The sequence below is a fragment of the Pontibacterium sp. genome (assembly GCF_964228735.1).
Taxonomy (GTDB): Bacteria; Pseudomonadota; Gammaproteobacteria; order Pseudomonadales; family Balneatricaceae; genus Pontibacterium.
On the sequence record NZ_CAXRBQ010000089.1, the window covers coordinates 1 to 41,034 of the forward strand.

General features: G+C 56.8%; 37 protein-coding genes. 11 read left to right on the plus strand and 26 right to left on the minus strand.

Going from position 1 to position 41,034, the window contains the following annotated elements:
• Positions 1-27 precede the first annotated feature (27 nt).
• From ACEQ15_RS10475 to dksA, 12 genes are all read right to left on the minus strand, one after another.
• The gene (locus tag ACEQ15_RS10475) at positions 28-762 is read right to left on the minus strand and encodes an AzlC family ABC transporter permease (RefSeq protein WP_370279132.1); all 735 of its coding nucleotides are present in this window, start codon (positions 760-762) and stop codon (positions 28-30) included.
• Positions 763-807: 45 nt separating this feature from the next.
• The gene (locus ACEQ15_RS10480) at positions 808-1,659 is read right to left on the minus strand and encodes an AraC family transcriptional regulator (protein ID WP_370279133.1); all 852 of its coding nucleotides are present in this window, start codon (positions 1,657-1,659) and stop codon (positions 808-810) included.
• A 214-nt stretch (positions 1,660-1,873) separates the two neighbouring features.
• Positions 1,874-3,055 carry an acetyl-CoA C-acetyltransferase gene (locus tag ACEQ15_RS10485; RefSeq protein WP_370279134.1) on the minus strand — a complete coding sequence of 394 codons (1,182 nt, stop codon included), beginning with the start codon at positions 3,053-3,055 and terminating at the stop codon, positions 1,874-1,876.
• Positions 3,056-3,472: 417 nt separating this feature from the next.
• Entirely contained in the window at positions 3,473-4,321 is an 849-nt protein-coding gene (gene panC, locus ACEQ15_RS10490; RefSeq protein ID WP_370279135.1) for a pantoate--beta-alanine ligase, read from the minus strand.
• A gap of 1 nt (position 4,322) precedes the next feature.
• Entirely contained in the window at positions 4,323-5,117 is a 795-nt protein-coding gene (gene panB, locus ACEQ15_RS10495) for a 3-methyl-2-oxobutanoate hydroxymethyltransferase (protein ID WP_370279136.1), read from the minus strand.
• A 42-nt stretch (positions 5,118-5,159) separates the two neighbouring features.
• Positions 5,160-5,645, minus strand: a complete 486-nt coding sequence (gene folK, locus ACEQ15_RS10500) for a 2-amino-4-hydroxy-6-hydroxymethyldihydropteridine diphosphokinase (protein WP_370279138.1) — start codon at positions 5,643-5,645, stop codon at positions 5,160-5,162.
• Positions 5,638-7,044: a polynucleotide adenylyltransferase PcnB gene (gene pcnB, locus ACEQ15_RS10505; protein WP_370279139.1), complete on the minus strand. Its 1,407-nt coding sequence runs from the start codon at positions 7,042-7,044 to the stop codon at positions 5,638-5,640. The genes folK and pcnB overlap by 8 nt, the downstream gene beginning before the upstream one ends.
• 1,290 nt (positions 7,045-8,334) lie before the next feature.
• The gene (locus tag ACEQ15_RS10510; protein WP_370279140.1) at positions 8,335-9,720 is read right to left on the minus strand and encodes a sigma-54-dependent transcriptional regulator; all 1,386 of its coding nucleotides are present in this window, start codon (positions 9,718-9,720) and stop codon (positions 8,335-8,337) included.
• Positions 9,721-9,731: 11 nt separating this feature from the next.
• On the minus strand, positions 9,732-12,680 hold the full coding sequence (locus tag ACEQ15_RS10515) for an ATP-binding protein (protein WP_370279141.1): 2,949 nt from the start codon (positions 12,678-12,680) through the stop codon (positions 9,732-9,734).
• On the minus strand, positions 12,673-12,846 hold the full coding sequence (locus ACEQ15_RS10520) for a hypothetical protein (protein ID WP_282354732.1): 174 nt from the start codon (positions 12,844-12,846) through the stop codon (positions 12,673-12,675). Before ACEQ15_RS10520 ends, ACEQ15_RS10515 begins: the two co-directional genes overlap by 8 nt.
• Positions 12,847-12,856: 10 nt before the next feature.
• Positions 12,857-13,738 carry a tRNA glutamyl-Q(34) synthetase GluQRS gene (gene gluQRS / locus ACEQ15_RS10525; protein WP_370279142.1) on the minus strand — a complete coding sequence of 294 codons (882 nt, stop codon included), beginning with the start codon at positions 13,736-13,738 and terminating at the stop codon, positions 12,857-12,859.
• Between the two features lie 58 nt (positions 13,739-13,796).
• Positions 13,797-14,228, minus strand: coding sequence for an RNA polymerase-binding protein DksA (gene dksA, locus ACEQ15_RS10530; RefSeq protein ID WP_370279143.1), 432 nt, complete (start codon positions 14,226-14,228; stop codon positions 13,797-13,799).
• A 375-nt stretch (positions 14,229-14,603) separates the two neighbouring features.
• Here dksA and ACEQ15_RS10535 point away from each other — a divergent pair, with 375 nt between their 5' ends.
• Positions 14,604-15,770 carry a pyridoxal phosphate-dependent aminotransferase gene (locus ACEQ15_RS10535; RefSeq protein WP_370279144.1) on the plus strand — a complete coding sequence of 389 codons (1,167 nt, stop codon included), beginning with the start codon at positions 14,604-14,606 and terminating at the stop codon, positions 15,768-15,770.
• The gene (gene sfsA, locus ACEQ15_RS10540) at positions 15,767-16,468 is read left to right on the plus strand and encodes a DNA/RNA nuclease SfsA (protein WP_370279146.1); all 702 of its coding nucleotides are present in this window, start codon (positions 15,767-15,769) and stop codon (positions 16,466-16,468) included. The genes ACEQ15_RS10535 and sfsA overlap by 4 nt, the downstream gene beginning before the upstream one ends.
• Before the next feature lie 13 nt (positions 16,469-16,481).
• Here the strand turns inward: sfsA and ACEQ15_RS10545 are convergent, their stop codons facing one another.
• Positions 16,482-16,835 (minus strand): Rieske (2Fe-2S) protein, encoded by a 354-nt coding sequence (locus ACEQ15_RS10545; RefSeq protein ID WP_370279147.1) that lies wholly within the window; start codon positions 16,833-16,835, stop codon positions 16,482-16,484.
• Positions 16,836-16,994: 159 nt separating this feature from the next.
• On the opposite strand from ACEQ15_RS10545, the gene ACEQ15_RS10550 reads away from it, so the two are divergent.
• Genes ACEQ15_RS10550 through ACEQ15_RS10560 form a run of 3 tightly spaced genes read left to right on the plus strand, consistent with a single transcriptional unit; the run spans position 16,995 to position 19,670 of the window.
• Positions 16,995-17,894 carry a TonB family protein gene (locus tag ACEQ15_RS10550; protein ID WP_370279148.1) on the plus strand — a complete coding sequence of 300 codons (900 nt, stop codon included), beginning with the start codon at positions 16,995-16,997 and terminating at the stop codon, positions 17,892-17,894.
• Positions 17,891-18,892 carry a FecCD family ABC transporter permease gene (locus ACEQ15_RS10555; RefSeq protein ID WP_370279149.1) on the plus strand — a complete coding sequence of 334 codons (1,002 nt, stop codon included), beginning with the start codon at positions 17,891-17,893 and terminating at the stop codon, positions 18,890-18,892. Before ACEQ15_RS10550 ends, ACEQ15_RS10555 begins: the two co-directional genes overlap by 4 nt.
• A 1-nt stretch (position 18,893) precedes the next feature.
• Entirely contained in the window at positions 18,894-19,670 is a 777-nt protein-coding gene (locus ACEQ15_RS10560; protein ID WP_370279150.1) for an ATP-binding cassette domain-containing protein, read from the plus strand.
• Here ACEQ15_RS10560 and ACEQ15_RS10565 read toward each other — a convergent pair.
• Positions 19,644-21,164 carry an AAA family ATPase gene (locus ACEQ15_RS10565; protein ID WP_370279151.1) on the minus strand — a complete coding sequence of 507 codons (1,521 nt, stop codon included), beginning with the start codon at positions 21,162-21,164 and terminating at the stop codon, positions 19,644-19,646. The two genes, ACEQ15_RS10560 and ACEQ15_RS10565, sit on opposite strands and share 27 nt — an antisense overlap.
• 46 nt (positions 21,165-21,210) lie before the next feature.
• Between ACEQ15_RS10565 and mrcB the strand changes: the two genes are divergently transcribed.
• Together mrcB and ACEQ15_RS10575 are read left to right on the plus strand one after the other, a co-directional pair.
• Positions 21,211-23,550: a penicillin-binding protein 1B gene (gene mrcB, locus ACEQ15_RS10570; protein ID WP_370279152.1), complete on the plus strand. Its 2,340-nt coding sequence runs from the start codon at positions 21,211-21,213 to the stop codon at positions 23,548-23,550.
• A gap of 54 nt (positions 23,551-23,604) precedes the next feature.
• On the plus strand, positions 23,605-24,207 hold the full coding sequence (locus tag ACEQ15_RS10575; protein ID WP_370279153.1) for a tetratricopeptide repeat protein: 603 nt from the start codon (positions 23,605-23,607) through the stop codon (positions 24,205-24,207).
• 6 nt (positions 24,208-24,213) lie between these two features.
• On the opposite strand, the gene ACEQ15_RS10580 is transcribed toward ACEQ15_RS10575, so the two are convergent.
• Genes ACEQ15_RS10580 through ACEQ15_RS10595 form a run of 4 tightly spaced genes read right to left on the minus strand, consistent with a single transcriptional unit; the run spans position 24,214 to position 28,824 of the window.
• Complete coding sequence (locus tag ACEQ15_RS10580) at positions 24,214-26,055, minus strand: VWA domain-containing protein (protein ID WP_370279154.1); 1,842 nt, start codon at positions 26,053-26,055, stop codon at positions 24,214-24,216.
• Positions 26,056-26,077: 22 nt separating this feature from the next.
• Complete coding sequence (locus tag ACEQ15_RS10585) at positions 26,078-26,893, minus strand: CbbQ/NirQ/NorQ/GpvN family protein (protein WP_370279155.1); 816 nt, start codon at positions 26,891-26,893, stop codon at positions 26,078-26,080.
• Positions 26,894-26,947: 54 nt separating this feature from the next.
• Complete coding sequence (locus tag ACEQ15_RS10590) at positions 26,948-28,378, minus strand: cbb3-type cytochrome c oxidase subunit I (protein WP_370279156.1); 1,431 nt, start codon at positions 28,376-28,378, stop codon at positions 26,948-26,950.
• Positions 28,379-28,389: 11 nt separating this feature from the next.
• Positions 28,390-28,824 carry a cytochrome c gene (locus ACEQ15_RS10595; RefSeq protein WP_370279157.1) on the minus strand — a complete coding sequence of 145 codons (435 nt, stop codon included), beginning with the start codon at positions 28,822-28,824 and terminating at the stop codon, positions 28,390-28,392.
• A 223-nt stretch (positions 28,825-29,047) separates the two neighbouring features.
• Here ACEQ15_RS10595 and ACEQ15_RS10600 point away from each other — a divergent pair, with 223 nt between their 5' ends.
• Complete coding sequence (locus ACEQ15_RS10600) at positions 29,048-29,758, plus strand: Crp/Fnr family transcriptional regulator (protein ID WP_370279158.1); 711 nt, start codon at positions 29,048-29,050, stop codon at positions 29,756-29,758.
• 6 nt (positions 29,759-29,764) lie between these two features.
• Here ACEQ15_RS10600 and ACEQ15_RS10605 read toward each other — a convergent pair whose 3' ends face one another.
• From ACEQ15_RS10605 to ACEQ15_RS10630, 6 genes are all read right to left on the minus strand, one after another.
• Positions 29,765-30,010, minus strand: a complete 246-nt coding sequence (locus ACEQ15_RS10605; RefSeq protein ID WP_370279159.1) for a cytochrome C oxidase subunit IV family protein — start codon at positions 30,008-30,010, stop codon at positions 29,765-29,767.
• Positions 30,010-30,612: a cytochrome c oxidase subunit 3 gene (locus tag ACEQ15_RS10610; RefSeq protein ID WP_370279160.1), complete on the minus strand. Its 603-nt coding sequence runs from the start codon at positions 30,610-30,612 to the stop codon at positions 30,010-30,012. Before ACEQ15_RS10610 ends, ACEQ15_RS10605 begins: the two co-directional genes overlap by 1 nt.
• 139 nt (positions 30,613-30,751) lie before the next feature.
• Positions 30,752-31,345, minus strand: a complete 594-nt coding sequence (locus ACEQ15_RS10615; RefSeq protein WP_370279161.1) for a hypothetical protein — start codon at positions 31,343-31,345, stop codon at positions 30,752-30,754.
• Complete coding sequence (gene hemL / locus ACEQ15_RS10620; protein WP_370279162.1) at positions 31,342-32,625, minus strand: glutamate-1-semialdehyde 2,1-aminomutase; 1,284 nt, start codon at positions 32,623-32,625, stop codon at positions 31,342-31,344. Before hemL ends, ACEQ15_RS10615 begins: the two co-directional genes overlap by 4 nt.
• A gap of 14 nt (positions 32,626-32,639) precedes the next feature.
• Positions 32,640-33,278: a thiamine phosphate synthase gene (thiE, locus tag ACEQ15_RS10625; RefSeq protein ID WP_370279163.1), complete on the minus strand. Its 639-nt coding sequence runs from the start codon at positions 33,276-33,278 to the stop codon at positions 32,640-32,642.
• Positions 33,275-34,993: a chloride channel protein gene (locus ACEQ15_RS10630; RefSeq protein WP_370279164.1), complete on the minus strand. Its 1,719-nt coding sequence runs from the start codon at positions 34,991-34,993 to the stop codon at positions 33,275-33,277. The genes thiE and ACEQ15_RS10630 overlap by 4 nt, the downstream gene beginning before the upstream one ends.
• A 94-nt stretch (positions 34,994-35,087) precedes the next feature.
• Here ACEQ15_RS10630 and argC point away from each other — a divergent pair, with 94 nt between their 5' ends.
• Complete coding sequence (gene argC, locus ACEQ15_RS10635) at positions 35,088-36,122, plus strand: N-acetyl-gamma-glutamyl-phosphate reductase (protein WP_370279165.1); 1,035 nt, start codon at positions 35,088-35,090, stop codon at positions 36,120-36,122.
• A gap of 78 nt (positions 36,123-36,200) precedes the next feature.
• Positions 36,201-36,557, plus strand: a complete 357-nt coding sequence (erpA, locus tag ACEQ15_RS10640; protein ID WP_282354686.1) for an iron-sulfur cluster insertion protein ErpA — start codon at positions 36,201-36,203, stop codon at positions 36,555-36,557.
• Positions 36,558-36,659: 102 nt separating this feature from the next.
• Here erpA and ACEQ15_RS10645 read toward each other — a convergent pair whose 3' ends face one another.
• Positions 36,660-37,772 carry an anhydro-N-acetylmuramic acid kinase gene (locus tag ACEQ15_RS10645; protein ID WP_370279166.1) on the minus strand — a complete coding sequence of 371 codons (1,113 nt, stop codon included), beginning with the start codon at positions 37,770-37,772 and terminating at the stop codon, positions 36,660-36,662.
• Positions 37,769-39,187, minus strand: a complete 1,419-nt coding sequence (locus tag ACEQ15_RS10650; RefSeq protein ID WP_370279167.1) for an OapA family protein — start codon at positions 39,185-39,187, stop codon at positions 37,769-37,771. Before ACEQ15_RS10650 ends, ACEQ15_RS10645 begins: the two co-directional genes overlap by 4 nt.
• Positions 39,188-39,375: 188 nt before the next feature.
• Between ACEQ15_RS10650 and tyrS the strand changes: the two genes are divergently transcribed.
• Positions 39,376-40,683 carry a tyrosine--tRNA ligase gene (gene tyrS, locus ACEQ15_RS10655; RefSeq protein WP_370279168.1) on the plus strand — a complete coding sequence of 436 codons (1,308 nt, stop codon included), beginning with the start codon at positions 39,376-39,378 and terminating at the stop codon, positions 40,681-40,683.
• The last annotated feature ends 351 nt before the right edge of the window (positions 40,684-41,034 follow it).

Consider the following 41,034-nt stretch of genomic DNA (forward strand, 5'->3'; position numbering starts at 1 on the left):
CGGTCATCAGGATGATGGTCAGCCAGATCATGCTTCACCCTCCTGCGACTCCAGTGGTTCGCCCAGCAGATAGGCACTCGCTGTACCCGCAGCCATGCCCAGCAGGGAGGCGATCAGCAGACCGGTTTCCACCTGATACAGCTCGCAAGCTACCGAGGTGAGCAGGGCGGTGAACACCGCGCACAGGGTAGAGACCTTGCGTACACCCGGTACCACCAGGGCGATAAAGGTCGCAGCCACCGCAAACTCCAGGCCCAGTGATTCCATATTCGGGATCTGCTGTCCGGCGATGATGCCAGCGGCGGTTGCCAGGTTCCAGCCCATGTATAGGCTCAGGCCAATGCCTAAGGCGTGCCAGCGGTTAAACTGCTCCGGTGGCTTGGTGCCGGTCAGCGCAAACAACTCATCGGTGAGCAGGAAACCCAGTGCCAGACGCCAGCGCAATGGCAGTTGGCTCATATGGCTGCGCATGCTCATGCCGTAGAGGAAGTGACGTGAAGTGATCAGGAAGGTGGTGATCAGGATTGCACTGAGACCGGCATTAGTACCGATCATGCCCAGTACGACCAGCTGTACGGCACCAGCAAAGACAAACACCGACATCGCCTGGCCTTCAACACCGCTCAGTCCCGCTTCCAGGGCAAAGGAACCTGCGAGTAAACCCCAGGGAACAATCGCCAGTGTCAGCGGCAGGGCAGCACGCAAACCCACCATAAAGGCGCGTAAACGGTAATCCTGCTGTTCTAAAACCTGGCTGCTCACTGTGACTCCTCCGATTAATTCGAGGGTCTATGTTAGCCGTGTGAATTAAGGGATAGCTTGTACGCTTTTGCGGTTTACGCCGGTGGCGTATTGGCCCGGTGTGATGCCAAAGGTTTTCTTGAAATGGCGGTGCATGTGGCTCTGGTCGTGGAAACCCGCTTCCAGGGCTACATCGCTCAAGCGCATACCCTGACGGATCAGCTTTTTCACCACACGCAGACGTGCCTGGATCTGGTAGGCGTGGGGCGGCAGGCCAAAGCGGTCCTGGAACTGGCGCAGCAGGTAGAACGGACTCAGGCCACAAAGGTTGGCCATATCCTCCAGCGATACATCGCTGGTAGGCTGGTCGTCCAGGAAGCTCTTCACGAGGTCCAGCTGTGGATAAGCACGGGCCTGTTCTTTCAGTTCTGCGCGTACCTTGCTGTGGCGCAACATCAGCTGCACCATGCTGGTGTACAACAGACTTTCACGCAGCAGGCGGTTCTCAGAGGTCATCAGGGTATGCAATGTCATACGGATCACTTCCGATAACTGCTTATCCTGTACCACGGGAGAGGGGAAGTAAGGGGCGCCGTTGACCTTCAGCTCCAGCTCATCACGGATCTGGGCGAACTGGTCCGGCAGCGGGTAGAGCGCCTTGTACGCCCAGCCACCCTCGGCGGCGGAGCTGCCGTTATGTACGTCATCGGCGTTCACCAGAATGATGCTTTCTTTCGGCGCAATATGGTCGCCACCGGAGCGGTAGAAGCGCTGCGCACCGGATTCCACCACACCGATGGTGTAACCCTCGTGGGTGTGGTTGGCAAAATTCTGATGCTGGTAACGGGCGTCAAGCGTCTCTATGCCACCCAGTTCGGTCACATAGCGATACTCTGCATGTTCTGTTGATTTAGCCATCAAAGACTCCCGGTTACCTGCACTGTGCCAGGGTGTGGCACAGGTTTACTTCAGCCCGTTATTTTACCCGAAGGTGCCCCCGGATTTTTGTACGAAATTGCGCATCGGCAGGGTTGGATCTGTGGGAAATGGTCTGCATTGCACAAAATTGTTCTTTGTACGCGCATAAAAAAAACCGCAGCCTAGGCTGCGGTTTTCTTTAAGAGGGCGGGGATTAGTCGCGCTCGATCGCCAGTGCAGTACCCATACCACCACCGATACACAGGGTAGCCAGACCTTTCTTAGCGTCGCGCTTTTCCATTTCGTGGATCAGGGATACCAGGATACGGCAACCGGATGCACCAATTGGGTGACCCAGTGCAATTGCACCACCGTTCACGTTTACGATGTCGGTGTTCCAGCCCAGGTCTTTGTTGACAGACATCGCCTGCGCTGCGAATGCTTCGTTCGCTTCAACCAGTTCCAGATCGTCGATGGACCATTCTGCTTTTTCCAGCGCTTTCTGGGTTGCAGTGATTGGGCCGGTACCCATGATGGTTGGGCATACGCCGGAAGACGCGTAAGACTTGATGCGTGCCAGCACAGGCAGGCCCAGCTCAGCGGCTTTCTCTGCGGAACATACGATCACTGCAGCGGCACCGTCGTTGATGGTGGATGCGTTACCGGCAGTTACAGAACCGTCTTTCTTGAATGCAGGGCGCAGTTTCGCCAGTGCTTCCGGGGTGCAACCGAAACGTGGCTGCTCGTCGGTGTCGAAGACAACCGGATCGCCTTTACGCTGTGGGATCACTACCGGGATGATCTCATCGGCAAAACGGCCGGAGGTTACCGCTGCTTCTGCTTTGTTCTGAGAGTTGGAGGCAAAAGTGTCCTGCTCTTCACGGGTGAATCCGTATTTCTCAACGATGTTCTCGGTGGTGATACCCATGTGGTAATCGTTGAATGCGTCCCACAGACCGTCTTTGATCATGGAGTCGACCATCTTCCAGTCGCCCATGCGCTGACCGTTACGGGAGTTTGGCACCACGTGTGGAGACTGGCTCATGTTTTCCTGGCCACCTGCGATGATGATGTCAGCGTCGCCGCAACGGATCGCCTGAGTCGCCATCTGTACCGCTTTCAGGCCGGAACCACATACTTTGTTGATAGTCAGTGCTGGTACTTCTTTAGGGATGCCCGCGTTGATCAGGGCCTGGCGTGCTGGGTTCTGACCGGCACCGGCAGTCAGTACCTGGCCAAGGATAACTTCATCTACCTGAGAAGGGTCCAGGTCGATCTTTTCAAGCAGGGATTTGAGTACAGTTGCACCCAGGTCGGATGCGGAAACTTTGGCCAGGGAGCCGTTGAACGCACCCATAGCGGTACGACCGGCAGCAACGATAACTACGTCACGCATAGCTTTGCCTCATTATAGAATCGAGAATGATTTAATGATGATAGGGCAGAGAAATGACCCTTGTGTTGCAAGGGCTGTGGCTTGAGCCGCATCTCCTTCCCACCGTTAGCTCTTACTTTTTATTATTTTTGAGTACAGTTTTTAGTTGCAGTGCAACATGCCTCGAAGCACAGTCTGTGCGAGCTGCCTATGTTTTGTCAAGCTGGTGCTTTCGCACTTGCGTAATAATTGCAGCTGTCTGTGATCCGGAAATCTGTACCGGCCCAAGGACTACATTCTCTTGGTGCTTTAAGAATCTAACAGGCTGAGGCGTCTGTGACCAGCATACAAAAGAAGTGGATTTAGACGTGTTACGCAGAAGAGATCAGAAGAAGGGAGGAAAACAGGCACGCGGTGCATGCCTGTTTATACGGGTGATCAGAGTTCGATAACCACGTTGTCGATCAGGCGTGCGCCGCCCAGAGGGGCTGCTGCCAGGATCACCAGCTGTTGTGTTTCCGCATTCGCCGGTGTCAGGGTGTGTGCATCACAGATGTTGAAGAAGTCGCGGCTGAAGCCTGCTGCTTCCAGCTTGGCATAGGCTTCATCTTCCAGCTGCTTGTAATCGCGACGGCCGCCGAGGATCTCTGCCTTGGCTTCCTGCAGGGTGCGTTGCAGTGTTGGCGCAACCTTCATCTGCTCTTCATTGAGGTAACCGTTACGGGAGCTCAGCGCCAGACCGTCTTCGTTACGGGCGATCGGAGAGCCCTGGACTTCAACCGGCAGGTAAAGGTGTTCCACCATGCGACGGATCACCATCAGCTGCTGGTAGTCTTTCTCACCGAAGACAGCTACATCCGGCTGTACGATACCGAACAGCTTGCACACGACGGTCGCTACGCCCTGGAAGTGACCCGGACGGCTGGCACCGCAGTGGATGTTGGAGATCAGTGGAACTTCAACCTGGGTCTGCTCTTCGCGACCGTTCGGGTACATAACCTCGTCGCTAGGTGCGAACAGGTAATCACATCCGGCGCTGATCAGTTTTTCCTGATCGGCCTGCAAGGTACGCGGGTAGTTATCCAGGTCTTCGTTGATGCCAAACTGCAGCGGGTTAACGAAGATGCTGGCTACGACGATGTCACAGCAGCTTACCGCCTGGCGCACCAGGGCCAGGTGGCCTTCGTGCAGGTTGCCCATGGTCGGTACGAAACCGATGCGTTTACCCTTTGCGCGCTCTTCGCTCAGAGTCGCGCGCAGTTCTTCAATGCTAAAAAATGTCTGCATATTATTCGAACCCGTGTTCCGGTCCCGGGAAGGTACCTGCACGTACGGCGTCGCCGTAGGCTTTCAGTGCGTCCTGAACCGTGTCCGCCTCCGCCATAAAGTTCTTCACGAACTTCGGGCGACGACCGGGTGTCAGGCCCAGCATGTCGTGCAGTACCAGTACCTGAGCGTCGGTGTCGGCGCCTGCGCCAATACCGATTACAGGAATATCCACTGCTTCGGTTACCTCACGTGCCAGCAGGGACGGTACACACTCCAGCAGCAGCATAGAAGCGCCGGACTGTTCCAGCAGTACCGCATCTTCAATCATCTGACGCGCGCTTTCGCGATCACGGCCCTGAACTTTAAAGCCCCCCAGCTTGTTCACGGCCTGTGGTGTCAGACCCAGATGGGCACACACAGGGATACCACGTTCAGCCAACATGGATACGGTTTCGGACAGCCATGCTGTACCTTCGATTTTGACAATGTGCGCACCAGCTGCCATCAGCGTTGCGGCACTGTCCATTGCCTGTTCAGGGGTGGCATAGCTCATGAACGGCAGGTCCGCCATGATCATGCTGCCCTGGTTGCCGCGTGCCACACAGGATGTGTGATACGCCATCTCTTCCACGCTAACAGGCAGAGTGCTGTCATTGCCCTGAAGGACCATTCCCAGCGAGTCGCCAACGAGGATCATCTCGTTGCCCGCTTCACTCACCAGATGGGCGAAACAGGAATCGTATGCAGTCAGTACCGCAAACTTCTCTCCCGCCTGTTTACGGGCTGTGAGGGTGTGCAGGGTAATGTTGCTCATAAGAAACTCTTATCCAGTTGTCTCGTTCGGCCGAAATTATACCTACAAGCGTTCTAGGCTGCCCATAGGGTATGCGACTAAAAGCTGGCTCAGACTTTGGCCGTCTGGCAGCTCCAACTCTGGCGCGATTTCGGCTAGCGGCCAGAGTACAAATGTACGTTCGCACATAAATGCGTGTGGGACGGTCAAACGTTCGGTGTTGATGGTCTGATCGCCGTATAACAGTAAGTCCAGATCCAGGGTACGTGGCCCCCAGTGACGCTCGCGCACACGGCGGTGTTGCTGCTCCAGACGTTGCAGTTCGTCGAGCAGGGCGTGTGCTTGGAGGGTGGTGTCCAGCGCCACCACGGCGTTGATAAAGTCGGGTTGATCCTGTGGGCCAACCGGATCGGAACGGTAGATACTGGAGCGGGCAACCAGCTTACAGTGGGCCAGTCCGGCCAGCTCCTCAAACGCATCCTCCACCTGCTGGCGGGGATTTTCCAGGTTACTGCCCAGACCGATATAACAGCGCATTGTCTTATTCATCGCGGGTCGCATTGTTCGGTTTCTTACGGCGACGGCGGCGTGGTTTCTGACCTTTGCCAGACTCGCGGCTCATCTGCTCACGTTTTTCCGGATGCGCGGACTGGTATTCGGTCCACCAACGGCTCAAACCGCCCAGGTCTTCACCACTGTTCTCACGCAACAGCAGGAGATCGTAGGCCGCACGGAAGCGTGGCTGTTCGATCAGGCGCTCGGCGCGTTTGCCGTCGCGGCGTGGCAGGCGGATCTGCATCTCCCAGATCTCGCGGATCGGGGTGGAGAAACGGCGTGGAATCGCGGTGGATTTAACCTGTTTGGCAAGAACCTGGTTCGCCGCTTCATGCAGGGCAGGCAGCGGTGGCATACGGTTCTCTTTCATTAGCTTCTGCATCAGCTCTTGCACCGGATACCAGAGCAGGGCGGCAAACAGGAAAGCCGGGGTTACGCTCTTGCGCTGGGCCAGACGGCGGTCGGTATTGCGCAGTGCGTTCAGCAGCAGGGTTTCAACCAGCTCGCCGCGTTCACCCTGCAGTGCCTGCTGGGTCTGTGGGAACAGCGGTTCGAACAGGTCGTAGTGCTGCAGGTGTTTGTAAGCACCTTCGGCATAACCGGATTGCAGCAGCTTCAGGGATTCGTCGAACAGGCGCGCCGGGGCGATATCTTTCAGCAGTGGCGCCAGGTCATGGATCGGTGCGGCGGTGTTGGCTTCGATCTCGAAGTCCAGCTTGCCGGCAAAACGGGCCGCGCGCAGCATACGTACCGGGTCTTCACGGTAGCGGGCAACCGGATCACCGATCATGCGCAGCACGCCATCTTTCAGGTCCTGATAGCCGTTGGCGAAGTCGTAGATGCTGTGGTCTTTAACGCAGTAGTACAGCGCATTGACGGTGAAATCGCGGCGATCCGCATCTTCTTCAATGGTGCCGTAGACATTGTCGCGGGTGATCATGCCGGATTCGTTCTGGCGGCCATGTTCACCGTTGCTGTTTTCCGGGTGGGAATCGTGGCTGGCGCGGAAGGTGGCGACCTCGATAATTTCACGGCCGAAACGCACGTGCAGCAATTTGAAACGGCGACCGATCAGGCGGGAGCGACGGAACAACTCGTGGGCCTCTTCGGGGCTGGCGCTGGTGGCCACGTCGAAATCTTTGGGTTTTTCGCCCTGCAACAGGTCGCGGATGCAGCCACCCACCAGGTAACCGTCGTAGCCGCCATCAATCAGGCGATAAACCACTTTCATGGCGTTATCGTCGAGGTATTTACGCGGGATCTGGTGCTCTGATTCGGGAATGATCTGACGGCCTGGTTCCGCCGGAGCGAGAACCGGAACCGGTTGTTCATTCTGGTCAGCACTTGTTTTGCTGAACAAAGAGCCGATGCGTTTAAGCAGACTTCTAGCCATGGAACACCAAAATTCACCCTAAAAACTAAAGTGGCGCATCATACCATTTACGCGACCGCAGTATAAGGTTATGGAGGTCCATGAAGGCGCGTATACAGCTACAGATAGATGTAATTCCTGCTGTAAGCGTGAAGAACAGATAGTGTTACAAGAAGTAAGAGGGAGGGATGGTTGCTGATCGCATCTCAGACAAAACGTTTAGCCTTAGCTTGTTGTTTTTGTTTCTAAGAGTGCTTTTTTCGGGACCGTCGAGCTGTTCTACGATCAGCGTTAAGCCTCATTGTTATTTTTATTCGAGGCGATGGTACCTATCCACTTGCTACCTGTTTTTATTTTTATTGCTGGTGCAGGTTTCTAAGTAAGCATTGTTGTTGTTTTGTGTCTTAGTAATAGCAGTGTGTGTGCCAGTTTTTTTAAGTTGTTGTTTTTGTTATTAAAATAAAATTTGTGTAGCGGATGTGAGCCACTGGGTAACAAGATTTGTTACCCAGTTTCCCGTTACGGGTAACACTTGATGGGTAGTGAGGTAACACTTTTTGTGGGGGTAACAGAGGGTAGCAACGGTAACAGATACGTAGGTGTGACAGACGGACGTGAGATCGGTTGTCGGTTGGTCATCGGACCTATCGTTCGGCTGCTTGAAAAGATGTAATTTGCGGTTCGGGTAGGACGAACGGATTGTGAGTTTTTTTGCAATGCGGAACAAAAAACGGAGACGCATTTGGAGTGACTGCGAATCTGAGTTAAGAAAGTTTGTCAGGAAATTTTTGAGAGAAAGTGAAGAACAAGAAAGAGGGAGGTGATTGCTGATCGCATCTCAGATAAAACGTTTAGCCTTAGCTTGTTGTTTTTGTTTCTAAGAGTGCTTTTTTCGGGACCGTTGGACTGCTCTACGATCAGCGTAAGCCTCATTGTTATTTTTATTCGAGGCGGTGTGCTTATCTACTTGCTACCTGTTTTTATTTTTATTGCTGGTGCAGGTTTCTAAGCTTAAGCATTGTTGTTGTTTTTGCACTGTAGATATAGCACTTGGTGTGCCAGTTTTTTTAAGTATTTGTTTTTAAAGGGTATATGGAATTATTGTGTGTTTTCTTAGCCAGTGTGGGGTGGGATTTGTTACCCCTGTTCCCGTTACGGGTAACACTGTGTGGGTAGAGAGGTAACACTTTTTGTGGGGTGAGTGTTACCGCGGTGTTACCTTTTTGTTTCCGTGTTGTTACCGCAGCGCTTTTGCGGGGCACAAAAAACCCGGGATAACCCGGGCTTTATGATCTTGCTAATACCGTGTGCCTACTTCTTCGGCTTACGGGGGATGCCCAGCTTTTGGCGGCGCTCCCACAAGCACTTGCGGCTGACCCCCAGTTTTTTGGCCAGCTCGGTTTCGCTCATGGAATCCTGGTTCTCCAGTACAAAACGCTGGAAGTAGTCATCCAGACTCAGGCCAGCAGCACCGCTGTTGTCTTTGCTCCCCTGGCGGGATGATGGTGTCTGGCTGATGTAGTTCTGTTCCAGGGCCGCCAGGTCCGGACTGTCGATATCCAGGCCCAGCAGTTCGGTGGTGATCTCGCTGTCGTCGGTGAGGATTACCGCACGCTCGATTGCATTTTCCAGTTCGCGCACGTTGCCGGGCCACTGGTAACGCAGCATCGTCTTGAGGGCGTGGTGGCTGAAGCGCAGTTCACCTTCGCCCATACGCTTGGCGGTGCTGGCCAGCATCTGTTGGGCGATCTCGATGATATCTTCACCACGTTCCCGCAGAGGCGGAATACGCAGCTCCATCACATAAAGCCGGTAGTACAGGTCTTCACGGAAATCGCCGCTTTTAGCCAGGGATTTCAGGTTACGGTGGGTTGCGGCAATCAGGCGTACGTTCACCTTCTTGGATTGTACCGAACCCACACGGCGGATCTCGCCTTCCTGCAGGAAGCGCAGCAGGCGGGCCTGGGCTTCCAATGGCAACTCGCCGATCTCATCCAGGAACAGGGTGCCCCCGTCCGCCGCTTCGATCAGACCGTTACGCTGGCTGTTGGCGCCGGTAAACGCCCCTTTTTCGTGGCCAAACAGTTCGGACTCGATCAGGGTTTCCGGAATCGCTGCACAGTTTACGCAGATCATCGGTGCGCTGGCACGGTCGCTCTGCTCGTGAATGGCGCGGGCGGCTAATTCTTTACCGGTGCCGGATTCACCCTGCACCAGCACGGTGGCGTCGGTCTTGGCGACCTTGCTGATACGCTTGAACAGGTCCTGCATCGGTTTGCAGGAACCGATAATGCGGGTTTGCCCGTTATCCTGATCCTCGGACAGTTCTTGCACGGAGGCAGGTGTCTGACGGTGCGCCAGGATGTTGTGCACCGAATTCAGCATCTCTTCGTGATCAAATGGCTTGGCGATGTAATCCACCGCGCCCATCTTCATGGCGTCAACGGCGGAGCGCAGGCTGGCGTAGCTGGTCATGATCAGAACCGGAACAGGTCCTGCCAACTTGATCAGGTCGGTACCCGGAGCACCCGGCAGGCGCAGATCGGTGATGATCAGATTGAAATCGCTCAGGTTGAAGCGGCTGGTGGCTTCGTCCACAGATTCGGCGTCCTGGACGTCGTAATCGTGTTTTTCGAGCAGTCTGCGGAGTGCAGAACGGATAATAGATTCGTCTTCAACAATTAGAATATGGCTCATTCGGTCTACCTTTACACACCTTTACCATGGCCGGAAAACTCGTCTCCGCTATGGAACGGCAATGTGATTACCACGCGAGTGCCTTTATTCTGCTTGTTGTTGGCTGGGCTAATAATCTCAATACTACCATAATGTTCCTCTATTATGTTGTAGACCAAAGGTAAGCCAAGTCCAGTCCCCTTGCCTGGGTCCTTTGTAGTAAAGAAAGGCTCGAATAATCGATCCTGTAATTCCTGTGGGATGCCGGTGCCTTCATCGGTCACCGCAAGGGAAATAGTCTCCCCGTTGCTGTCGGCATCAATCCAGATGTGGTTGTAGTCTTCGGATGCATCGCAGGCGTTGTTGAGCAGGTTAACAAATACCTGGCTCAATTGCTGCGGGTCGCCCCAGACGTGCAGCTCTGGCGCAACGTTATTGAGATATTGCTGGTACTTACCGCGACTGTCGAGGGATACCAGATGGATCGCTTCGTCGAAACATTCCCGCAGGTTCACGGATTCGTGGGCCACTTGGTTGTCGCTCTGACCGCCGCTGGCGAAACGCATCAGGGATTGTACGATACGGCTGATGCGCTTGGTCTGATCGACGATCTGATCACCGGTCAGCAGGATCTCCTCGTTATCGGTTTCCAACTTCAGGTTCTGCGCAAGACACGCGATGCCGGTGACCGGGTTGCCGATCTCGTGGGCCACCCCGGCGGCAAAGCGGCCGATGGAGGAGAGGCGTTCGCTGTGTGCGAGACGGTTCTGCAGCATGCGGGTTTCGGTCTCGTCTTCCAGCAGCAAGACCATGCCGCTGGCGCTTTCTTCGCTCAAACGGGCTTTATGCAGGGCAAACCAGTGGGGTTGGCTGTTGAGCTGGATCGGCTCCGCTACCTCATGGGCCAGCGGCGACTGGGCAAAGTTAGCCAGTAGCGTGCCCCAAGGCGCAGGCAGGTGGTTGAGCGGGATACCGGCACAGTCTGCGGCCGGGATACCCGTCACCTGTTCCATCTCCGCGTTCCAGAACAGAATCTCACCGGTGTTATCCAGCGTACATACCCCCACCGGCAGTCGCTGCAGAATCAGTCGGTGATAACGGCGCAGATCGTCCAGCTCAGCCGCCAGACCGGTGAGCTGTTCCTGGTAGTTCTCCAGCTGGCTTTCCATCAGATGGACGTTGCGACCACTGGCCAAAGAGCTGATGCCCGCGGCCGGTGCGCTATGATCCAGCGGGCTCAGCAGGGTGGCGGCTTCCACCGGTCCCAACAGGCCGGTCAGGTTGTGTTCCAGTTGGGTACGCAGGCGCAGCAGATCGACCGGTCGCAAGATGCCCGGCTTGAGTGCCAGCTGGTCCAGGGCACTCTGGATCTCGCGGCGGGCGGCATCCTGGCCCAGACGGGGTGACAGCAGTTCCTGGAAGTCCTCCACCCGGGTTGCGGTCAGGCTGGTGGTGGAGTGACGCTGCAGTACGTTCAACAGGCAGGCGCTGGCGGCGTGTTCTTCGTCAGCGTTCTGCTCGGTAAACAATGAGATTAGTGTCAGAGTCAGGGCGTTCAGTACCAGTGCCAGTACGGCTGCCGTATCCGGATCGTACTCCTCCACGGTGAAGGTATCGGCGACCATCGGGTCGATCGGGCCCAACAGCGGGAATAGCATGGTGTAGAGCCACACCCCCATACCCACCAACAAACCACCGATCACACCCCAGCGGTTGGCGCGCTGCCAGAACAGAGTAACCAGCAGGGCCGGCAGGAACTGCAGGAAGGCCACCACGGCAATAATGCCGAGCTGGTGCAGGTCGTAGTAGTTACCGATCTTGTCGTAGAAGAAGTAACAGCCAAACAGCAGCAGAATGATCAGGCTGCGGCGTAACCACAGTACCCAGCTGTAGAAACGGTGGGTATCCGGGAACGGTACCATCGGCAGAATGATGTGGTTCTGCAGCATGGAGGCCATCGCCACCGTACCTACGATGGAGATACCACTGGCTGCAGAGAGGCCGCCGATAAAGGCCATCAGGGTGAGCCATTCGGAGTCCAGGTGCATACCGAGGTACAGCAACAGGAACTCCGGATCACCGCCGGCACCCAGACTCATGCCTGCCCAGAGGATTGGCGGCACTGCCAGGGCCATCAGGAACAGAAACAGCGGCATCCCCCAGGTTGCTTTATAGAGGGTCTCGTCCGAGCTGTTCTCGGTGAACATCATATGGAACATATGGGGCATCACCACCGTCGCACTGAAGAAGGCGATCAGCAGGGTGCGCCAAATTTCTGCATCGAACTGGGTATTGAGCAGTGCCATCTGATCGGGATTGGCGATCAACCAGCTTTCCAGGCCCACCGGGCCACCCAGAATCGAGAAGAAGGCGTAGAGTCCGATGGCCACGATAACCCCCAGCTTGATCAGGGAGCTGACTGCCATGGCCACAACAAGGCCGGGGTGTTTGTGACGCAGGGCTGCGTGACGTGCACCAAACAGGATCGAGAACAGTGCCAGCACCGAACAGAAACCAAAGGCGAACTGACTCACCGTAAACTGCTGGTTAAAGATGTAGAGGCTGTCGGCCACCGCCTGGATCTGGATCGAGATCATCGGCATGGTCGCCAGCACCGTCAGTATTGTGGTGATGGTGCCTACGGCACCGCTCCTGAAGCGGAAAGCGAACAGGTCGGCCAGCGAGCTGAGCTGATAGGTGCGGGTAATACGCAGGATCGGAATCAACAGGGCAGGGGCCAGTACAAATACGCCCACGGCGCCTAGATAAGACGCCAGATAGAGATAGCCGGATTCCGAGGCCAGGCCAAAGGCGCCGTGGAAGGTCCAGACGCTGGCGTAGATCCCGATCGACAATACATGGGTCAGCGGATGGCGCACCCAGCGGGTGGGCAACACGTCCCGCTCGGTCAGGTAGGCGGTGCCAAACAGAAACGCCAGGTAAGCAAACCCGATCAAAAACAGCTGGGACAGATCAAGCATGGTGGCGACGTCTCTGTTCAATAATGATGGCGGCGATCACCACGCCCAGCCAGACCAGGAAAGGGCGGAACCAGGGACCATCCAGCTGTTGCCACCAGTTGATAATCAACGGTGCAAGCAGGTAGGCCGCGGGGAGCAGCAACAGTAGCAGGCGATGAAAATACATGGGTAGTCCCTTACTGAGGGCGGATCTGTTTCAGGAGTGGTGGAACCTGCTCCATCTTCCAGTTTGTCACCGCCCAATTCAACAGCTCAGTGACACTGGCATCGATTAATGCCGGGTCGGGCGACTGGTTGAGGAAGGTCAGTGCCTCGAAAAGCTGCGGCACCGGATGTTCCAGATCTAGGGCGGTGGCGAAGGTCTGCTTACTCAATTTCTGCCCTTCGGGATTGGCGGCCACCGGAATGTGGGCGTAGCGCGGAGCGCTGTAACCCAGCAAGTCCTGCAGGTGGATCTGTTTTGGTGTTTCCGGCAACAGGTCGCTGCCGCGCACCACATGGGTAATGCCTTGCAGGTGGTCGTCGACCACCACCGCCAGTTGGTAGGCAAACAGACCATCCTTGCGCAGCACTACAAAGTCACCGGATGTGTGCGCCAAGTCGAAGGTTTGTGGTCCCTGAATCAGGTCCAGGAAACGGGTTGGTTCCGCCGGGCACTGTACCCGCACAGCGGCATCGGCTTCTTCCTCCGGCACCTCCAGCTTACAGAAACCATCATAGATAATGCCGCCACTGCGCTCCTGCACCTGTTTGCGTGAGCAGCTGCAACGGTAGGCATCCCCCAGCTCCAACAAACGTTCCAGTGCATCGCGATAGTATTCGTGGCGCTCGCTCTGCAGACACAGTTCGCCATCCCAAGTCAGGCCAAAGGCTTCCAGTGTGACCGGAAAACTGTTGCTGGCGCCTGGGTGTTCACGGGGCGGATCAAGGTCTTCGATGCGGAGTAACCAGCGGCCATCGTTGGCGCGTGCATCAAGATAACTGGCCAGTGCTGCCAGCAGGGAACCAAAGTGCAGCAGGCCGGTAGGTGACGGGGCGAAACGTCCGACGTATTCCACGGCGTATCAGAAGGGACAGGTCTGACCGGCGTTACCGGTCAGACGTAAGCAGGCGATATTAACCGCCAACCTGTTTTTCTTTGATCTCTGCAAGGGTTTTGCAGTCGATACAAAGGGTTGCAGTTGGGCGCGCTTCGAGACGACGGATACCGATCTCGATACCACATGCGTCGCAGTAGCCGTAATCGTCGGCTTCGATGCGCTCGGCTGCTTCTTCGATCTTTCTGATCAGCTTGCGTTCGCGGTCACGGGTGCGCAGCTCCAGGCTGAACTCCTCTTCCTGACTGGCGCGGTCGCTTGGATCAGCGAAGTTGGACTGTTCTTCCTGCAGATGGTGGATGGTGCTGTCCACCTCTTCCATCAGCTGACGTTTCCACTCCGCAAGAATTGCGCGGAAGTGGTCTTTCTGTGCATCGCACATGTACTCTTCATCCCGGTCCAGCGGATACGGGTCGATGTGCGAGAAACGAGTTTCAGTGCTGTTTGGCATAACTCTGCCCCACCTATTCCAATCGCCGTCTCCGGGCGATATCAGCTTAACTGATCATAGGCCGCAACAGCGCGGCTTATACCTGAAAGGCAGCAGACGTTATCAGAACTTTTCATATTAAACCAGCCCCTTTGGTACAAAGTTTGGTAGCCGGTATAGGTCGTCTGCGCCGCTTTTCCCAAACGATTGGTGTTAAATCCTGAACTGCTGTTCAGAAGTACCATACAACTGTTAGGTCTAGTCCACAGAACGAAGCTTGTAAACCTGCAGTGTTGATCTGGGTTGTTTGAAATCAGTCTCTATCTTGTTGATCCGGGTGAATTCATTCATTCCTTTGTATAATGGGGCGGTTTTTTACCTGATGAAGAGCGGACAATGAACAAGCAATGGACACAGCGGGCGGCAGATATCGATTCCTTTAAGGTAATGGATCTGCTGAAGCGGGCAAAAGAGCTGGATGCGGAAGGTCATGACGTGGTGCATATGGTGGCAGGGGAACCGGATTTTGCCACGGCTGCACCGGTCGCAGCTGCGGCCAAAGATGCGATTGATCGCGGTCTGACCCAGTACACGCCAGCCGCCGGTATTCCTGAACTGCGTGCACGTATTGCCCAGTGGTACCAGACCCGCTATGGCCTCGATATTTCACCGGAACGGATCATCGTTACACCGGGGGCTTCCGGGGCGTTGCTGATGGTGTTCTCCCTGCTGGCCGAACCGGGCCAGACCTTCATGATGAGTGATCCGGGGTATCCGTGTAACCCGCGTTTCCTGCGTTTGGTGGAAGCACGTGGCCAGCTGGTGCCGTGCAGTGTGGAAGATCACTTCCAGCTCACGCCGGAAACCATCCGCGAGCACTGGAAGCCGGAAACCGCCGGTGTGCTGCTGGCATCACCGGCCAACCCGACCGGTTCGGTGGTACACAAGGACGAACTGCGCAACATTGCGGAAACCGTGAAGGCGATGGGTGGCAATCTGGTGGTGGATGAGCTCTACCACGGCCTGACCTACGGTTTTGATGCCAACTCCGTGCTGGAAGTGGAACCGGATGCCTTTGTCCTGAACAGTTTCTCCAAGTACTTCGGCATGACCGGCTGGCGCCTGGGCTGGATGGTAGCGCCGGAAGAGGCGGTACCTGAGCTGGAAAAACTGGCCCAGAACCTGTTTATCTCGCCGCCGACCGTGTCCCAGTACGCTGCGCTGGCAGCCTTTGAGCCGGAAAGCCTGGCGATCTTTGAACAGCGGCGTCAGGCCTTTCAGGAGCGCCGCGACCTGCTGGTGAGCGGACTGCGCGATCTGGGCTTTGATATCCCGTTCACGCCGGAAGGTGCCTTTTACGTCTATGCCGGTGCGTCCCACCTGACCGACAACACCTACGACTTCTGCTGGTCCCTGCTGGAAGAGGACAAGGTTGCGACTACACCGGGTGTGGACTTCGGCAGTTACCGTTCCAACGAGTTTATTCGCTTCTCCTACACCACCGGTCTGGACCGGATTGAGGAAGCGCTGAACCGCCTGCACAAACGGATTCAAAATACATGAAGCTGGACAACATGATCGAAGGCCGCCTGATCAAGCGCTATAAGCGCTTCTTGGCGGACGTAGAGCTGGCCGACGGCACCCAGGTGACCGCGCACTGCCCGAATACCGGTTCCATGAAACACTGTGCCGAGCCCGGCAGCCGAGTCTGGTTGCAGGATTCCGGCAACCCGAAGCGCAAATACCCTCTGGGCTGGGAGCTGGTGGAAGTAGATCAGCAGTACCTCTGTTGTATCAACACCGGCCGTGCCAACCACCTGATCCGCGAAGGGATCGAGAGTGGGGTGATCAGCGAGCTGCAGGGGTACGACAGCATCCGTGCGGAAGTGAAGTACGGTGAGAACAGCCGTATCGACCTGTTACTGGAGGGGGAAGGCAAACCGCTGACCTATGTGGAGATCAAGAACCTGACCCTGCTGGAAGATGAAGGCTGGGGCAGTTTCCCCGATGCAGTCACCACCCGCGGAGCCAAGCATCTGCAGGAACTGATGGCGATGGTTGAACAGGGGCACCGGGCGGTACTGCTGTTCTGCGTACCGCATGAGGGGATCGAAAAAGCCCGTCCGGCGGACCAGATCGACCCGAAATACGGACAGTTACTGCGTGAAGCGGCGGCCGCAGGTGTGGAAGTGCTTGCTTACGGTGCAAGCCTCTCACCCACTGACGTGCGCATCAGCCATCCGGTACCGGTCGCGCTTTAGCAGTGACCCGAACTCAGGCCTGCCCGGTGGCGATCACTTCAGGTTGCTTGGGCAGGTCGACCACCACGTCACCGTTGCGAATCTCAAACGGTACTGAGTCCAGGCGGTCTTCCACGCAAGGGCCCGACACACAGACACCATCGTCGATTCGGAACAGGGCGCCATGGGTGGCGCACTGGATATACTGCTTTTCGTAATCGAGAAACTGGTCGGGCATCCATTCCAGCGGGATGCTGCGATGGGGGCAGCTGTTTTGGTAGAGGAACAGTTCGTTGCGGTGGTTGATCAGCACCAGCTTGATACCATTGACCTCAAAGCCCTTGGCCTGCCCCGGCTCCAGTTGATCGATTTGGCAAAGTACGGTCATTGTTATCCTCTTCATACCCGTGCAGCAGGGGCTAACCATACTGCAGCTTTCCCGCAACGTGAAACGAATTAATAGCAAACTGAACGCATATCAACCGCAACGCGCTCTTCACGCTTATAATACCAGCACTTTTAATTCCGCTACCTGAGATGCACCGCGTTGCGCCCGAACGGTTTGTCCCAATCCTCCCTGATACTGCTGCTGACGCTGGGTTTGTCGATCCTGGCCCATGCCGCCGTGTTGTTGTGGGGCAACAGTGACGCAGATACCACCAAGCTGCCGGGGCAGCGTTTGCAGGTACAGGTCTCGGTGGCCTCGAAACCGGCGGCAACACCAGACGCTGAGAGTCAGCGAGAATTGACCGAGCCGGTTGAGAAAACCACGCCGCCTAGCCCCGAGGCTGCCAAATCCGTTGATAAGGCACCTGAGAAGCCGCCCGTGCAGCACGCAGAGCAATCTGAAAAGCAGGTTGCTGTGTTGTCGGCGGAAGCTGCACCCGTCAGCCCAACTGCCGAAAAAGCTACGGTTCCTACACCTGCACCAGCCCCTGAACCTGATCTTCCCGCTGAAAAGCCTGAACCTGCCACGGTTGAGGAGTCTGGAGAACCTGAGCAGCCTGTTGCCAAGCTGGATAAGCCTGTGCCGCCTAAGCCAGAGCCCATAAAGCAGGACCTGCCCCCGCCGGTTGAACCGGTATCTTTGAATGCCGATAGCACACCCGCAGAGGAGCCAGCTCACGCGGATACCCTGACGGAAAGCAGTCAAACGCAGCAAGCGAGCTTCCAGGCGGCCCAAGTGCGTAAGCAATCGAAACCACATTATCCGCGACTGGCGCGGCGTCGTGGACAGGAGGGCACGGTCTGGTTGCGGGTGAAGGTAGACAGCTCCGGCAAGGCACTGGCGATAGAGATCGATCGCAGCTCCGGATTCGAAATTCTCGATAAGGCGGCGCTCAAGGCAGTGCGCTCGTGGCGCTTCCTGCCCGCAATGCAGGATGGCCAGGCACAGGCCTCCTATGTGAAGATACCGGTTAAATTTCAATTGGATAACGCCCGATGATGCCCTCCGGTTCGCTGCAACCCCGCACCTTGCTGATTATGCTGCTGCTTGCCAGTCCGCTGGTGCTTTGGCTGGCACTGCAGACCGGTGAGCTGTCGATGCAGTTAAAGGATATCTGGAGCGAAACCGGCATCGCCCATCAGGTGTTTCTGGAGTTACGCCTGCCCAGGCTCTGCCTGACGTTGCTGGCCGGTGCGTTGTTGGGTGTGACTGGGGCGGCGATTCAGGCGATGTTCCGCAACCCGCTGGCGGATCCCAGCCTGATCGGTGTGTCTGCCGGTGCCGGACTGGCTGCGGTAGCTACCCTCGTACTGGGCGGTTCGCTGGTGATGCAGTTTGGTGCGGTGGCGTTGCCGCTGAGTGCCTTTGCCGGCGGTGTGTTGGCCACGGCATTGGTATTCCGTATCGGCCGTGGGCTGGATGGCGTATCGGTCACCACCATGTTGCTGGTGGGGATCGCGGTCAATGCCATTGCCGCATCCGGTATCAGCGCCCTGAAGTATTTCTCGGATGCCTTTACCCTGCGGCAGGTGGTGTTCTGGCTGATGGGTGGTTTGCAGCATCAGGGCTGGCAGGCGGTCTGGACGCTGGCGCTGGTGGCAGTGCCGGTGCTGATCGGTCTGTTCAGTCAGGGGCGTATCCTGAATCTCCTGCTGTTGGGGGAGCGTCAGGCGCAGTTGCTGGGCGTGTCCATTGAGCGCTGTCACCGGCTCCTGATTCTGCTCAGTGCGCTGGGCGTGGGTGCGGTTGTGGCGGTGGGCGGCATGATCGGTTTTGTGGGTCTGGTGGTGCCCCATCTGGTGCGCCTGCTGATCGGGCCGGACAACCGCTATCTGCTGCCGCTGGCGGCATTGTTAGGAGCCTTATTCCTGACCCTGGCGGATGTGGTGGCACGGGTGCTGATTGCTCCGGCCGAGATGCCGCTGGGGGTTGTTACCGCACTGGTGGGTGGGCCGTTTTTTCTTACGATGATTATCTACCGTCGGCGGGGTGTGTGACATGCTGGATGTACAGATTGAGCGTTACACACGCAGTGGCCGGACTTTGCTTGAAGGGATCAATCTGCAGTTAGGCGGTGGTGGTTTCAGCGTTATTCTTGGGCCCAACGGTGCCGGGAAATCCACGTTGTTGAAGTTGATCGCCGGGCAGGCAGTGCCGGATGCGGGCAGGGTGGCGCTGGTGGATCATCCAATCACCGAGATCGATCTGAGTGAACGGGCGCGCCAGATGGCGATGCTGACCCAGGAGCACCCACTCAACTTCCCCTTCCCTGTGTTAGATGTGGTGCGTATGGGCTGCCATCCTTTGGGGCTGAGCGATGAGGATGCTACAGCTCGGGCGCAGGAGCTACTGGGTGTGATGGAGCTTCCTGAGTTTGCGGCGCGTAACTACCTGACCCTGTCCGGTGGTGAAAAGCAGCGGGTGCAGCTGGCGCGGGTGCTGGCGCAGCTAGGTGATGAATCACAGCTACTGTTGCTGGATGAGCCGCTGACGGGGATGGATCTGCGCCATCAACACCTGACCCTGGACTACCTGCGTCAGCTGGCACATGACGGTTTGCGGATTATTGCCGTGCTGCACGATCCGCTCTTGGCGGCGCAGTATGCGGATCAGTTGATCCTGTTGAAAGGCGGGCGCTTGCAGGCGGAAGGTGGTCTGGAGACGGTCTGGAACAATCAAACCCTGAGCGCGCTGTACGATCTGCCGCTGCAGGTCTCCCTCAGCAACGGTAAACCGCGGCTGGAAACCTCAGTCGATAATCTCTTCGGTACGTAAGCGGTCGACCACGTAGTTGATGCTGTCGTCATCGTCCGTATCCACCACGATGGTGTAATCCAGTTCGTCCTCGTTGAGCCTCTGTTCGTGCTGTAACTGCTGGCGCATCACGCGAATATCGGCATCGGATGCATCGATGCCTTCGTTTACGCGGCGCTTGAGGCGTGCTTCGATCAGCTTCTGTTCACACTGACAAGATACAATACGCATCGGTACGCGCAGCTGCTGGCTGAGTTCGAAGTAGCTCTGGCGGGTGCGGTAGCGGATATGGGTGGCGTCTACGATCACCGAATACCCGGCGCGTAGCAGGGAGCGGGTGATGTCCTGCAGGTGGTTGAGGGTACGGGCGTTCATCTCGGCACCATACAACTCTAGCCGTTCACCTTTCAGGGACAGCTCACGGTAGAGGCGTTTGCGCTCTACATCCGAGCGGATGCGGATGGCACCGATCTCGTCCAGCAATTGCTGGCTGAAGTGACTTTTGCCGGTGCCGGAAACGCCATGCATCAGGTACAGCACCGGATGGGGCGTGCGGGCATAGTGGCCGGTCAGGCCCAGGTAGCGGCGTAGGCTGCCGAGATCCTTATGTTCACCGATCACCGAGACCTTGGCGCGCACCATCGCACGGTAGGATTTGTAAAAATTCAGCAACTGCACACCGTCATAATCACCGCAGAGTTCCAGGTAGCGGTTCAGACAACGGTTGGCCCAGCGGAACTGATCATTGGCTTCGAGGTCCATGAGCAGAAACGCCAGATCGCAGATGGTATCGATCCAGCGGAACTGCAGATTGAACTCGATGCAGTCAAACAGGCGCAGTTCATCGTGGTACAGGGTGATGTTGGCCAGGTGCAGGTCGCCGTGGCACTCACGCACGTGGCCCTGGGCCTTGCGGTGCTTGATCACATCGGTCAGTTCGCGGAAGCTTTGTGCCGTGTGGTTAGATAAGTGCTGGAGTTCGCCCCAGTCACTGAGATCTTCCAGCGTATCGCCGATATGCAGGAAGTTGTCTGAGACCACCTCCCAGATGGTTTCCGCTTCACCCCAGGGGCTGTCGGGCGCTACACGTGGGATGCGGTCGTGGAAGTCGGCGATCTGCTCGGCCAGAGTGTCGATCCAGCTGGCTTCAAAGCGTTTGGCCTGCAACAGCAGATCAAGGCGCTGCTCGGGGTTGAACTGGCGCATGCGTACCGCATATTCAAAAGGTTCGCCTTCGCCGTCGATCGCCGGCTGCGCGGGCGTACCGCAGATCGGCACCACCGACTCGTAGATGTCCGGTGCCAGGCGCTGGTTCAGGCGCAACTCCTCTTCGCAGAAGAGTTTGCGTTTTTCCAGCGTCGTGAAATCCAGAAACCCAAAATCGACCGGCTTTTTCACCTTGTAGGCATAGTCGCCCGTCAGAAACAGCCAGGAGATATGCGTTTCAATCACCTGAATCTCTGAGACTGGATGCGGGTAGGCTTCGGCCTGACGTAATGTATCGATTAGGGTCATTTGGGTGTCTGTATCACCTTGTTTAGGAAGGCATTATACTTAGCCGATGACAAAAAAGAGAGTATCTAATTCCCGTCGCCGTCGAGGCAAGCCAACCCGCAAGCGTTCCTTCTTCTCCCGCTTTGGTGGCACCCTCCTGAAACTGATGCTGGTGCTGACCGTGATCGGTGGCATTGGGCTTATCTATCTGGATGCCCAGGTGCGCGATAAGTTCGAGGGTAAACGCTGGGCGTTACCCGCGAAGGTGTATGCCCGTCCGCTGGAACTCTATGTAGGCCAGCAGCTGAGCATTCAGGACCTGAAAACCGAGCTGCGCGGGCTGGGCTACCGCTCTGTGTCGCGCGCCAGTGCACCGGGTACCATGGAGATCGCCAGTACCCGTATCCGGGTGGCGACCCGTGGATTTGTGTTCCCCGATGGGGATGAGCCGCAGCGGCGCATGCTGATCAGCTTTAACGGTAAGCAGATCAGCTCGATCAAAGGCGGGGACGGTAAACCGCTGCCGCTGGCCCGTCTGGAGCCGATTCTGATCGGGGGGATTTATACCAAGGAGAACGAAGACCGGGATCTGATCCGCCTGGATCAGGCACCGGAAACCCTGAGGCAGGCGTTGATCGCGGTGGAAGACCGTGATTTCTACAACCATGCGGGTGTTTCCCTGCGTGGTATCGCCCGCGCCATGTGGGTTAACCTGCGCAGCGGTCGATTTGCCCAGGGCGGCAGTACCCTGACCCAGCAGCTGGTGAAAAACTTCTATCTGACCTCCGAGCGAACGCTGGCGCGTAAGCTGCTGGAACTGCCGATGGCCGTATTGCTGGAGCTGCACTACGACAAGGATGAGATTCTTGAGGCTTACCTGAACGAGGTGTACCTGGGACAGTCCGGTGCGCGCGCCGTGCATGGTTTTGGCCTCGCCAGCCAGTACTACTTTGCCCGCCCGATCTCCGAGCTTCAGCTTCACCAGGTCGCCTTGCTGGTGGGCATGGTGAAGGGGCCGTCCTTCTACGATCCCCGTCGTAACCCGGAGCGGGCAACCAAACGCCGCAACCTGGTATTGCAGTTGATGGCCGATGGGGGTGATATCACCCAGGCAGAGATGATCAGCGCGCAGAAAGAACCACTGGGTGTGGTGAAGCAGAAGAGCCTGCACAAAGGCGCATACCCGGCGTACCTTGACCTGGTGAAACGTCAGTTGCGTGAAGAGTACCCGGAAGAGGCGTTGAATTCGGAAGGCCTGCGGGTATTCACCAGCCTGAACCCGATTGTGCAGGAGCGTGCGGAACAGGCGCTGATAAAAACGGTCAACCGCTTGCAGAAACGCTTTGGCAAACAGGTGGAAGATCTGCAGGGTGGCATGGTGGTGACCGACCCACAAACTGCCGAAGTGCTGGCTGTGGTGGGTGGACGTAACACCCGCTATCAGGGCTTTAACCGCGCTTTGGATGCGCGCCGACCGATCGGCTCGCTGGTGAAACCGGCTGTTTACCTGGCAGCACTGGAGCAGGGTTATACATTGTCATCCCTGCTGGATGATGCGCCGATTCGGGTGGAGATGGCGGATGGACAGATCTGGGAGCCGCGTAACTTCGATAAGCAGAGCCACGGCCAGGTACCGCTGCACCGGGCGCTGTCCAACTCCTACAACCTAAGTACTGCCCAGCTGGGTATGAGTATTGGGTTGGATAATGTGGGTGAGATGTTGAAACGTCTGGGGATGGAGCGTGATCCAAAACTCTATCCGTCGCTGCTGCTGGGAGCAGAATCGATGACCCCGTTTGAGGTGGCCGGGATCTACCAGACCTTGGCGTCCAATGGCTTTCGTATGCCGATGCGGGCGATCCGCCTGGTGACCACGGCGGAGAATGAGGAGTTGTCCCGTTACCCGCTGGAGGTGGAGCAGGAGGTGTCGTCTGCGCAGGTGCATCTGATCCAGTACGCGCTGCAGGAAGTGGTACGTGAGGGCACGGCCAAATATGTGTACAGTCAGCTGCCTGCGTCACTGAATGTGGCGGGCAAGACCGGCACCAGTAACGACCAGCGCGACAGCTGGTTTGCGGGCTTTGCCGGTAACCGCTTGGCGGTGGTGTGGATGGGACTGGACGATAATGCCAAATTGCCATTCACCGGCTCGGGTGGTGCACTGCGTGCCTGGACTGACTTTGTCAAACGGGAACAGCCGGAGCCGTTTCTGGCGGCTTACCCCGAAGGGGTGGAGTACCACTGGATCGACGAGGAGACCGGCTACCTGTCCGATGAGCTCTGTGCCGGTTCGCGTCAGGTGCCGTTTATTGCAGGTACCGAACCGCAACGGGAAGTGGATTGTGGTCAGAAAGACCCGATCAAGCGATCCCTGCGTTGGTTCCAGCAGTGGTTCCGCCAGGAATAACAAAAACAGGTTAGCTACGCTGACCATAGCAATTGAATTTTTAGGGTGAAGAAAATGCGTAAACTGGGATTACTCGCAACAGCACTGGTCCTGACCGGGTGTGTCGGTGGAACCCAGAACGTGGCACCGGTTGTCGACCGCAGTCAGGCGGCAGGTTCGTCGGTGGTGAAGCCAAAAGCGGCTGCCGCAGGCACGGTGATTACGGCACCTGTAGATACCGGAGTAACCGTATCGGCGGTTGAGGATCAGCCAATCCAGCAAGTCGCACCGGCCAGTGCCGGGCAAAGCAGTGGCGGGACATGGGTGACTGCACAGGCGGCAAGCCGCGATCACCAGGTGAATCCGGCGGTGGTCGCGTTGCTGGACAATGCCCGTCAACAGACCCGCTCTGGTTCGTATAGTGCCGCGGCCAGCACACTGGAACGCGCGCAGCGTATCGCACCACGTGAACCGGAGGTGTATTACGAGATGGCACGGGTACGACTGAAATCCGGTGACTGGAGCCAGGCGGAGCATCTCGCTCTGAAAGGGGTGCAGTTGTCGGCCGGTTCTGATGCCATGCTGAACAAACTCTGGCTGCTGATCGCCGATATCCGTGAGGATGCCGGTGACCAGCCCGGTGCCCAGCGTGCCCGAATTAAGGCCCGCCGTTACTAAACCGCTTTATGAAGAAAGCCGTGTCAGGCGAGCGTAAAGCTGGGGTAGTTTTCCCGGCAGTTCGGTGGCGCGGCGGATCAGGGTGTAATGACTACGCCCGAACAGATAGGGCAGATATTCCTCCCCCTCATTATCGATGGTGATGCAGAACGGGATCAGTCCGGCACGCCGGGCTTCCCGAATTGCTTCCCGCGTATCCTCGATTCCGTAACGTCCCTCGTACTTATCCAGATCGTTGGGTTTACCGTCCGTCAGGATCAGCAGCAGTTTTTGCTGGTTGGGCTGTTCGCTCAGCACCTGTGTTGCTCTGCGTATTGCAGCGCCCATGCGGGTGTAATACCCCGGCTTAATCGCGTTGAGCTGGCCACGTACCTTGCGCCCGTACGTCTGGTCAAACCCCTTCAGGGTGTGGAAGCGCACGTGGTTGCGGTAGCGGGAGGAGAAGCCGCAGATGGCAAACCGGTCCCCGGTTTGCTGCAGGGTTTCGCCAAACAGCATCAGGCTGTCACGGATAATGTCGATCACCCGCGCCTGTTGTGCCACCCAGGCATCGGTGGACAGCGACAGGTCGGCCAGCAGCAGGCAGGCCAGGTCACGATGGGTCTGGCGCAGGTCCGCGTAGAGATTCGGTTCGGCCACCAGATGGCCGGCCGCGCGTTGCGCCTGGAAGTGGCTGTAGGCTTCGAGATCCAATTCGGCACCGTCCGGTTGCTGGCGTAACCACTGGCTGTGGGGGCGTAGGGACTGGAACTGGCGACGCAGGCGTTGGGCACCGTGACGCAGGTGGTCGGGCAGGTCACAGGGTTCACTGTCCTGGGCCTGCATCGGAATCACCTGGCAGTAGTCGTCGATCAGTTGCTGTTTGCGGTAGTCGTACTCCGGCAGCAGGATCGGGCCGTCGAGGATCAGATCGTCCTCCGCCTCGGACGGTAGGTCCAGATCGAAACGGATGCGCTTGGCGATGGTTTGGTTGTCGCGGGCGATGGTCAGCTTTTCCAGGTCGTCGGCATTGGCGTCGGCCTGACTGAGATCCTCTTCGTCCGCGGTTTCACGGTTGACCTTCACCATCTCCGCCAGGCTGAACAGGCTGGTCTCGTACCGCAGAGCCAGCAGGCCGCCTTTATCCTCCGGCATCTCGCTGCGTTCGGCGCGGCGTTTTTTCTGCTGTTTGCTGTCTTCGCTCTGCCCGCCACGGTTGGACTGCTCATCTTCCGGCATTGCCGCAGCAACCTTAGCAGGGGCGCTAATAGGCGGGCAGGGGTGTAACCAGAGGGGGACGGGTGTTGGCTCGGTACGGCACGTTGGCAAATCTTCAACCGTGCCGGGATCGGTCAGCGCCTGTTGGAGCAGGGTTTCGACCTCTCGCTCGTTGCCCTTCAGGTGTGGCCGCAACGGCAGCAGCGCGTCGACCAGCGTACGGTAGCGACTCTTAAGGCCGGGATACTGCTCCAGCACCCACAGGGTCTGTTGCTGGCTGCGCTGGATCCAGTTGACTTCGCTGTATGCCGGTGCACAGGCCAGGGCGGCGAGCCAGTAGTACAAATCGCGGTTGAGCTGAGCCTGTGGATAAACATTGAGCGCTTCCGGCAGGCAGAGGGTATCTTCGTCCCGCCAGGCCAGGGCGATACGCTGGTGGCTGCCAGCCAGCCGTTGCAGCCAACTGCGACGGCTCTGGTTGTTGGTCTCACTAGAGGCGCGCATAGAGAGGCCGGGTTCTCCGCCCAAAGTACGGAAGAACACCGCCAGGGGTTTGCGCAGCTCGCTCAATTTGGCGCCTTCGTGGCGATGATTGGGATCGGCAACGCGGGTGATTAGGCGGTCCCAAAACTGGCCAACCTGTTCTTCCATCGGGTGTCTCTCCGGCTCGGGCTTAGCTGTTGAAGTTGGCGCGCACGACTTCCATCAGCGCACTGATGGTGTCTTCGTCGTCGGTCAGGGATTCCACCAGACCGGCACGGCAGGCTTCCACCGGATCGAAGCCGGCTTTGATCAGGGTGGCGGTGTAGACCAGCAAGCGGGTACTGGCACCTTCCTCCAGATCCATATCCTTCAGGTTGCGCAGGCCGCTGGCGAGCCGGATCAGGCGTTGGCAGAGCAACTGGTCGAGCCCGGTTTCCGCCTGCAGTACCTGCAGCTCCTCCTGCGGTGACAGGTAGTTGAAGCTCATGGAGATAAAACGCTGGCGGGTGCTGGGTTTCAGGCCTTTCATCAGGTTCTGGTAACCCGGGTTGTAGGAGACAACCAGCATAAAATTCTTCGGTGCCTGCAGGACTTCGCCGGTGCGATCCAGCGGAAGGATGCGTCGGTCGTCGGTCAGCGGGTGGATCACCACGGTGGTGTCTTTGCGCGCTTCCACCACTTCATCGAGATAGCAGATTCCCCCTTCACGCACGGCACGGGTGAGTGGGCCGTCGTGCCATTGGGTGGTGCCGTCGCCGATCAGGTAGCGCCCCACCAAGTCGGATGCAGTCAGGTCATCGTGACAGGCGACAGTGTAGAGGGGCAGGCCCAGCTTCTCGGCCATATGGCTGACAAAGCGGGTCTTACCGCAGCCGGTGGGGCCTTTGATCAGCACTGGTAGCTGGTGGCTGTAAGCGTGCTCGAACAGCTCTACTTCGTTGTGTTGGGGCACGTAGAATGGCAGCTGCTCGTCGGGGTTGATTGAAACGGTGTTGCTCTGTTGCATGATGCTCGATCTCCAGGGGAGGACCCACCCACCGTGAGGTGGGTGGGTAGGGCATTACTCAGCGGTGGCTGTTTCCAGGTCGCGCTGTTTGCTCATCGCTTTGGCGAAGTCTTCGGTCGCATCCTGGTCGTTGCCGACAAAGAAGCTCCACAGGTAGACCACCAGGCCGGCCATGAAGGTCACACCCGCCACTTCACGCAGCCAGTAGAAGATGGCGATCTTGTCCTGTACTGTCATGAACGGCATTGGCATGTCGGTGTAGCGCTGCATCCACACCTGCAGGATGCCGGCGCCGGTCAGGAACAGGGTGATGAATACCATGGAAACGGTCATCAGCCAGAAGCCCCACATCTCTACAACCTGTGCCTTGTTGCTGTTGGCCACGCGGCCGCGCATCTGCGGTACGGCGTAGGAGATGATGCTCATTACGATCATCGCGTAGGCACCGTAGAACGCCATATGGCCGTGGGATGCGGTGATTTGGGTGCCGTGGGTGTAGTAGTTCACCGGTGCCAGGGTGTGCAGGAAGCCCCACACGCCTGCGCCGAGGAACGCCATTACGCCGGTACCCATTGCCCATAGGACTGCAGCCTTGTTCGGGTGCTCACGGCGACGCTTGTTCACCATGTTGAAGGCGAACAGGGTCATCATGAAGAACGGAATTGGTTCCAGGGCGGAGAAGATGGAACCCAGCCACTGCCAGTATTCCGGGGTACCGATCCAGTAGAAGTGGTGACCGGTACCCAGGATGCCGGTGATCAGGGCCATGGCGATGATCATGTACAACCACTTCTCGATCACTTCGCGGTCGACACCGGTGGTTTTGATCAATACGAAGGCCAGGATCGCACCCAGGATCAGCTCCCATACGCCTTCTACCCAGAGGTGTACCACGTACCACCAGTAGAACTTGTCGCGTACCAGGTTCTCAGGGTTGTAGAAGGAGAACAGGAACATTACTGCCAGACCCACCAGGCCGATCATCAACACGGTGTTGATGACGGTTTTGCGGCCTTTCAGCACGGTCATCCCTAAGTTGAACAGGAAGCCCAGTGCGACGACTACGATACCCGCCTTGGTGATGGTGGGCTGCTCAAGGAACTCACGCCCCATGGTTGGCAGCAGGTCGTTACCGGTCAGCTCCGCCAGACGGGCGTACGGCACGGCCAGGTAACCCACGATGGTCAGGGCACCGGCGATCAGGAAGATCCAGAACAGGGCCCACGCCAGTTTTGTGCTGTACAGCTCGGTTTCCGCCTCTTCAGGTACCAGGTAGTAAGCGGCCCCCATAAAGCCGAACAGCAACCAGACGATCAGCAGGTTGGTGTGCACCATACGCGCGATGTTGAAGGGGAGCTCCGGAAACATAAAGTCGCCGACGACGTATTGCAGGCCCATGATCAGGCCGAAGATGATCTGGCCTACGAAGAGACCCAATGCCGCGATAAAGTAGGGCATTGCTACAGATTGAGACTGGAATTTCATGATCGGTCTCCTTAGCCCTGAATATTAGGCGGCCAGTTGCTGGTATTGATTTCCGAGGTCCATTTCAGGAACTGGGCAACGGCTTCCAGCTCCTCCTCGGTGAGGTTGAACTGCGGCATGCTGCGGCGACCAGGAACACCCTCTACCGGGCGGCTCTTGATAAACCACTTGATCGCATCGGTACTGTTGCCAAAGCGCTGGTAGACATTGCCCAGCTCCGGTGCGAAATACGCACCTTCGCCCAGTATCGAGTGACAACCCACACAGTTGTTCTCTTCCCAGACTTTTTTACCCAGCACAACTTCCGGGGTGATGTTCTCCCGGTGGTCGCGCTCGGGCAGGACCCGTTCCGTATGGAAGGTCAGGCCGATGAACACCAATATGAAGAACAGGCTGCCTCCATAGAAGATGTTCCGGGCCATGGATTTGGTGAAAGTTTCGTTCATGGTCAGGCTCCGTATCCCGGCTCACAAGAAAAGTGAATAACCGAGGGATATTGTCGGGAATGGACCCCGGTGGAGACTTGAGGAAAGTCAATTTCGAATAAAAAGAAATATTTTTAATACATCTTTTTGGGGTGGGCATGCTAATGTGCCTGTCCGCCCAATAAGATGTATTAAAACCTACACTGAAAGACAGTTGGCGCAGGGAGATCTGGAGGCAAACCCTATGAGCACAGTTGATAACAACCTACTGGTCGGTGGCAGTCCGATGAAGAGCGCATTGCGCAAACACCACCTGTTCAGTTCGTTGCCGGAGCACGATCTGGAGCAACTGGTGCAGTTGTGCCGACTGGTGAAGCTGGATAACGAAGCGCCGCTGTTTCACCAGGGGGCGGATGCGCAGCAGTTCTATCTGGTGCTGTCCGGCACCATCAAGCTGTTCCGGGTTTCGCCGGATGGCCTGACCAAGGTGATCGAGGTGATCCGGCAGGGTGAAGCCTTTGCCGAAGCCTTGATGTTCCTGCAGCAGAAAGCCTACCCGCTTAATGCCGAAGCGATGGGTAAAGCGGAGGTGATTGCGATCCCCAGCCAGCGCTATAAGGAGATGATCCTGGCGACACCTGAGTGTGCTTTGGGGGTGATGGGTAATATGGCGATGAAGTTGCACCGCCGCATTAACGAGATTGAGATTCTGACCCTGCAGAATACCCGCCACCGCCTGGCCAACTACCTGTTTGGTCTGTTGCCCGATCCGGCGGCCACCACAGGTGCGATCGAATTGCCGATGGCTAAGCAACTGATCGCTTCGCAGCTGGCGATGCAACCGGAAACCTTCTCCCGCCTGATCAAGGAGATGAAGCAGCAGGGGTTGATCAGCGTGAAGGGCGGGCATATCGATGTGCATGATGTGCAGGGCCTGCGCGAGTTTGGCCACTGAGGGCTGTTACTGGAACTGCAGAATGCCCCAGATCATGATTGCCAATACCGGGCAATAAAGATGCATCGCACGGCGCACCAGATGATGGACGCCGTGCAGCTCCATAAAGCTGTCGATAATCAGGGCGCCTTTGAGACTGGTCAGCACCAGAATCAGGCCGATCACCCAGGGTTGGATTGAATCTTCAGCCAGGGCAAAACTGGCCAGGGTGGTAGCGATCAATAGCAGCCAGATCAGATGGGTGTTTTTCATCAGCGAATCACGTAGATCAGTGGAAACAACAGGACCCAGACCAGATCCACCATATGCCAGTAACAGGCGCCACTCTCCAGCCCGCTACGTTGTCCCTCCGGGTATCCTCCCCTTAGCAACTTCACCACCAGAAACAGCAGAATCACCATACCCAGCAATACATGCAGCAGGTGGAAACCGGTAATCAGAAAGTACCCGGTGTAAAATGCGTTGCTGTCCAGTTCGTAACCGGCACTGCCCAGCTGCCAGTACTCCCAGCACTTCACACCCACATACACCGACGCCGCAAGAATGGCTGCAAACATCCACAGCGCAGCTTTCTTGGGAGAGTTTTTTCGGTTGTGGATAACTGCCTGGACGACCAGCCAGCTGGCGGTCAGCAGGGCGAGGGTGTTGATCAGCCCGGCTTCCGGATGCAGCGTCTGTTGACCGGCGGTAAACAGATCGGCGTTGCTGACACGCAGTACGCTGAAGAGTAGGAACAGCAGAGCAAAAACTAATAACTCGGCGGCGATAAACATCCACATCGCCAGGTCGCCCGGCAAGGGTTTCTTCTGCTGATAGGTGTCCGCGGTAAGTGGGTCGGTTAGAGCCGTCTCCATCTATTTGTTCCTTAAGGCTGGAACCTGAGATCTTAGAGAGCCGGTGAAGGGCTGCCTTGATATTGGCTAAGTTTGCTCAGAGATGCGGTGTGAGGGGGAAGAAAGAGAAAGTAGGGAGGCCATCATAACCTCCCTGATATCACGCCTGTTTTGGCAGTACCTGGCTGCTGGCGAGCAGCATCAGGCCTAGTGCCAGTGGGTAGAGCAGGGCGCTCTGGTATTCCGGCATCAGGGTCACCGGGCTGAACAGCAAAGCAGCGGCAGCGATGGAGGCTGCAGCGACAAGGCTGGCCAGTCGTGTCAGGGCATTGCTGAAACGGATCGCCGCGAACAGCATGGAGGCGGCCACCAGTACCGCCATGATCTGGCTGTATTCCAGTCCATACTGGGCACGGCGGGTCAGTTCGAACAGTGCCAGCAACACCAGTAACCAGCGTCCCCAGGCAGGTTTGGACCAGTTCTGGCCGATCGCATCCGCCACCATGGCGCTGGCGATCAGTGGCACCGCAGCGTAGTAACCCAGGTTGTTCAGCATGCGTAGCAGGGTTTGCTGGTCCTGATCACCGCTGCCGGTAAGCAGGATACTGGCAACGGCAGACGCCGCCAGGAACGCGGCCGACAGGCTGATGGTGAAACCGGAGGTGTACTGCTCGCTACCCAGGCGGTAGCTGCGCCCGGCAAGGTACAGGGCGCAGATCAGCAGTGCGATATTACCGATGATCAACGGGCTCATTTCAGAGACGCGAAGACCTTGTCAGCGGCAGCGATAGTCGCTTCGATGTCTGCCTGGCTGTGTGCCGCAGAAACAAAGCCCGCCTCAAATGCAGACGGTGCCAGGTAGATACCCTGCTCCATCATGCCGTGGAAGAACTTGGAGAAGCGGTCTGCGTCACACTTCATGGATTCAGCGAAGCTGGTAACCGTCTCCTGTTCGGTGAAGAACAGACCAAACATACCGCCCACACGGCTGGTCGTGAACGGGATGCCGTTGGCCATCGCCGCAGCCTGCAGGCCTTCGGTCAGGAATTCTACTTTGGCGGACAGCTGCTCGTAGAAGCCCGGTTTGGAGATTTCGTTCAGCATGGTCAGACCGGCTGCCATCGCCAGTGGGTTACCGGACAGGGTGCCCGCCTGGTAAACCGCACCCAGTGGTGCGATGCATTCCATGATCTCGCGCTTACCGCCGAAGGCGCCAACCGGCAGACCGCCGCCGATCACTTTACCCAGGGTGGTCAGGTCAGGTTTTACGTTGTACACGGACTGTGCGCCGCCCAGGGCAACACGGAAACCGGTCATCACCTCGTCCAGGATCAGCACCGAACCGTACTGGTCGCAGACTTCACGCAGGCCTTCCAGGAAGCCCGGCACCGGTGGGATGCAGTTCATGTTGCCCGCTACCGGCTCAACGATGATACATGCGATCTGATCACCTACTTCTTCGAATGCAGTGCGTACGCTATCGATGTCGTTGTAGTTCAGGGTGATGGTGTGTTCCGCCAGAGAGGCTGGTACACCCGGAGAGCTTGGCTCACCCAGAGTCAGCATGCCGGAACCCGCTTTTACCAGCAGGGAGTCGGAGTGACCGTGGTAGCAGCCTTCGAATTTAACGATCTTGTCACGGCCGGTGTAACCACGTGCCAGACGGATCGCACTCATGGTGGCTTCGGTACCGGAGCTCACCATACGTACCAGCTCCATGGATGGCATGATGTCGCAGACCTTGTCTGCCATCTCGATCTCGATGGAGGTGGGTGCACCGAAACCCAGGCCGTTGTCCAGGGAGTCACGTACCGCGTTCAGCACGCCTTCGTGTGCGTGACCCAGGATCATCGGACCCCAGGAACCCACGTAGTCGATGTACTCTTTGCCGTCCTCGTCGATCAGGTACGCGCCTTTACCGCTTTTGAAGAAGACCGGCGTACCGCCCACGCCTTTAAATGCGCGGACCGGGGAGTTAACGCCGCCCGGGATGTGTTTCTGAGCGTCCTGAAAGAGTTGTTCAGATCGAGACATGGTGGGAATTCTCTCTATGAATCAGATGAAAATAGTTGGCTGAACCGGCGTGCCTGCTGCTCAACATCCTCTGCCGCCAGCAGGGAATGAACAACGGCCAGCATATCGGCACCGGCAGCGAGTGTTTGGGCTGCATTATCCACGGTAATGCCGCCAATCGCCACTGTTGGCAGCTTGATCTGTGTCTTGCTTTCCGCCAATAGGCTCAGCGGAGCTGGGCTGGCGTTGGGTTTGGTCTTGGAGGCGTAGAACGCCCCATAGGCGACATAGTCTGCACCGGCTTTCTGACCTTCCAGGGCAAAAGCGAGGCTGTCGTGGCAGGTAATGCCAATAATGGCGTCCTGACCCAGCAGCTCACGGGCTTCCGTAAGCAAACCGTCGCTCTGACCCAGATGGACACCGGCGGCGCCCGATGTTTTGGCCAGATGCGCATCGTCGTTGATCAGCAGCGGGACATCGAACTGGTTGCACAGGTCGATCAGGGCTTTAGCCTGGCGCAGGCGTTTGGTCGCGTCATCGGACTTGTCGCGGTACTGCACGATACGGGTGCCACCCCGCAGGGCTGCTTCGATACGGTCCAGCAGTTCATTGTCGTTGGGCATCAGTACGCTGTCGGTGATGGCGTACAGGCCTTCTAAAGTATATTTACTCATTGGCGCAGATTGTTCCTGTAGGACTGCTCGATCTGATCGCGGGTCAGGATACCCAATACGCGCTGATTCAGGTCGGTGACGATCACTGCATCGAGTTCGGTTTCATTCATCAGGTCCAGCGCTTCGCTCAGGGTTGCGCGGTAGCTGATCTCCAGTAGGTCCCGGTGTTGTGCCGGTATGATGGCCAGGTCGATGGTGGCCTGATCCGGGTTACGTGCCAGATAAGTCAGCAGATCGGATGGATCCAGCAGGAAGCGCTTCTCTCCATCAATCAACAGCCAGTTTTTACCCTCAAGGTGCAGGGCTTTGGCGGTATTCCGGTCAAGTACCTGTGGCACTGACAGGAAGTCCCGGGTGATCAGGCTGCTGACAGCGATACCCGACATCGCCTGGGTGATCGGCTGGTAGTGGTAGTCCAGTCCCAGTGCTTGCAGCGATGAGACAAACACCGATGGCAAGCCAAACAGGTAGCGCACGGTGAGGTTGCTGACCACGATAGCAATCATGCCCGGCAGGATAATGTTCGGGTTGCCGGTCAGCTCCAGCAGAGCGATCAGTGCCGCCAGTGGGGCATTCAGCAGGGCGCCCATCATCGCGCCCATACCCAGCATGGCGTAGAAACCCACATGGGCTACCGGTTCGTTGGCGATAAGGGCACCAATCAGGCCCAGCGCACCACCTGCCAGCGCACCCACCATAAAACTCGGGCCGATCAGGCCGCCAGGGATACCTAATCCCAATGTTACCGGGGTGACTATCAGTTTGGTTACAGCCAAACCGATCAGCAGGCCTAGAGCCAGTTCACCGTTGAGGGCTGCGGTCAGGGTGTCGTACCCCACCCCCATCAGCTGTGGATAAATCAGGGCCACACTGCCGATCAGCAGGGTGGCGACAATCAGGCGCAACGCCAGCGGTTTTTTACCGTAGCTCTGGGTTTTGATCATGATGCGGTTGAATACCGCTGCCAGGCAGCCGATGCAGAAGCCGACAAACATGATGTATGGCAGTTCGTTCAGGGTCTCCACCTGAAAGTTTGGTACTGACAGATCGATCTCGCTGCCCAGAGTGAAGCGCACCATGATATCGGCAGCCACGGCGGCCACGACCACTGGGGTAAAGCCGATCACGGTGTATTCCAGCATCACCACTTCCATGGCGAAGACCACCCCGGCCAGCGGCGTGTTAAATGCGGCAGCAATCGCGGCAGCGGTACCGCAACCGACCAAAATACGCAGGGAGTTGTTCGGTAGCTTCAGCCACTGACCCAGCAGGCTACTACAGCCAGCCCCCAGGTGAATCGACGGGCCTTCACGGCCAACGGAATGGCCACTGATTAGCGAGGTGGCGCCGCCAAAGAACTGCACCAGCAGGTTGGAAAGCGGCAGATGAGCCTGGTGGTAACCCATGCGCTCCAGTACATGCACCGGACCCACGCGGCGTTGTTCGGGTCTCAGACCATACAGGATAAAAAACAGGATCAGGCTACCCGCAGCGGGCAGCAAAAAACGGTCGCTCAGCGCGAGGGATTCGAAGTCTTCCGGTAATCCACTGGGCAATAGAAACTGCTGCGACAGATCGACGGTCAAACGAAACAGGATGATCAGTAAACCGGTGGCGATACCCGATAGCAGGCCGATAATGACCAGCTGTGGCAGGGCGTCAACGTGCGCCAACCGGTGGCGAAAATGCTCCAGAGAGAAGAAATCTTTGATCATCGAGTGGGCTTATGGTCGTAGTTTTATAGCTATTATGACTGACGCTTTGTATCATAAACGCCCAATTTAAGGTACTGATGGATGAGAGGTCGTTGTGGTTAAAGTAGGTATCGTAGGCGGTACCGGATATACCGGTGTCGAATTGTTGCGCCTTTTGGCGAGCCACCCTGAAGCTAAGGTGGAAGTGATTACATCCCGATCTGAAGAGGGTGTACGCATCGCTGACATGTACCCGAACCTGCGCGGCCGCTACGATCTGCAGTTCACTGTGCCGGATGTGGATACACTGGCGAAGTGTGATGTGGTGTTCTTCGCGACCCCACACGGTGTAGCGATGAAGATGGCGCCGGAGCTGGTGGACAAGGGTGTGAAGGTAATCGACCTCGGCGCGGACTTCCGTATCAAGGACCTGGATGTATGGTCCCAGTGGTACGGTATGGAGCACACTGCACCGGAAGCGGCAGCTACTGCGGTATACGGTCTGCCGGAAGTAAACCGTGAACAGATCCGTGAAGCGCAACTCATTGCTTGCCCGGGCTGCTACCCAACTGCCACCCAGCTGGGTTATCTGCCACTGATCGAAAACAAGCTGATCGATCACCGTCGACTGATCGCTGACTGCAAGTCTGGTGTGAGCGGTGCAGGCCGTGGTGCCAACGTGGGTTCCCTGCTGTGTGAGAGCAGCGAGAGCATGAAAGCGTACGCGGTACCGGGTCACCGTCACCTGCCAGAGATCAAGCAGGGTCTGAGCGCTGCTGCCGAGCGTCCGGTGGGCCTGACATTTGTGCCGCACCTGACACCGATGATCCGTGGTATTCACGCGACACTGTACGGCATCCTGCGTGATCCGGTGGATCACGATCTGCAGAAACTGTTCGAAGAGCGTTACGCCAACGAGCCGTTTGTTGATGTGATGCCAGCAGGCAGCCACCCGGAAACACGCAGTGTGAAAGGGGCTAACCAGTGCCGTATCAGCGTCCACCGTCCGGGTAACGAAGATACCGTAGTGGTGCTGTCTGTAATCGACAACCTTGTCAAAGGCGCAGCCGGTCAGGCGGTGCAGAACATGAACATCATGTTTGGCCTGCCGGAGACTGCCGGTCTGGAGCAGGTTGGTATGATGCCGTAATTAGGCATCTTTAATACTTGACTGAATTGCTTGGTTAAGCCGATAATGTCGGCCTGACTAAGCAGGTGTTATTGCAAGATGATTGAAACAGTAGATCCAAATGCAGAAGCTCCAATGGTGTTCACCCAGGCTGCGGCTAACAAGGTGCGTACACTGATTGAGGAGGAAGAGAACAATAACCTGAAGCTGCGGGTGTACATCACCGGCGGTGGTTGTGCAGGCTTCTCTTACGGCTTTACGTTTGACGAAGCTGTTGCTGAAGATGACACCACCATTGAGCGTGACGGCATTGAGATGGTCGTGGATGCGATGAGCTTCCAGTACCTGGCCGGCGCTGAGGTGGACTACAAAGAGGGGCTGGCGGGATCACAGTTTGTGATCAACAACCCGAACGCGACTACAACCTGTGGTTGCGGTTCCTCCTTCTCCATCTGATATCCAGATAACGGGATGGTCGGTCGACCGTCCCGCTCTTCATTCACCCGCCCGGGTGACATTCGAAATCTCAGAGCTCTTTTTGAAAAGGTTGTGCGTGAATCACGCCGGGTAAATGGCGCCCAGAATACGTTCGCCTTTGGCGCCGGTTACGTCGGGAAGGTTACCAGGCAGGTTATTCAGGGTTTGCTTGGCCAGCCAGCCGAATGCGGCCGCCTCAACCCAATCCGGGTGCAGATTGAGCGCCTGGGTGGTTTTGATGGTGTTGTCTGGCAGCAGAGTGGACAGACGGTTCAGCAGCGTATCGTTGTGGCTGCCGCCGCCGCATACATACACCTCAGGGTTTGTGTCCCGGTTGAACAGTTGAATCTGGTCTGCGATGGAGCGGGCTGTCAGTTCAAGTAGCGTCGCCTGGATGTCCTGATGGGACACCGGGCTGTTGCAGCGGGCGATCTCTGCCTCCAGCCACGCCATATTAAATTGCTCGCGGCCGGTGCTTTTAGGTGCAGGCTGACTGAAATAGGGCAGGGACAGCATCTGTCTTACCAGCAGCTCGTCTGCCGTTCCGGTTGCAGCCCAATTGCCGTGGGCATCGTAGTTCTTGTTCAGATGGCGAGCGATCCAGCTGTCCATCAACACATTGCCGGGGCCGGTATCATAACCCAGCACTTTCTCGTTTGAATCGGCCGGTAACCAGGTGATATTGGCCATGCCACCAATATTCAGAATGATGCGAGGCTTGTTGGTACAGCGAAACAGCGCCTTATGAAACGCAGGCACCAATGGTGCGCCTTCACCGCCGGCGGCCATATCACGCGGCCGGAAATCAGCAACGGTAGTGATGCCGGTGTGCTCTGCGATCAGGCTTGGATTGCCGATCTGCAGCGTGAAAGCCGACTCCGGGCGATGGCGGATGGTTTGGCCATGACTGCCGATCGCTGCGATCTCATCTTTGTCCAAACCGTGCTTATCGATCAGTTCAAGGGCCGCATCGGCAAACAGCTTTGCCAGGGTCTGGTCGAGCAGGCCCATACGGTCGATCTCGTTGTCGCCTGGTGAGCAGATGGCAAGGATCTGGCTGCGCACCTCTTCTGGCAATTCAAAGCTATGACTGCAGATGAGTTCAAATTCAGGAGAGAAACGGACGGCAACCACGTCGATGCCGTCCAGGCTGGTACCGGACATCAGTCCGATATAGATACCCTCCGCACTCATTGATGCAGCGCTGCCAGCTGAGTAGAGCGGTAACTGTCCAGTTGGGTCAGCAGAGTGGCTGCAACCGCATCAAATGCCTGACGTTCGCGCTTAGGTACTGGTGCAGCGTTCGGAAACTTCACTTTCATTGGGTTCTTGTGCACGCCGTTCACGCGAAACTCGTAGTGCAAGTGTGGACCGCTGGCGAGGCCGGACTGGCCTACGTAACCGATAATGTCACCCTGTTTTACACGGCTGCCGCGGCGTTGACCTTTACGGTATTTAGACATGTGTGCATAAAGCGTGGTGATCCCGCTGCCGTGCTGAATGATAACCGCACGACCAAAGCCGCCTTTGGTCGCACGCCAGATAATCTTGCCGTCGCCCGATGCCTTAATTGGGGTGCCGGTGCGGGCTGCGTAGTCCACACCTTTGTGGGCGCGGATACGGTTTAGTACAGGGTGCTTACGTTTCAGGCTGAAACGGGAGCTGATGCGGGCGAAATCTACCGGTGTACGCAGGAAGGCTTTGCGCATGCTTTGGCCTTCCGGCGTGTAGTAGCTGCTATTGCCCTTGCTATCGGTAAAGCGCAGGGCGGTCACCAGACGGCCCTGGTTGGTAAACTGCGCCGCTACGATATCACCTTCGCCGATCATCTTGCCGTCGAGGTAGCGCTCTTCGTAGATCAGGCTAAAGCTGTCACCCTTGCGGATGTCGAGCACAAAGTCCACATCCCAGCCGAAGATACCCGCCAGCTCCATAATCATGCGGTTGGACAGGCCTGCTTTTGCACCATCCAGAAACAGAGAGCTGTTGATGACACCGCTGGCATACCGGTGCTGTATCTCTGGCTTGCGCTCGATGATCTGGGAAACGTAGCCATTCTCGGTTTTCTCAACCAGCGTGCTCACCAGCTTGGAGCGGATTAGGCGAAGCTTTTTCAGTTCGCCGTCTTCAATCAGGAAGGCAATGGTTTGGCCTGGGAAAATCTTGGACAGACCTTTGTTGTGGCGTGCCGCGTTGGTTACGCTGTACACGTCGCGGGATGTCAGGCCTGCTTTCTTAAAGAGGGCAGAGAGGGTGTCGCCGGAGCCGATCTTATATTCAACCCAGTTTTCCTCTTTTTCAGGATCTACAGGCTTGATAGGTTCCTGAACGGGTGCAGTAACGGGTTGTGTATTAACAAGTGACGCTTCAGTAATAACCGGGGCGCTGGCTGGTGCTTTGGCTACCTGAACAGCAGGTGCCACCGGCAGCGGTTGAGATGAGCGTTGTTGCTTTGGAAGAGCAAGTGGCGCCTCGCCACGTGTGGCAGAAACCTCTTCCGATGGCAGTAGCGTCAGGGTCAGACCAAGAATAGAAGCGCACAAACAGGCAGCTATCAAATGGATCGTGGGAAATTTCCCCTTGAAGCGTTTGAGCTGTTCTTTAAGCACGAATGGCTCCAGTAGTAACTAATTCAGAAAGCAAATTGGCGCAATTATGCCAGTTTCTTTACAAAATGTCGGTCGGATTGTTTAAAACTTGAGCAAAAACAAGCTGAATGTTTGTTTGTGCGCAAGGCTGTCGTAGAATAAGCGCCTTTCTAAATCGGCACAGACAACAGTTAAGGTAATAAAGCCCCATGAGTGAGATGACTCTGCTACAAGATCTTCAAGCACGCGGCCTGGTCGCGCAGATGACCAGCGAAGAGGAACTGGAAAAACATCTGGCAGAAGGCAGTGTGTCACTCTATTGTGGCTTCGACCCAACTGCAGATAGCTTGCACATCGGAAGTCTGGTCCCACTGCTGACCCTGAAGCGCTTCCAGGAATACGGCCACAAGCCATTTGCATTGGTAGGCGGTGCGACCGGTCTGATCGGTGACCCGAGCTTTAAAGCGCAGGAGCGTAAGCTGAACGACGACGCGACCGTTGCCGGTTGGGTTGAAAAGCTGAAGAAGCAGGTGAGCCAGTTCATCAACTTTGACAGCGGTGAAAACAGTGCTGAAGTTGTGAACAACCTGGACTGGACCCAGAACGTTGATGTCCTGACCTTCCTGCGTGATGTGGGTAAGCACTTCTCTGTGAACCAGATGATTGCTAAAGAGTCCGTTAAACAGCGTATCGACCGTGAAGGCGAAGGTATCTCCTTTACCGAGTTCACATACATGATCCTGCAGTCTTACGACTTCCAGCAGCTGAATGCTGAGCACGGCGTAACCCTGCAGATTGGTGGTTCCGACCAGTGGGGTAACATCACCGGTGGTATCGAACTGAGCCGTCGTAAAAACGGTAACCAGGTATTTGGTCTGACGCTGCCGTTGATCACCAAGTCTGACGGTACCAAGTTCGGTAAGACTGAGTCCGGCACCATCTGGCTGGATTCCAGTAAGACTTCTCCATACGCGTTCTACCAGTTCTGGCTGGGTACTGCCGATGCGGATGTATACCGCTTCCTGCGTTACTTCACTTTCCTGCCGGTTGCTGAGATCGACCGCATCGACGAAGAAGATGCACAGCGTCAGGGCCGTCCGGAAGCGCAGGGCGTGCTGGCACGTGAAGTTACCCGTCTGGTACACGGTGAAGACGGTCTGGCAGCGGCAGAGCGTATTACGCAGGCGCTGTTCTCCGGTGACACCGCTGCACTGAGCGAAGATGATTACCGTCAGCTGGCACAGGATGGTCTGCCATCTACTAACCTGCAGGCTGCTTACGGTGACGCACTGGCTGAGACGCCGCTGACTACTTTGCTGGTGGACGCAGGTATGGCGAACTCCGGTAAGCAGATCAAGGATGCGCTGCAGCGTAACGCTGTCGTTATCAACGGCCAGGCATACGGTGCGGAAGACAACATGAAAGCGGCAGAGATCTTTGCTGAAGCCAATGCACGCTTTGGCAGCTACTTCCTGGTTAAAGTGGGTAAGAAGAAACATTGCCTGCTGACGATCTGATCTTTGAGATCTAATAAAAAGGCGCCGGCAGGCGCCTTTTTTGTGCCTAGCGTCCCGTATTGGTTGCTTCATGACCGATATTGGTTTGGTGTTGGTGCGTTTTTAATCGTTTTATCATTTATTTGCCTTTTTTGACGTTTTTTTTAAAAAGGGTGTTGACGGTAATTCTGAGGTCTGTAAAATGCGCCCCCACATCACAGCGACGCTGCACTGCAGCACTCAATGAGCGCTGAGATGGGTTTAAATAAGTTGTTGATTTACTTGATAAATTAACGGATTATTTAAACCGTCGTTTTCACCGGCAAGCTTCAAAAACTTTTGAAAAACTTGCAAATAAACGGTTGACAACGA

Bases quoted from the DNA above. Each gene is read 5' to 3' on its own strand.
- ACEQ15_RS10480 (WP_370279133.1), bottom strand. From the start codon at position 1,659: ATGGCTAAATCAACAGAACATGCAGAGTATCGCTATGTGACCGAACTG.
- ACEQ15_RS10485 (WP_370279134.1), bottom strand. From the start codon at position 3,055: ATGCGTGACGTAGTTATCGTTGCTGCCGGTCGTACCGCTATGGGTGCG.
- panC (WP_370279135.1), bottom strand. From the start codon at position 4,321: ATGCAGACATTTTTTAGCATTGAAGAACTGCGCGCGACTCTGAGCGAA.
- panB (WP_370279136.1), bottom strand. From the start codon at position 5,117: ATGAGCAACATTACCCTGCACACCCTCACAGCCCGTAAACAGGCGGGA.
- folK (WP_370279138.1), bottom strand. From the start codon at position 5,645: ATGAATAAGACAATGCGCTGTTATATCGGTCTGGGCAGTAACCTGGAA.
- pcnB (WP_370279139.1), bottom strand. From the start codon at position 7,044: ATGGCTAGAAGTCTGCTTAAACGCATCGGCTCTTTGTTCAGCAAAACA.
- ACEQ15_RS10510 (WP_370279140.1), bottom strand. From the start codon at position 9,720: ATGAGCCATATTCTAATTGTTGAAGACGAATCTATTATCCGTTCTGCA.
- ACEQ15_RS10515 (WP_370279141.1), bottom strand. From the start codon at position 12,680: ATGCTTGATCTGTCCCAGCTGTTTTTGATCGGGTTTGCTTACCTGGCG.
- ACEQ15_RS10520 (WP_282354732.1), bottom strand. From the start codon at position 12,846: ATGTATTTTCATCGCCTGCTACTGTTGCTGCTCCCCGCGGCCTACCTG.
- dksA (WP_370279143.1), bottom strand. From the start codon at position 14,228: ATGCCAAACAGCACTGAAACTCGTTTCTCGCACATCGACCCGTATCCG.
- ACEQ15_RS10535 (WP_370279144.1), top strand. From the start codon at position 14,604: ATGAACAAGCAATGGACACAGCGGGCGGCAGATATCGATTCCTTTAAG.
- sfsA (WP_370279146.1), top strand. From the start codon at position 15,767: ATGAAGCTGGACAACATGATCGAAGGCCGCCTGATCAAGCGCTATAAG.
- ACEQ15_RS10545 (WP_370279147.1), bottom strand. From the start codon at position 16,835: ATGACCGTACTTTGCCAAATCGATCAACTGGAGCCGGGGCAGGCCAAG.
- ACEQ15_RS10555 (WP_370279149.1), top strand. From the start codon at position 17,891: ATGATGCCCTCCGGTTCGCTGCAACCCCGCACCTTGCTGATTATGCTG.
- ACEQ15_RS10560 (WP_370279150.1), top strand. From the start codon at position 18,894: ATGCTGGATGTACAGATTGAGCGTTACACACGCAGTGGCCGGACTTTG.
- ACEQ15_RS10565 (WP_370279151.1), bottom strand. From the start codon at position 21,164: ATGACCCTAATCGATACATTACGTCAGGCCGAAGCCTACCCGCATCCA.
- mrcB (WP_370279152.1), top strand. From the start codon at position 21,211: ATGACAAAAAAGAGAGTATCTAATTCCCGTCGCCGTCGAGGCAAGCCA.
- ACEQ15_RS10575 (WP_370279153.1), top strand. From the start codon at position 23,605: ATGCGTAAACTGGGATTACTCGCAACAGCACTGGTCCTGACCGGGTGT.
- ACEQ15_RS10580 (WP_370279154.1), bottom strand. From the start codon at position 26,055: ATGGAAGAACAGGTTGGCCAGTTTTGGGACCGCCTAATCACCCGCGTT.
- ACEQ15_RS10585 (WP_370279155.1), bottom strand. From the start codon at position 26,893: ATGCAACAGAGCAACACCGTTTCAATCAACCCCGACGAGCAGCTGCCA.
- ACEQ15_RS10590 (WP_370279156.1), bottom strand. From the start codon at position 28,378: ATGAAATTCCAGTCTCAATCTGTAGCAATGCCCTACTTTATCGCGGCA.
- ACEQ15_RS10595 (WP_370279157.1), bottom strand. From the start codon at position 28,824: ATGAACGAAACTTTCACCAAATCCATGGCCCGGAACATCTTCTATGGA.
- ACEQ15_RS10600 (WP_370279158.1), top strand. From the start codon at position 29,048: ATGAGCACAGTTGATAACAACCTACTGGTCGGTGGCAGTCCGATGAAG.
- ACEQ15_RS10605 (WP_370279159.1), bottom strand. From the start codon at position 30,010: ATGAAAAACACCCATCTGATCTGGCTGCTATTGATCGCTACCACCCTG.
- ACEQ15_RS10610 (WP_370279160.1), bottom strand. From the start codon at position 30,612: ATGGAGACGGCTCTAACCGACCCACTTACCGCGGACACCTATCAGCAG.
- ACEQ15_RS10615 (WP_370279161.1), bottom strand. From the start codon at position 31,345: ATGAGCCCGTTGATCATCGGTAATATCGCACTGCTGATCTGCGCCCTG.
- hemL (WP_370279162.1), bottom strand. From the start codon at position 32,625: ATGTCTCGATCTGAACAACTCTTTCAGGACGCTCAGAAACACATCCCG.
- thiE (WP_370279163.1), bottom strand. From the start codon at position 33,278: ATGAGTAAATATACTTTAGAAGGCCTGTACGCCATCACCGACAGCGTA.
- ACEQ15_RS10630 (WP_370279164.1), bottom strand. From the start codon at position 34,993: ATGATCAAAGATTTCTTCTCTCTGGAGCATTTTCGCCACCGGTTGGCG.
- erpA (WP_282354686.1), top strand. From the start codon at position 36,201: ATGATTGAAACAGTAGATCCAAATGCAGAAGCTCCAATGGTGTTCACC.
- ACEQ15_RS10645 (WP_370279166.1), bottom strand. From the start codon at position 37,772: ATGAGTGCGGAGGGTATCTATATCGGACTGATGTCCGGTACCAGCCTG.
- tyrS (WP_370279168.1), top strand. From the start codon at position 39,376: ATGAGTGAGATGACTCTGCTACAAGATCTTCAAGCACGCGGCCTGGTC.